We start from the raw sequence: 55,602 nt of genomic DNA, 5'->3' as shown, positions 1-55,602 counted from the left end.
CTCCGGGGCCAACGTCAATTTCGACCGCTTGCGTCATATCGCCGAGCGCGCCGAACTGGGTGACGATGCCGAGATGCTGATGGCGGTGACGATCCCCGAGCAGCCGGGCTCGTTCAAGCGGTTTCTGAAGGCGTTGGGTCGGCGCACCATCACCGAATTCAACTACCGCTATGCCTCCGACAGTGCGGCGCATGTGTTCGTCGGCCTCAAGCTCACCGAAGGCGCCGAGCAGCGCGAAGCGGTACTGGCGACATTGCGCGGGGACGGCTACGACGTCGTCGACATGACCAGCAATGAAATGGCCAAGGTCCACGTGCGCTTCATGGTCGGTGGCCGCTGTCCGGGCCTGCAGAACGAGCGCCTGTTCCGCTTCGAGTTTCCTGAACGTCCGGGCGCGGCGCTCGACTTTCTCAGCGCGATCGGCTCGCGCTGGAACATCTCCCTGTTCCACTATCGCAATCATGGCGCCGCTTACGGGCGCGTGCTGTGTGGCTTGCAGGTACCGAAAAAGGAATGGGCTGAATGCCGGCGCTCGCTTGATGCGCTGGGGTACGCTTACGTCGAGGAAAGCGACAATCCGGCCTACACGCAGTTTCTGGGTACCAGCTAGTCGCGGCTCGCTGTTGCGGCTGTCGCAGTGGCGACACAGGAATCAAGGAGTGCAGGCAGATGGCGCAAGATTCGGAGCCGCAGGTCGCAGCCGCGGATGATTCCTGTGTGCAGCGGGTGCGTGACAGTTTCGAGCGTCAGGGGCTGATGCGGCATCTGGGCGCGGAGTTGCTCGAGGTGCGCCGCGGCCGGGTCTGCATCGGCCTGCCGTTCCGTGCCGAGCTGACGCAGCAGCACGGGTACTTCCACGCCGGCGCTACCAGCGCGATCGCGGATTCAGCCGGGGGCTACGCCGGACTCAGCGTGTTTCCCCGCGACAGCTCCGTGCTGACGGTGGAATTCAAGATCAATCTGCTGGCGCCGGCACGAGGCGAACGGCTCGAAGCCGAAGGGCGGGTGTTGCGTGCAGGCCGGACGCTGACGATCTGCCAGCTGGAGGTCTACGGCGTCACGGCCGGGCAGCGCACGCTGGTTGCGGCTGGGCAGCAGACACTGATCTGTCTGCACGATCGCCCGGACGCCTGAGCCGGCTCCGAGTTTCAGTCGCCGGCCAGCTTGAGGATGTAATCCCAGTGCTCGGGCCGCACCGGCGTTACCGACAGGCGCGTGCCCGGCATCAGCAGCGTCAGTCCCTTCAGCTGGGGTTCGTGCTGGCGCAGTGTCGCCAGTGTCACCGGTGATTTCAGCTTGCGCTCAAACTTGACGTCGACCTGCAGCCAGCGCGGTTCTTGCGGTTTGGACTTGGGATCGTAGTGATCCGATGCCGGATCGAACTGGGTCGGATCCGGGTAGGCGTTGGATGCGATCGTCATGATGCCGACGACGCCGGGTTCGGCACAGCTGGAATGGTAGAAGAAGGCCTTGTCGCCCTTCTTCATCGTGTCGCGGAACATGTTGCGCACCTGATAGTTGCGCACGCCGTCCCAGCCTTCGGTTTTCTTCGGACGCGCCGCCAGATCATCGATCGAAAAACAGTCCGGCTCGGACTTCATCAGCCAATAGGCCATCGTCTGACTCCTTGTTCAGTCACTACGCCGTCCATGCGCCGATCCCAGGGGTCGCGCGGTACGGCATCCACTTCCTGTATTGACAGTGCCCAGCCCAGGCACAGCGGCCGGCGCGCGACGCGATGCGCCAGCGTGCGATCGTAAAATCCGCCGCCGGCACCGAGGCGGTAGCCGTGGCGGTCAAAGCCGACCAGCGGCAGCAGCAGCAGATCGACGCGATTGAGCGGCCAGAGCTGCGTATCGACCGGTTCGCCGATGCCATAGCGATTGCGCCGCAGGCGACTGCCGGGTCTGATCTCGACGAAGCGCAGATGTCCGTCATCGGCGATTCGCGGGACCAGGGTGCGCTTGCCTTCGCGCCACGCGCGCTGCAGCAGCGGCACGGTGGGGAGTTCGTTTCCGCTGGCGAGGTAGAGCGCGATGGTTCTTGCGTTGCGCCAGACCGCGCTTCGACTCAGCGTTGCCGTGGCGCGTTGTGCGTGACGCAAGCGCTGACGCGGATCCAGCGCTGCGCGCCGCTGCCGCAGTTCGCGGCGCAGCGCGCGTTTGAATTCAAAGGTGTCTCCCGCCAGTGCCGTCATCGGTCATCGACCTTGAGACAGGGTCTCAAGTGGGTGCTGCGCCATGCCATCGGGCTTCCCACTACGAGGTGGGCCTGCACGCCCGGCACGGTTAGGGCTCCCGGGGGTACAAATTAGGCTCAAGGGGTTCCAGACCAAACATCGAACACCGCAGGAGACACGAGGCAAGCATAGCATCGCGCTGCGGATGAGCGTAGCGCCGTATGACCGGCTGCGCTGCCGCGTTCGTCCTCGGTAATCAATCCAGTGACAGGGTGGAGTCGATGTCCAGCGACATCTGGCGCAGACGCTGAACCGACTCCGGACTCGCGCTGGCGACACCTTCAACACCCTTGTGCTCCAGCAGTTCGCGCGCGATGTTCAATGCGGCCATCACGGCGATTTTCTCGGTGCCCAGCGCTTTGCCGCGCTTGCGGATGCTGGTCATGCGCTCGTTCAAATAATCAGCGGACTTGACCAGTGCCTCATGTTCATCGGGCGGGCACATCACGGAATATTCCTTGCCCATGATGCGCACGGTCACGCTCAGGGGTTCGTCGGCGGGTTTCGAGGTGCTGTTCACGCGTCCTGCTCCGATTCGAGTGAGCGTACCCGTTCCACGATGCCCTCGATACGTCGCCGGAGTTCGGCGTTGAGCGCCAGCAGACGATCACGCTCCTGCAATGCCCGTTTTTGTTCCAGACGCGCCTGACGATAGGACGCAATCAGGCGTTGCATGCGTTCTTCGAGCTGTTCGATTTCGGCGTCGATCATCGGGCAAACAAAAATGGCGGCGGCCCTCAGTATAAGGCCGCCGCCAAAAAGGGGAGAGTGCGGCAGCCGGCCCACAGGTGCCGGCTGCCCGCGTGGGTTATTGCAGCAGCAGGAACAGGCCGGCCTGACCGCGGCGCAAATGCAGCAGCAGCTGACCCTTGCCGCCGGCGAGTTTGCTGAACTCGTCCATGGTTTTGACCGGTTTGCGGTTGACCGAGACGATCACATCGCCAGGGCGCAGGCCAGAGCGTGCGGCCGGCGATCCCTGCTCGACGTTCTGCACCAGGATGCCGGAATCGATTCCGGACTGACGCGAACTGTCATCAACCGGAGCAAACGTTGCACCGGACAGCGACGGATGCAGATTCTCGCCGGTGGTCGCTGCTTCGTCGTCCTTGCCGATCTTGACCTTGAGGGTCTTCGGCTTGCCGTCGCGCAGCACTTTGAGCTCGACACTGTCGCCGACGCGCAGCAGACCGACGATGTTGCGCAGCTCTTCGAAGCTGTGAATGTCCTTGCCGTTGGCCGAGATAATGATGTCTTCGGACGCGACGCCGGCCTTCTCTGCGGGCGAATCGGGGAGCACGCGGGTCACGACGGCGCCGCGGGTTTCCTTCATGCCGAAGGCCTTTGCCAGATCCGGCGTCAGATTCTGGCCGGTGATACCGATGCGGCCACGCTGCACTTCGCCAAACTCGATCAGCTGAGCCATGATCGACTTAGCCATGTTGACCGGAATCGCGAAGCCGATGCCGATATTGCCGCCGGAGCGGGAGAAGATCATGGAGGGTACGCCCACCAGCTCGCCGCGCAGATTGACCAGCGCGCCGCCGGAATTGCCCGGGTTGATCGAGGCGTCGGTCTGAATGAAGTCGCCAAGACCGTCGCTGACTTCGGTGCGGCCAAGTGCGCTGACGATGCCGCTGGTGACGGTCTGACGCAGGTTGAACGGCGAACCGATGGCGACGACGAAATCGCCAACCTCCAGCTTGTCCGAGTCACCGACCGGAACCGCGGTCAGCTTGTCGGCTTCGATCTGCAGGACGGCAAGGTCGGTGTCCGGATCGTGACCGATCAGCTTGGCGTCGAACTCGCGATCATCGCTGAGACGGACCTTGATCTGCTTGGCCTTGTCGATGACATGGTTGTTGGTCAGGACATAACCCTTGGAGGCGTCGACAATGACGCCGGACCCGATTGACTGGAATTCACGTTCCTGCGGCTGATCCGGGACGCCGAAAAAGCGCCGGAAGAACGGGTCATTCATCATCGGGCCGTAGGGGTTTTCAACCTCCATGGCGCCGGTTACCGAGATGTTGACCACCCCAGGCGTGACCTGCTTGAGCATCGGGGCCAGCGAGGGCGTCATCGACGCCATTGCCGGCGCGGTGGCGGTGGCGGTGACGGGAATGTCGGCATGCGCTGCGGGCGGCGCACCGGACATCAGCAGGGCAGCGGCGAGAACCGAGGCCGAAACAGCCACCGGGCCGAATATCTTGACGGCAAATTCTTTGGACATCGGGTTCCTTGTTCATCGGGCTGCCGGCGATGGCAGCGCGGCTAAGACCGCCGATCGGCGGCGGAGTTTCAGGATCTTTCGGTGGAATCGAGTCGACCGGGCTTCAGCGCAGGCGGATGGCCGGGTTGAGGCTGTAGCGTCCGCGCAGGCTCGCACGGGCGAGCACGTGTCCGTCCAGGGCTTGACGCAGGTCGGCCAGAGTGAAGGCTTCGCCGACCGGACAGGCGTCCAGATCGGTTGCCAGAATCTCGAACTGGTAGTGGTGGATGCGTTCGTCGTTCCATGGCGGGCAGGGGCCGTCATAGCCCAGATAGGTGCCACCCATTGCCGCATCGCCGGCAAACCAGCCGGTGTAGTCATTGACGCCCTGACGCGTGCCTTCGGGGCCGGCCGGTGCAGTCTTGCCCTTGGCGGTGACGCCCTCGGAGCAGGCGCCCTCGGCAATTTCAGTGATCTGCGGCGGGATGCCGACCATCAGCCAGTGCACGAACTCTGCGCGTGGCAGTTCGGCCGGGACCGTGCGGCCTTCCTGATTGACGTCGTCCGGCCGGGTCGGTGCGTCGGCGTCGATGCAGGTGAGGACGAAACTGCGGGTGCCAGCCGGCGCGCCGCTCCATTGCAGCTGCGGATTGCGGTTGGCGGCGAGACGGACATGCCCGTGCGGCGCCTGGACGGCAAACGCGCAGCGACCGGGGATGCGTCCATTGGGGCGAAATGTGTTGCTGGTCAGTTGCATCGCAGATCTCCTTCAAAGGTGGGGCTGGCGCCGCGGCTTCAGTTCCAGCGGCGTCCGGCAGTGTCCTGCAGGCCGCGGCGCAGGCCGAGCCCCAGGCGTGCAAAACCACGTGAAAGGCGGTCGGACAGCGACTTGTGCTGATGAAATTCCAGTTTGATCAGGTCGGCCGTTTCGCAATGCTGTAGCAGGTAGTCGTCGCTGGTCTGCAGGGCATCGACCAGTTTGAGTTCCAGCGCCTGTCGCCCGAACCAGTGCTCGCCGGTGGCAACGCGGTCCAGGTCCAGCTGGGGCCGGTGCTCGATGACGAAATCACGGAACAGGGCGTGGGTTTCCTCCAGTTCCTCGCGGAACTTCTGACGCGCGGCTTCGGTGTTTTCGCCGAACAGCGTCAAGGTGCGTTTGAACTGGCCGGCCGTGTGCAGCTCGTAGTCGACGTCGAAGCGTTTGAGCAGGCGACTGAAGTTGGGCAGCTGCCCGACCACACCGATGGACCCGACGATCGCAAACGGCGCCGCAATGATCTTGTTGGCGACGCAGGCCATCATGTAGCCGCCGCTGGCAGCGACCATATCGACGGCGACGGTCAGTGTGATGTCGCGGGCGCGAATGCGGGCCAGCTGCGATGCGGCCAATCCGTAACCATGAACGACACCGCCCTCGCTCTCCAGCCGCAGCAGCACTTCGTCGCCCGGTACGGCGACCTGAAGCACTGCGCTGACCTCCTCTCGCAGATTGTCGACCGCATTCGCGTGCAGATCGCCGTCAAAGTTGATCACATAGATGCGCCGCCGTTCCGCTTCGTCGCTGCGGCCCTTGCGTCGCGCCTTGTCTTCGGCGCGTCGCTGCTTGTGCAGCTTCTTGCGTTCGGCCTGGCTCGAGACCGCGTCGCGGACCGTATCGCCGAGATCGTGAAAGCGGTCGTTGAGGTTGGTGACGTCGAGGCGCTCGTGTCCGCGCAACGCGCCGACCTGCCGCGCTGCATTGACGATAAGCGTCACCAGGGCGCCGATTGCGACGACGACGGTGACTGCCTTGGCCAGGAACAGCAGGTAAGTCTCGATAAACCCGTCCGGCATTTTCGGATGTTCATTACTTTTGGGCCCGTATAATAGCGGCGCATCGTTTCGCAGGTTCCGCCGGCCTTCTTCGGGCTGCTGTATCGGGGGGGGCTATTGCGAATCAGAACAAGGGGAAATATTCGATGAAGCTCCGGTCACTGCTGGCTACCGCGCTGCTATTGGGCGTCGCGACCGGCGTGCATGCGCAGGACGCCGAGGGGTCTTACCTGCCGCTGACGATCGCTGCGGGCCCGGCTTACGTCGTCTCCGACAGTGCCCGCGACAGTCGCAACGGGGTGGGCTATTTCGCGTCGGTGGGGGTTCCTCTGAACCGGTTCTGGTCCATCGAGGCAGCAGTCCAACGGCAGCACTTTGACGCGGATGCTCCGAGCGATCCGAACCAGTGGACCGAGACTGCGTATCAGCTGGATACGCAGTTCTATTACTCGCGCGCGGCCGCATTATCCCGCTACGTCGGCATCGGCCTCGGTTATGCAAACGACAGGCTGGACCATGCAGGCATCGATCGCGAGGGGCCGTTCCTGGCGTTCGGGGTCGGCCTGCAGTCATTCCCCGCGGCGTTCGGGCGCCGCGTCGGTTTCGGCGTCGACGCGCGCTATCGGTGGCTTGACGCTGAAATCGATGGGGACGGCATTATTGGCGAGGTGTTGATGCGCGCCAGCATCATTGTGGCCCTGGGGCGTTCCGGTTCGGTCACGGACGGCGCCGACTGAAGCGCAGTTCCACGTCGCTGCGTCAGGCGTATAGCACCGGGACCGCGGCTGCGGCCTGGGCGTCGCGAAATCCGACGTCTGTTGCAGAGGCTGCATCTCCGGACCAGCCCTGCAGGTGTTGTTGAATCAGGCCCAACAGCGCATCGACATGCGCGGGCTGATCGTTCAGTGCCGGGATGTAGCGCAGCTGCTGACCGCCAGCCTGCTGGAAATCCTGGGCATAGCGCAGTGCAATTTCCTCCAGCGTTTCAAGGCAATCTGCGGCGAAGCCGGGACAGATCACGTCCAGCTTGCGCACGCCGTCGTGGGCGAGTTCGACCACGGTCTTGTCGGTATACGGCTGCAGCCACTTGGCGCGACCCACGCGTGACTGGAAGCTGACCCGGTACTGTTCGGGTTCAAGCGACAGGGCTTCTGCCAGCAGCCGCGCGGTCTTACGGCAGTGGCAGTAGTACGGGTCGCCGAGTTCCAGACAACGCAGTGGGATCGAGTGAAACGACATCATCAGCAGATCGCCGCGACCGTGAGTGTCCCAGTGCTGGCGTACCGAGGCGGCCAGTGCCTCGATGTAGTCCGGACGGTCGTGATAGCTGTTGATCGTGCGCAATTCCGGAGGCCAGCGTTGTTCACGCAGATTGTCGTACACGGCATCGAACACGGATGCCGTGGTGGTCGCCGAATACTGAGGATAGAGCGGCAACACCAGCAGTTTGTCGGCGCCACGTTCGCGCAAGGCGGCGATGCCGGTGTCGATCCCGGGTGAGCCGTAGCGCATCGCGAGTTCGACCGCCGCAGACTCGCCAAGACGTTGCTGCAGCGCATGCTGCAGCGCATGCTGCAGTTGCCGGCCGATGGACAGCAGCGGTGAACCCTGTGCGGTCCAGATCGACGCGTAGCTGTGGACCAGCTTGCGCGGTCGCAGCGGCAGAATGACCAGATTCAGGATCAGCCACCAGATCGGGCGTGGGATCTCGACCACGCGTGGATCCCACAGGAAGCTGCGCAGATAGCGCCGGATTGCGCCTGCCTGCGGTGCGTCCGGCGTGCCGAGGTTGACCAGCAGAACGCCGATGCGATCAGCCGAGCGATGTTGAGGGATTGGGGGTTGCATGCGGCGTCAGTCTACCGGGTGAAGTCGACGCATACGACACAGTCACCCTGTTCGGATTCAGTCCGGTGCATCGGCGGGAGAATGCGGATGCCGCGACGAGCCCAGTGTGCCGGCGTCCAGGCGCTGAAAATAGCTCCGGTATGCGTGCATCGCCTTGTAGCCGAGCAGCAGCATTGTTGGCAGGTTGATCGCGAGCATGAAGCCCAGCGCCACCGTCGACACGGTGTCGAGTTCGACGTCCGTGCGGATGAAGCCCAGGCAGGTCACGAAGATCAGCACGCACCAGACCAGGCGATAGGGTTTGACCCAGCGCTCACCGGCCAGATACACGATCCCCTGTTCGCCGTAATAGCTCCAGGTGATCATCGTCGAGATCGCGAACAGCCACACCGCCAGCGTCACCATCCATTGCCCCAGGCCCGGATGCACGCTGTCGAAAGCCTTGGCGGTCAGCGTCGAGCCCGGATAGTCGGCAAAGATGCCGGATTCGATCACCTGGGCGGGTGATTCGAGTCCGCGCCACGCAATGCTTCGCTGGGTCGGTTCGCCGGACACCGTACCGAACAGCTTGGCGCGTGCGCCGCTGTCGTCTTCGACCACCAGAAACACCTGATCGCCGTCGCTCAGCGAAGTGGCCGAGGGTGCGGGCAGGGTCAATCCCTCCGGCAGCCACTGACCCTCGGTCGACTGCACCAGCGCCGGTGGGCTGTCCCAGGTCACGACCGGGCCGCGATTCCATACCCCGGTGATCAGGATCACCAGTGCGGTCATGGTGCAGACGACGATGGTGTCGATGAAGGGTTCAAGGCCGGCAACCACGCCTTCAGTGACCGGCTCAGGTGTTCTGACGGCCGAGTGCGCGATTGGCGCCGAGCCCAGGCCGGCTTCCGACGAGAACAGCGCGCGCTTCATTCCAAAGATGAAGGCGGTTCCGACGCCGGCGCCAACAAAGGCGCCGCCGGCCTCGGACGGCGTGAACGCGCAGCGGAAGATCAACGCGAAAATGCCCGGGATCTCGGACAGGTTGCTTGCTAGCACGTACAGCGACGCGACGACGTAGATGCCGCACATCAGCGGGACCAGCACGCCGGCGAAGTGGCCGATGCGCTTGATGCCGCCGAGGATCACCGCGCCAACAATCACCGCCATGACGAGGCCCGAAATCCACGTCGGCACGCTGAAGTAGGCGCGTGCGATTTCCGCGGCATTCCAGGCCTGGAACATGTTGCCGCCGGTAATGCCGAACAGGATCAGCGGAATTGTGAACGCCGCTCCGGCCAATGCGCCGACCGTTGCGAGCTTCGGCGAAATCTCGGCGAAGCCCTTCTTGGCAACCCACATCGTGCCGCCGTGAGGGTTTTCGACGTCGTGGGTGTTGCGAAACAGCATGGCCAGGGTCACTTCGGTGGTTTTCAGCGCCATGCCGACAATGCCGACCACCCACATCCAGAACACCGCGCCGGGGCCGCCGATCGATACCGCGATCGCCACCCCGCCGATGTTGCCGAGCCCAACGGTCGCTGACAGCGCAGCAGACAGCGCCTGGAAGTGCGTCAATGCGCCTTTGCCGTGGCCGGAAACACCCGGCACCTTGCCGCGCACCAGTTGCACGCCATGGGTCAGCGAGCGCCACTGACCGAATCGGGTCCACACAGTGAAAATGATGCCGACGGTCAGCAGACCGAGCAGCGTCGGCACGCCCAGCATCACGGCATTGATGGCGTCGAGTGCGGCGAAGAATCGTTCCATGGCGTCAGCAGTTCCGTTCGGTGAGGGGACGTCGCGAGGTCAGCCGAACAACGCCGACAGCATGATCCAGAGAATGCCCAGGGGTGCCAGGAAACGCAGTACCAGCAACCACAGTGGTGCCCACCTGAGACTCAGAGCGCCTTGATTGCGCAGTTCCTTGACGGCGTCCTTCCAGACCCAGCCGACGAAGATCGCGGTCAGCAATCCCCCCAGCGGCAGCATGATGTTGTTGGCCAGGAAGTCCATCAGGTCGAACCAGTTCTTGCCGGCGATGGTGAAGCCGGCGGTGAGTCCGAACGACAGCGACGCGGGAATGCCGAGGGCGAAACACACCAGGCTGGCGATGATCACGGTCTTGTGACGGCTCGCGGCATGCTCGTCGACGAAGTAGGACACCATGGGTTCCAGGATCGAGATCGCCGAAGTCAGCGCGGCGATCGCCAGCAGCGAGAAGAACAGCACGCCGAACAGGTCGCCGCCGGGCATCGACGCGAATACCGCCGGCAGTGTCACGAAGGTCAGGCCCGGTCCGGCGCTGGGATTGAATCCGAACGCAAACACCGCGGGCATGATCATCAATCCGGCCAGTACCGCAACGCCGGTATCAATCATCGCGACCGTCAGTGCCGCCTTCGGCAGGTGTTCGTTCTTGGACAGATACGAGCCGTAGGTCAGCAAGGTGCCCATGCCGATCGACAGGGAAAAGAACACTTGCGCGATCGCGTCGTAGAAAGTGTGTGCGGTGACTTTGCTGAAGTCCGGCTTCAGGTAGAACTCGACGCCGGCCATGCCGCCCGGCAGTGTCAACGAGCGTGCGACCAGCACCAGCAAGATGATGAACAGCGAGGGCATCAGCACCTTGTTCCAGCGCTCGATGCCGTGAGCGATACCGCCGGCGACAATCCATGCGGTCAGACCCATGAACAGCGCAGAATAGGCGATGGGGCGGACGGGATCGGCGACGAAGCTGCCGAAAACCTGGTTCAGCTGTTCCGGATCGGTGGTATGCAATTGACCGCTGGCCATCAGCCAGATGTAGGCCAGAGTCCAGCCGGCAACGATGATGTAGAACGACAGGATCACGAAGCCCGTCAGTGCGCCGGCATAGCCGACCAGGGGCCAGCCCTTGCCGCCGAGGATGCGAAAGGCGCCGACCGGATTGCGCTGGGCACTGCGGCCGACCAGCATTTCGGCAGTTGCCAGCGCGATGCCGAAGCCCAGCACCATGGCCAGATAGATCAGCAGGAAGGCGCCGCCACCGTTATTTCCGGTGGTGTAAGGAAAGCGCCAGATATTGCCGATGCCGACCGCTGATCCGGCCGCGGCCATGATGAAGCCGAAACGGCTGCCCCAATGCTCCCGCGCTGCGCTCATCCAGTCCCCCGTTGGCGTTGAGTCGGCCCGATTATGCCCAATTGGTACTCGTGGCTACTGCGGGAAGTTCCTCAGCTGCAAACGAAAAACCCGGCCAGAAGCCGGGTTTTCGTTGATGCGGTGCGGTTCGTCGCGCTGACGATCAGGCCCCTTCGACGATCGCAACCACGCCCTGGCCGCCGGCCGCGCAGATCGAGATCAGTCCGCGGCCGCCGCCGTTGGCCTGGATGATCTTGGCCAGCGAGGCAATGATGCGGCCGCCGGTGGCGGCGAACGGGTGACCTGAAGCCAGGCTGCCGCCCTTGACGTTCATCTTGCTGCGATCGATCGAGCCCAGCGGCGCGTCGAGGCCGAGGCGTTCCTTGCAGAACACCGGGTCTTCCCAGGCCTTCAGGGTGCACAGCACCTGTGCGGCGAAAGCCTCGTGGATTTCATAGAAGTCGAAATCCTGCAGGCTGATGCCGGCGCGCGCGAGCATGCGCGGCACTGCGTAGGCCGGCGCCATCAGCAGGCCTTCCTTCTTCGGGCCGGCGAAGTCGATCGCGGCGGTTTCGACGTGGGTCAGATACGCCATCGGCTTGAAGCCGTGCGCCTTGGCCCAGTCGTCGGATGCAAGCAACACGGCCGAGGCGCCGTCGGTCAGCGGCGTCGAGTTGGCGGCGGTCATCGTGCCGTTGCCGGACTTGCGATCGAACACCGGCGACAGCGAGGCCAGCTTTTCCAGCGAGATATCGGCGCGCAGGTTGTTGTCGCGCTCCAAGCCGCCGAAGGGAATGATCAGGTCGTTGAAGAAGCCCTCTTCATAGGCTTTGGCGGCCTTCTGGTGCGATTCGTAGGCGAGCAGATCCTGGTCTTCGCGGCGGATTTTCCACTCCTTGGCCATGACTTCGCAGTGCTGGCCCATGCTCATGCGCGTGCGCGGCTCGCCATTGGTCGGAATGGCCGGAGACAGCATGGCCGGACGGAATTTCGCAAGCGCCTTCAGGCGCTGGCCGCCCGTCTTGGCGCGGTTCACCTCGAGCAGGATCTTGCGCAGCTTGTCGTTGACCGCGATCGGTGCGTCGGAGGTGGTATCAACGCCGCCAGCGATGCCCGAGTCGATCTGGCCCAGCGCAATCTTGTTGGCGATGCCAATGGCGGCCTGCAGGCCGGTGCCGCAGGCCATCTGGATGTCGCAGGCGGCGGTTTCAGCGGCCAGGCCGCTGGACAGCACCGACTCGCGGCACAGGTTGAAGTCGCGCGAATGTTTCAGCACCGCGCCGGCCTGGACTTCGCCCAGGCGTTCGCCGTGCAGCTGGAACTTGTCGACCACGCCCTTGAATGCCGTGGTCAGCATTTCCTGGTTGGACTTGGTCGAATACGCCGTGTTGGAGCGCGCGAACGGAATGCGCGAACCACCGAGGATTGCGACTTTGCGGCCGATGGGTTTCATGTGTAGCACTCCTGAAAAGAGTTCATTAGAAAGGTCAATTCCGGCGATTATCCGGCGCCGGCGCGGTGCTGGCTATTGCCGCTGCGCCAGATGTTGCAGTGCGGCGGGCGAACCGGCGGGGACGACCTGTTCGGTTCAGGTCGGCGTGGGCGGCTCGGCGTACTCGCGGATCAGGGCCGTGAAGACGTCGCCATATTCGGCCAGTTTGCGGTCGCCGACGCCAGGAATCTGGGCGAATTGTTCCGGCGTGCGTGGCTGCGATTGCACCATGGCTCGCAGACTGGCGTCGGAAAACACGACATACGGCGGAACGTTGCGCTCGACAGCCAGCTGCTTGCGCAGGCTGCGCAACTCTTCGAACAGGGCATCGTTGGCAGGGGAGTCGCCGGACTCCACGGTCTTGCCGCGGCGCCGCTGACCACGTGCCGGGCGTGGTGCCAGTGCCAGCTGCAGCTGGCGTTCACCGCGCAACACGCTGCGGCTGTCGGCATTGAGCTGCAGCACCGGGAAGCCATCATGGGATTCCGTCAGCAGACCTTGATGCAGCAAGGCTCGCAGCACGATGCGCCAGTCGTCCTGCGAGCGGCTGGCGCCGATCCCGTAGGTTGACAGGTCGGTGTGCCCGTTGCGCCGAATCTTGTCGGTGTCGGCGCCGCGCAACAGATCGATGATGTAACTGCCGCCGAAACGTTGCCCGCGCTGTGCCAGGCGGGCGACGCACGACAGCAGCTGCTGTGCTTCCAGCGTGCGGTCTTCGACGGTGCGAGGTTCGCAGCAGTTGTCGCAGGCACCGCAGGGTGGCTGAAAGGTCTCGCCGAAGTAGCGCAGCTGGATGCTGCGGCGGCATTCGGTCGCTTCGGCATAGTCGAGCACCTGCCGCAGCTGCTGGCGTGCGATGCGCTGTTCGGCTTCCAGCGCCTCGCCGGTTTCCGGGTCGCGCTTCTGTGCGATCAGGAATTCAGCGGTGTGGATGTCGCCGGCGCCGAAATACAAGGTGCAGCGGCTGGGCAGATTGTCGCGCCCGGCGCGCCCGGCTTCCTGGTAATAGCCCTCGATCGTGCGCGGCAGGTCGAAATGGGTGACCCAGCGGACGTCCGGCTTGTTGATGCCCATGCCGAAGGCAATCGTCGCCACCATGACCTGGACATCGTCGCGGATGTAGCGATCCTGGTGAATGCGCCGGGTCTCGCCGTCGAGACCGGCGTGATACGGCAAAGCATCGATGCCGTCGGCCTGCAGACGGCCTGCAAGTTCTTCAACGCGCTTGCGCGAAAGGCAGTAGATGATGCCGGAGCCGCCGCTGCGCGCCTGCTGCAGCAGCTCGGGGTAGCTGTGTTTGTCCTTGAACTTGACCGCGTAATACAGGTTGGGGCGGTCGAAGCTGGCGACATGCACTGCAGCGTCGCGCAGTCCGAGTTGCGCCACGATGTCGCCGCGCACACGCTCGGTGGCGGTTGCCGTGAATGCCCAGCACGGCATTTCGGGCAGGTATTCGCGGATGCGCCGGATCTGGCGGTACTCAGGGCGAAAATCGTGTCCCCATTCGGACACGCAATGCGCTTCGTCGATGGTCAGCGCAGAGAGGCCGACACTGCCGGCCAGTTCCGTCAGCAGTCCGTTGACGAACTCCGGCATCAACAGGCGCTCCGGCGCCAGATACAGCAGACGGAACTCCCCCGCCAGCAGTGCGCGTTGGCGCCGCGCGTTCTCGGCGCCGTCCAGGCTGGAGTTCAGGAAGGTTGCCGGAATGCCCATGTCGTCCAGCAGGCGGACCTGATCCTGCATCAGCGCAATCAGTGGTGAAACCACCAGCGTCACGCCGGGGCGCAGCAGGGCCGGCAGCTGGAAGCACAGTGATTTGCCGCCGCCGGTCGGCATGATCGCCAGCAGATCGCGGCCCGCCAGGGCGTCGCGCACCACTGCTTCCTGACCCGGACGAAAGGCGTCAAAACCGAAGCGATGCTTCAGCGTCTCGGCAACATGGTCGGCAGTCATGCGCTGGGGCCGCTGCAAAGACGAAGCCCCGGTTGCGACCGGGGCTTCGGGGTCTGCGTCACTCCGGGCACCGGCTATTCGCTTTCCTGCATCCACTGGCCCAGCAGTGTTTCCAGGTAATGGATGTGGTGCAGGCCGTCGCAGTAAACCTCGTCAGCCATGATGCGGCGCTGCAGGGGGATATTGGTGTTGATGCCTTCGATCACCATTTCGGCCAGCGCCTGGCGCATGCGCGCGATCGCCGATGTACGGTTCGGGCCCCAGGTGATCAGCTTGCCGATCATCGAATCGTAGTGCGGCGGCACCCGGTAACAGGCGTAGCAGTGCGAGTCGAGGCGCACGCCCGGTCCACCGGGGGCGTGATATTTCTTGATCTCGCCCGGCGACGGCACGAAGGTGCGCGAGTGCTCGGCGTTGATGCGGCATTCGATCGAGTGGCCGCGGAATTCTATGTCTTCCTGCTTCAGGGAAAGCGGCTTCCCCTCTGCGATCGAAATCATCTCGCGGATGAGGTCGACGCTGGTCACCATCTCGGTGACCGGATGTTCGACCTGGATGCGGGTGTTCATTTCGATGAAAAAGAATTGGCCGTTCTCGTACAGGAACTCGAAGGTGCCGGCGCCGCGGTAGCCGATGCGTTTGCAGGCGTTGACGCACAGCGCACCGATTTCGGCGCGCTGTGCGTCGGTGACTCCGGGCGCCGGGGATTCCTCGACGACTTTCTGATTCCGGCGCTGCATCGAGCAGTCGCGTTCGCCTAGATGAACAGCATTGCCCTGGCCGTCCGACAGCACCTGGAATTCGACGTGGCGTGGCGTCTCCAGGTACTTCTCCATGAACACGCTGCCGTCACGAAACGCCTGCTGTGCCTCGGTGCGGGCCAGCTGGATTTTCTCGAGCAGCTCATCCTCGGTTCGCACTACATGCATGCCACGACCGCCGCCGCCGGCTGCGGCCTTGATCAGCACCGGATAGCCGACCTGACGTGCGGTGTCGATGCAGACCTGCTCGTCTTCCGGCAGCACGCCCTCAGAGCCGGGGACGCAGGGCACGCCGGCCGCGATCATCTCGGCCTTGGCGTTGGTCTTAGAGCCCATCAGACGGATGGTGTCCGAGCGCGGGCCGATGAAAATGAAGCCGGATTTTTCGACCGATTCCGCAAAGTCGGCGTTCTCGGACAGGAAGCCGTATCCGGGGTGGATCGCGTCGGCCTGGGTGACTTCGGCGGCGGAAATGATGGCGGCCATGTTCAGATAGCTGCGGCCGGCCTGAGGCGGACCGATGCACACCGCCTCGTCGGCCAGCGCCACGTGCTTCTGCTCGCGATCGGCGGTCGAGTACACCGCCACGGTGCGGATGCCGAGTTCTCGGCAGCAGCGCAGGATGCGCAAGGCAATTTCGCCGCGGTTGGCGATCAGAATTTTCTTGATGTGGGTCATACCGTCGTCGCTGCGTAGTCGGGGGCGTGCATGCGTGCGGGCGGGCGCCGGCTATTCGATGGCAAACAGCGGTTGGTCGAATTCCACCGGCTTTTCGTTGTCGACCAGAATTTCGACGACGACGCCGGCCTTGTCGGACTCGATCTGGTTGAGCATCTTCATGGCTTCGATGATGCACAGGACCTGACCGGCCTTGACGGTCTGGCCGACTTCGACGAAGGACTTGGCGCCCGGCGAGGGGGAGCGATAGAACGTTCCGACCATGGGAGCGCGGACCAGATGGCGGTTTGTCGCAGGTTCGGCGGCGGCTGCCGGCGCGGCGGGCGCCGACGCGGGTGCGGCAGCGGCGGGAGCGGGTGCGGCCTGGGCTGCAGGCGGAGCGGTGACGTACTGAATCGGCTGCGCCAGCTGCGCCTGCTGACGGCTGATGCGGACGGACTCTTCGCCTTCGCGGACTTCGAGTTCCGAGATGCCTGACTGTTCGACCAGTTCAATCAGGGTCTTGATCTTGCGTAAATCCATGGACGCGATTCCTTACGAGGCTGAGGTATCAGGGCTGTGCCAGGCGTTCGTGGGCAGCGAGCAGTGCCAGGCGATAGCCCAGCGGCCCGCAGCCGGCGATCACGCCGACGGCGACATCTGACAAATAGGAGTGATGACGAAATGTCTCGCGTGCATGCACGTTCGACAGATGGACTTCGATGAACGGGATGGCAACGCCCAGCAGTGCATCACGCAGGGCGATGCTGGTGTGGGTGTAAGCGCCCGGATTGATCAGAATGAATTCGACGCCGTCAGTGCGAGCCTGATGGATACGGTCCACCAGGGCGCCTTCATGATTGCTTTGATGGCAGCTCAGCACATGGCCCAGACTTGCGGCTTCCTGCGTCAGCGCGGCTTCAATGTCCGACAGCGTCTGATGCCCATAGACCCCGGGCTCCCGGGTGCCCAGGAGGTTCAGATTGGGGCCGTTGATCAGCAGCAGCTGGCTCACGCTCGGACTCAGAAACGAAGTGAGCCCGCATTCTGCCGCAGCGCGCCGAAAGAATGCAAGATAAGCGCAGTTAGATACAGATCGCGACACTTTTGTGTCAGATCTGATTGGCGGCAAATTTAATTTCCGATCCGCTCACGCATCAGCGCGTCGAGATCGCCGGGTTTGAGTGCGCCAAGCATCAGGCGGTCGACGCGACCCTGCGGATCGATCAGTACGGAGTAGGGTAATGCAGATTTTTCATTTCCGAAAGCCTGCATTGCCGCATCGGCGCCGGTGAAGTCTGCGGAGACCGGATAGTTGATGCCAAAGCGCGTGACCACCGGCGCGACAGAATCCGCGTCATCCAAGGCCGGACCGAGAATCTGCAGGCCATGCATACCATACCGTTTTTGTGCTTCGACCAATAGCGGCAGTTCGTCCATGCATGGTGCGCACCATGAGGCCCAGAAATTGATCAACACCCACTTGCCGCGCAGCTCGGACAGGCGGTGTGTGGCGCCCTGAAGATCATGTAACTGAAGGTCGTATGCGGTCTTGCCAATCAGCTCCGACGAGGCTGGCGCGATCAGGCGATAGGCACCGAAGCCGCCGATTCCGGCCAAGACCGCCAACAGCAGCAGCAACAGAAAATTTCGCATCAGTGGGGATCGATCGTGTTGTTTGAGTTTTCGTGGAAGGCCGTTGCGCCGGCGGTCAAGGTGGACACTCGGACCTCAGCTGCAGGCGGAGCGTATCCAGTCCAGATACGGCGTGTGTCCCCAGTCCAGGTTGACCGCAACGATTTCCGGAAGTTCGTAGGGATGCTGCTCCAGGACACAATCGCGCAGGGCGGCAAACCCCGCGCTCGGATGTTTGATCAGCAGCAGCGATTCGGAGTCGTCAACAACGCCATCCTGCCAGCGGTAGATCGAGCGTATGGCCGGCACAATATTGACGCAGGCCGCCACACGGCGCTCAATCAGCGCCCGCGCGAGCGCTTCGGCATGCTCCGGCGGGCAGGTCACCAGTGCGATCGCGGTTCCTGTCGTGCTGACTTCGGTGGACTCCATCGCGCTATTGTGCCGGATCGCCGCGATGCCGCTCGGGAGGCCTGCCGGACTGCGGCGAATCCCTCAGGCTGTGCGTCCGGCGCGGACCTAGAATGCGGACCTTCACTCTTCTGCGAGTTCAGTCATGAGCACGCCCGGTTCGACGTCCACACCTGCTGCATCGGATTCGCTCCATTGGCCCTGGGTGCTGGCACAGGCCGAACCTGAGCGCGACCCTTTGCGCGCGGCGATCTGCGAACACTATCTGGCGGATGAGGCACAGCTGCTGTCGCGGCTGCTGCCCATTGCGGAAATGCCAGAGTCGACGCGACAGCAGATTGCCACCCGCGCAGCCGACTGGGTGACGCTGGTCCGTGGTCGCCGCGATGAACAGTCCGCGCTGGACGCCTTCATGCATCAGTACGACCTGTCATCCGACGAGGGCGTGCTGCTGATGTGTCTGGCCGAAGCGTTACTGCGGATTCCGGACGACGAGACGGCAGAAAAGCTGATCGCGGACAAACTGGCGCATGCGGACTGGGAGGCGCATCTGGGCCAGAGCGATTCGCTGTTCGTCAATGCCTCGACCTGGGGGCTGATGCTGACCGGCCGCATCGTCAAGCTGCCCGCCGATACTACGGTCAATTTTCGCAGTGCGCTGAACCGTCTGGTCAATCAGTCGACCGAGCCGGTGATCCGGATGGCCATCCGTCAGGCCATGCGCATGATGGGTTCGCAATTCGTCATGGGACGTACGATCGCCGAGGCACTGAAACGTGCGCGCGGGCGCGACCATCGAGGCGATCTGCATTCGTTCGACATGCTGGGCGAAGCCGCGTTGACTGCCGAGGATGCGCAACGCTATTTCGAGGCCTATCAGCATGCGATCGGTGTGATTGGATCACACGACGCGACGATGCAGGAGACGGCAGTGTTCCAGCGACCGGGAATCTCGGTGAAGCTGTCGGCGCTGCATCCTCGCTATGAGTTTTCCCAGCGCGAGCGGGTATTGGCCGAATTGGTGCCGAAGCTGTTGCGTCTGGTGCAGCTGGCCAAGGCGAACAATGTCGGATTGACCATCGATGCCGAGGAGGCGGATCGACTGGAGTTGATGCTGGACGTGTTCGAGGCCGTGTTCTGTGACCCGGCAGCCGGTTTGTGGGAAGGCTTGGGATTGGCAGTACAGGCGTTCCAGAAGCGTGGTGTATTCGTGATCGAGTGGCTGGAGCAGCTCGCACGTCGCCACCAGCGTCGTATTCCGCTGCGTCTGGTCAAGGGCGCCTACTGGGATACCGAGATCAAGCGCGCCCAGGAGCTGGGGCTGCCGGGCTATCCGGTGTTCACCCGCAAGCTCAACACGGATGTCGCCTACCTGGCCTGTGCACAGCGCCTGCTTGCTGCGCGCGACGCCTTTTATCCGATGCTGGCAACACACAACGCGCAGACCATTGCGGCGGTGGTGGCGATGGCTGGGGACAACCTGGGTGGCTTTGAATTTCAACGCCTGCACGGCATGGGGCAGGCGCTGTACCAGATCGTGCGCGAATCGGTTCCGGTGGCATGTCGGGTCTATGCACCGGTTGGCGCGCACGCCGATCTGCTGCCGTACCTGGTTCGACGGCTGCTCGAAAACGGGGCCAACACCTCATTCGTCAACCGCATCTATGACGAGCAGATCACGCCGGAAGCACTGGTGGCCGATCCGGTTGCCGCGCTGAAGGCGCTGGAAGTTGTGCCGAACCCGACGCTGCCGACACCTGCGGAGCTGTATGGGGTCGAGCGCCGCAATTCAACCGGTTTGAATCTGGCTGATCCCCTGCTGCGTGAAACCCTGCGGCGTAGTGCGCCGCCACTGGTTACAACTGCGACGTCCGCGCTCGCGGGCGGTGTCGAGAGCAGTGGGCCGCACTGGGCAGTCAAAGATCCTGCCGACCCCCGACGCGTACTGGGGATGTGCGAGTCGATTGAGCCGGCCCGCGTCGCCGCTGTCATCGAGTGCTCTGAGGCTGCGCAGGCTCGCTGGAATGCCCAGGGCGTGGAAGCGCGCGCACTGTTGCTTGAGCGTGCGGCCGATCAGCTCGAACAGCAGCGCGAGGCGTTTCTGTTTCTGCTGGTGCGCGAGGCCGGAAAGACCTTGGCGGATGCTGTTGCCGAAGTGCGCGAGGCAGTCGATTTTCTGCGCTACTACGCCAACGCCGCGCGTCGGCTGATGACGCAAGCGCAGCAGCTGCCAGGGCCGACCGGCGAAAGCAACGTTCTTCAGCTGCACGGGCGCGGCGTGTTTGCATGCATCTCGCCGTGGAATTTCCCTTTGGCGATTTTCACCGGGCAGATTGCGGCGGCGCTGGTCACCGGCAACACCGTGGTGGCCAAGCCGGCGGAACAAACCCCCTTGATCGCAAGGCGCATGGTCGACCTGCTTCACGCTGCGGGAATTGCACCCGAAGTGCTGCAGCTGGTGCTGGGGGCTGGCGACGTCGGCGCTGCGCTGGTTGCCGATCCGCGGATTGCCGGAGTGGTTTTCACCGGGTCCAGCGAAGTTGCGCAGCACATCAATCGCAGTCTGGCGGTGCGGCCCGGCCCGATCGCAACCCTGATTGCCGAGACCGGGGGGCAGAACGCGATGATCGTCGATTCGTCGGCGCTGCCCGAGCAGGTGGTTCGGGATGCGCTGGGCTCCGCCTTCTATTCCGCCGGCCAGAGGTGCTCAGCTTTGCGCGTGCTTTATCTTCAGCACGAAATTGCCGGGCGCACACTGAAGATGCTGTACGGCGCGATGGATGAACTGCGGATGGGTGATCCCGGCTTGCTGGCGACCGACGTGGGGCCGGTCATTGATGCAGATGCGCTGACTGCATTGCAGGCGCATATCGACGACTGCGGCGTGCGGGGCTGGCCTGTCCGGCGGGCGCAGCTTCCCCCAGAGTGTGCGCAGGGAACTTATTGTGCGCCGACGGTGATCGAGATTCCGGGAATCGCTGCGTTGAAGCGTGAGGTGTTCGGGCCGATCCTGCATGTGGTGCGCTATGCGGCAGACCAGATTGACGCTGTGGTCGATGCGATCAACGCCACCGGCTATGGTCTGACGCTGGGCGTACATTCGCGAGTCGAGTCGACCTGGAAGCGCATCCAGTCGCGGGCCCGGGTCGGCAACTGCTACGTCAATCGGGGCATGACCGGCGCAGTCGTGGGTACGCAGCCGTTTGGCGGCGAGGGCTTGTCCGGCACGGGCCCCAAGGCCGGTGGCCCGTTCTATCTGCAACGATTCGTGGTAGAGCGGACCTTGACCGTGAATACGGCGGCGGTCGGCGGCAATGCGCGCCTGTTGTCGCAGTCAGGTTAGCCCAGCGCGGAGCTCAGGGATGTGCCTGGGCGGCAGTTGCGCGCTGCAGTGTGCAATCGAGTTTGAATGTGGCGTGGGCGGGGATGTCGCCGAAGCAGGACGAGGCCGCTGTCACGGGCATTTCGGTCGCAAATGCCGCATCCAGTGCGCGCAGGTTCGGCATCCAGATCGATACGGCGCCTCCGAGCACCAGGCCGAGCATGAAAGTGGTCGCGATTTTCCAGCGTTTGACCCGAAGTTGCTGCTGGATCTGATTTTCGGAAAACACCTGCATGAATACTGCTCCACCCTCAAGCGCGTTCTGACCCCCTGACGGATGCGATGCTCGATGCAAACAGTCCGCGTGGGTTCCCCCGGCTGCCGACCCGCCGGACAGGTCGTCGCGACCGCCCCTTTGGCATCGCTGACCTTCAACATCCGGCCGCAGTCAGCGGCGTGACGGTAGTAGAGGCTGATTGCACACGGGCTTGAGGGATTAACGGATAAACGCGTTGATCGCTCCGACGATCGTCAGGTTCTGGTGTCAGTGCATTCCTGGCGCGGCAGCTGCGGCAGGCCCGCTTCCTGTCGGCCGTCGTGTTGTCAGGCACTTTTCCAGCGTTCGAAACGTGGCGGCATCGGAACGCGGCGTCCATAATCCGCCGCCCATAGTTTGCTTGTCGACGGTATCGCGCCGACCGGCGGTCCGATTCTCATGCACACGCTCAACTTTCAACTGCTTCGCCGCGAGGCGCGGGAAAACCTGCGGCTGGCGTTGCCGATCGTGGCGACGCAGGTCAGCTTCATGAGCATGGGGACGGTCGACACGATCATGGCAGGTCGTTTGGGGGCAGATGAGCTGGCAGCGATCGGCATCGGGTCCAATATCTGGTTTCTGTTCTTTGTCATCTTTATCGGCGTGTTCATGGCGTGCTCACCGATCGTGGCCCAGCGCGTCGGCGCGGGCGCGTCGCCGGTCGAGACCGGTGGGTTCGTTCGCAGTGCGGCGATCCTTGCAATGGGCTGTGGCGTGCTGTGGATGCTGGTGGTGCGAGTATTGGCACAACCGATTCTTTCGCTGCTCGATCTGTCGGAACGCGCAAACGTTTTTGCCAGTGACTATCTCGACGCGCTGTCCTGGGGCGCGATTCCGCTGTGCCTGTGCTTCCTCGGGCGCAATGTCGCCGAGGGGCATGCTATTACCCGGGTGGCGCTCGCCGCCGGCGTCGTCGCCTTCGCCATCAATGCGGCGCTCGACTACGGGCTGATGTATGGCGCCTGGGGTCTGCCGGCGCTGGGGCCTGCCGGGTGTGGATGGGCCAGTAGTGCGGCAAGTATCGCGATGCTGCTGATTTATGCACTGGCCTATGCGCGACTGCGTCGCTTGCGCGCTTTGCAGGTGTTTCGTTCTGGCATTCCGGTGCAAGTGAGCCGTGACGTCGGCGAGATCCTGCGTCTCGGACTGCCGATCGCGTTGATCGTGGCCGCAGAGTCCTGGTTGTTCAATCTGGGCGCGCTGATCATTGCGCGCTTCGGTGGCGATGTCGTCGGTGCGCATCAGATCGCCATCAACTTTGCAGCGCTGTCGTTCATGGTCCCGATGAGCATCGGTTTGGCGACGACCGTGCGAGTGGGACATGCCGCGGGGGCGGGACTTCAGCACGAGGTCCGTGCGCGCGGCCTGGCCGGTGTCGCGCTGGGGGTCACCTTCGCCGCGATGTCTGCTTCTGCCATGGCCTTGGCCCCAGGGTTGATCGTGGCGGCATATACCGATACACCGGATGTTGCCGCAATGGCGGTGCGATTCCTCTACTTTGCAGCGATTTTTCAGCTGTTCGATTGCGTTCAGGCCACGGCCAGCGGCGCGTTGCGAGGAATCAAGGAAACCCGGGTGCCGATGTTGATCACCGTCGCTGCCTATTGGGTGGTCGGGTTGCCGCTGGCAGCAGGGCTGGCGTTTCAGACGGCGGCGGGTCCGTTTGGTGTCTGGCTCGGGTTCATTGCTGCCTTGGCGCTGGCGGCGGTCGGGCTGCTGACCCGCTTCGTGCTGCGCACACGCCAGTGGCAGGTCGGCGCGGCGCCAGCCGGCTGAGCTGCGGGCCCGCCGAATGATTGCTCGTCCCTAGCCATAGGTTAGGGGTCGTGCGCGCCACGGCTGGCTAAGATGCGGGGTCCAATACCGGATTAGGGGAGTCGACCATGCGCCTGTTCGCTCTGGCCGCGTTTGCTTTTACGCAGGCGATGCAGCTGTATTTCATCGCCTTCATTCAGAACTGGACCCCGCGTGGTATCGACGGCGGTGCGCCGCAACATTGGCTGCCAGCGCTGGCGATTGATCTGGGCCTGCTGGCCGCGTTTGGCTTTGCTCATAGTCTGATGGCGCGGCCGGCATTCAAGCGCTGGTGGCTGGGGCTCGTGCCCAAGGCTTTGGAGCGCGTGATCTATGGCCTGGTTTCGGCGCTGCTGCTGCTACTGATCTGTCTGTTCTGGTCGCCGTTGCCGCAGACGGTGTGGGTCGTCGACAGCCCCGTGGGCAAGGCGCTGCTCTACGGCGCCTTGGCGATCGGCGGCGGTCTGATTCTCTGGTCGATCTGGTGCGTTGATCTGCTGCATTTCACTGGGCTGCGCCAGGCGTTCGGCCAGCAGGTGGAATCGCCCTTCGCGTTGCGCGGGCCTTATCGCTGGGTACGTCATCCGATCCAGAGCGGCCTGATGCTGGTGCTATGGTCGACGCCGGTCCTCAGCATTGGGCATGCGCTACTGGCAACGGTGCTGACTGCTTATAGCGTGCTGGCAACTTTGTTGCTGGAAGAACGAGATCTCGACCGCGAGCTGGGCGACGCTTATCGACGCTATCGCGCCGATGTGCCGGCGTTTGTGCCTCGGCTGTTCGGAGGCGCGGCACCGGAGCACAGCGAACGCGTGCAATAGCCCTGATTGGGCGGCGTTGCCTGTCAGCAGTACGGTGGCAGCGGCAGGCCGGCGATCGGCGTCCTTGACGTAACGTTTACCTGCGTTTTTCGATACTGACGGATTAGTTATTAATCTGGCGGGTCGAGTGAATCAGGAAATAGCAAATCAGGCCATCAATTGGCGGGTTGGCCGGTATCGCGTGCTGATCATGCTGCTGGCGGTATATCTGGCGATCGGGACCGGCTTGCGTGTGCTGCTATGGGCCCTGTTTGCGACCGGCGAGGTTCCGGTGTCGCGTCTGCTGGAGTCGCTGCCGCTGGGGCTGGTCAACGATCTGCTTGAGGCGGCTTATCTGTTCCTGCCGATGACGATCGCCCTGTGGCTGTTGCCGCAGCGGATATTCGGCGGCGGTCGGCGCAAGCCGCTGCTGATGCTGACCGTCGGCATCGTGGTTTTCTCGATGCTGTACATCGCCGGACTCGAATATTTCTTTTTCGAAGAGTTCAATGCCCGGTTCAACCTGGTGGCGGTGGATTATCTGATCTACCCGACCGAGGTCATCGGCAATATTCGGGAGACTTATCCAGTCGGACTGATCAGTGCGGGGCTGGTCATGGCGTCGGCGGTGCTGGTCGGAGCGTTGTGGCCCCTGTTGCGCGAAACCGCCCACGCTGAGCCGTCGGCACACCCGTTTCAGCACCGCGGTTTGATCGCCTTGATCCATGTTGCGGTGGTCGTGGTGTTGGCGATTGCAATACCGGTCAACGCGTTGATGCCGTTCGACAACCGGGTGGCCAACGAGCTGGCGTCCAATGGCGTGGCCTCGTTTTTTGTCGCCGCAAGAACCAATCAGCTCGACTACGAGACCTACTATCGCACTGGCGACGATGTTGCCCTGTGGCAGCGCTTGCGTCCGGACCTCGAGCGCTCGGGTGAGACGTTCGTGTCGCCGACGCCGCCAAGTCTGGAGCGCCGCTTTCCGGGCAATGCGCAGGGGCTTGGCAAACGCAACGTTGTGGTCATCGCCGAGGAGTCTTTTGGTGCGGAGTTTGTCGGCGTCCTCGGAAACGAGCGCGGACTGACGCCGGAATTCGATGCCTTGTCGAAGCAGGGCTTGTTGTTCACCCATGCCTACGCCACCGGCACGCGCACGGTGCGTGGACTCGAGGCGATCAGTGCGTCGTTCCCGCCGATCCCGAGCGAGAGCATCGTCAAGCGCCCCGGCAATGAGGGCATCGTGACTTGGGGCGAGGTCATGAGTGGCCTCGGCTATCACGCAAGCTTCCTTTACGGCGGCTACGGCACGTTCGACAACATGAACGCCTACTTCGGGGGCAATGGATTCGCGCTGAGCGATCGGCGTGATATCCCGGACCCGAAATTCGCCAATATCTGGGGCGTCAGCGACGAAGATCTGTTTGCGCATGCAATCGATTACTACGACGCGCGTGCCGCCGAAGGCAAGCCGTTCTTCTCGATCGTGATGAGCACGTCGAATCACAAGCCCTACACCTTTCCCGAGGGCATTCCCGGGATCAAATCCAGCGGTGGCGGGCGCGCCGCGGGTGTGAAGTATGCGGATTATGCGATCGGGCAGTTCTTCAAACAGGCCCAACAGCACGAATGGTTCTCCAATACCGTATTCGTGGTGGTCGCCGATCACGGCGCGCGCGTTTACGGAGCGGCCGACATTCCGCTGCACAGCTACGAGATTCCGCTGTTGATCTATGCCCCTGGACTGATTGCGCCGCAGCAGAACGACGGACTGGTCAGTCAGATCGATATCGCGCCCACTGTCATGGGGCTGCTCGGTCTGGAGTACGAGGCGCCGTTCTTCGGTGTCGATGTGCTGCACGAGAACCAGGAGCCGCGCAATCTGCTGTTCAATCACAACCACGATGTTGCCCTGCTGCGCGATGGTCGCATGGCCATACTGGGGCTGAATCAGCGTGCGGAAGTGACGCGCTATGTACGCAACGATGGCCCGCGCAGTGGCCATGGTGGGGAGGTGTTCGAGCCGCAGCCGCCGGATACCGATCTGTTGGACCTTACCACGGCCTACTTCCAGCTGGCGTATGAACTCTTCAAGCAGGCACCCAATTCCTGAGCGCGCTGGTCCCGGCTTCGTTCTGAAGCTGCTACCGGGACTGAGCCTGCTGACCCTGGCGTTGTTCGCCAAGCTGACGGGCCTGGATCTGTGGGTGGCTGACCGATTTGCCGACGGGGTGCACGGTTTCCCGTGGGCCCATCACTGGCTGACGCAGAAGCTGCTGCACGATGGCGGCGCATGGCTGATCCGGATTTTTGCCATCGCTCTGCTGCTGCTGGCGATCGTGCGCAGTGGGGCTGTGCGGCGCGCTGCGGTCTATTTGCTGGCAGCGCTGGCGCTGACCACGGGCTCCGTGGCAGTGATCAAACAGGCCGTCGACAAGGATTGTCCCTGGAGTCTTGACCGCTATGGTGGGCAGCAGCCGACACTGTTGCTGGTCTACGGCACGGTGAGCGGCAAGAAGCCGGGGCACTGTTTTCCTGGAGGGCATTCCTCCGGTGGATTCAGCCTGCTGGCGTTGTATTTCGTTGCGCGTCGCTGGCGTCCGCGCGATGCCGGCAAAGTGCTGGTAGCCGCTGCGGCGGTTGGGTTCGGATTCGCGCTGACGCAATGGGCGCGCGGTGCGCACTTCGTGTCACATGATCTGACGTCGGCCGCGATCGCCTGGGTCTGTGCGGCGTGGTTGGCGCCATTTCTGCACAGGCCAGCCCGAACGCCCCAACCTCAGGTGGGCGCCGACAGGCCGAAAAACGCTCGTGCGGTGGCCGCCGTGGCCAGCGCGACGTCTTCGACCGAACGCTGAGTCGCCGCGGCGATCGCGCGCGCCACCCAGATCAGATTGCCAGGTTCGTTGCGGCGGTGACTGGCCTTGGGGGCGGTGCGCGGCAGCAGATACGGCGCGTCGGTCTCGATCATCAGACGCGATTCCGGAATGATGCCGACGGCATCGATCAGGTGCTGTCCGCGGCGCTCATCGCAGATCCAGCCGGTGATGCCGATGTGGCAGTCCAGAGCCAGGTAGTCCTCGAGCGCTGCCTGGGTGTCGGTGAAACAGTGCACCACGACATGACTCAGCGCACTGCGATGTTCGCGCAGAATGGCGTGGAAGTCCGCGTGGGCATCGCGCTGATGCAGAAATACCGGCTTGCCCGTCGTGATCGCAATCTGCAGCTGCTCGATGAAGGCACGGCGCTGGTCGCCGCGCGGTGACAGATCGCGGAAATAGTCGAGACCGCATTCACCCAGGGACACCAGCTGCGGATCAGCAGCCAGTTCACGCAGCTGGTCGGCGAGTTCGCGGTCCCAGTCGCTGGCGTGATGGGGATGCAGGCCAGCCGTTGCAAACAGTTGCGCCGGATGCTGCCGCGCGAGTGTCAGCACGCGCCGGTTGCTGTCGGCGCAGCTGCCGGTGATGACGATCTGCGCGACGCCGGCTTGTTGCGCGCGCTCCAGTACCGCATCGCGGTCGGCGTCAAAGCTGTCATGCGCAAGGTTGGCGCCGATGTCGACCATGCCGGAGACATCGTCGCGGTGCGGATCAGGGCTCATGCAGTGCCCGGATCCGCGGCGGGATCGCAGCCCTGACGCCACAGGATCTGCTGCTCGATGCGCGAATTCGAATTGGCGGCGGCCGGGTACTGCAGCATGTAGATCATCTTGATCGAAACCAGACGTTGCGCGCGCTGAGTGGAATTGTCGGCGTCGCTGGACGCGCCGCCATTCCAGCGCGCGCACAGATAGCCTGCGTACAAGGCGCGCTGCGTTGCATGGTCCGGATCGCGCAGGCGGTCGTGGTAGGTGCGCCAGCGCAGATCGGGGGCTGCAAGATCGGAAGCCGGGGGTGGCTCAAAGCTCGGTGCCTCACGCTCGGGATGCAATACATCGACCTCGCGACCATCCGCGCGCCGTCCGCTCACGACCAGCCAGCCGCTGACTTCCGGCGGTGACGGGGCAAACAACGTCCATTCCTGCTCCAGGTGCAGCATCGACAGCGCAGGATTCAGGACTGCCGCGATGGCGGATGGCAGCGCGCCGAAGGTGGTCAGAGCCCCGCCCAGCATCAACACACCGGCTGCCAGGGCCAGACGTTGGCGCAGGATGCCATTGTCCCAGCGGATGCTGCGAGGTGGCAGCAAGGGCAAGGACAGCCCCGCGATCCGCGCGCGCTGTCGTACAACAAAGGCGTAGAGACGATCGCCTGGTGCGTCCAGCGCAGACCATTTCGCGAGTGGCCACAGCCAGCCGAGCAAGGGAGAACGTCGCAACAGGATCGTGAACGCGGCCCATTTCAGATAGGCCTGTTCATCGGCATCAATCACGACCCAGGAATTGTTTGCCTCCATCAGCGTGCGTGCCCGCGCGCTGTCCTGCGCCGGGAGAATGTTTGCCTGCGGCAGGATCAAGAACTCACGCATCAGCAGGCACATGGTTTCGCAGAAACGGCAATCCTTGTCGTAGTAGACAGTCAATGGGCCCGGATTTTTCCGCAGGTGGCGCTGTTGCATCGCGTCCCAGATCCAGCCCTCGACGAAGACGGCGAGGGCGAACAATGCCAACCACGGCAGCATGCCCAGCTGCAGGCAGACGATTGCTCCGAATTGCAGCAACGCCAGCGCGAGGATGCCGGCCAGACGCAAGCCGCGATGCAGGCCTGAGAGCAGGATCAGCAGCGGTGCCAGCAATTGCGCGACGCCGATCGCCTGGCTGAGCAGCGAGTTGAACGTATGCCACTGTGACATCCATGCGCCGAGCGCGGTGACCTGATGATCCAGCGATAGCAGTTGGGTCAGTGCCTGATGCGTGCTCCACACCGAGCCGGTCTGCAACAGTGCCGTGCAGAGATAGACGATCAAAACCTGCAGCAACAGCATTGCCGCGGCAGGTGAGCGATGAATCAGCGCCTGCGGCGGGGGCTCCGATGCCAGCGCAGCGTCAATCGACCAGCGTGCGCTCATCGGCAGAAACATTGACCAGAACAGCAGACAGGCCATCAGCAGTTCGCCGGTGCCGTCGAGCATCGGGTTCCGGTTCAACAGCGATACCCATAGCAGGAATGACAATGCACCGGCGGTTCGCGTGTGCGAACCGAGGGTGAACATCAGCGCGAGCAGGAGCTGCACGGTCAGAAGTGCTGCGATGAACCAGGGCTGGCCATTGGCCAGATGCAGTGAAAACCGGAACGGCGTGGGATCGGCTACCAATGCGGCACGTGGCAATACGCCGGCATCGCTCCACCACACGGCAGCATCGCCGAGTGACGAAAGCAGCGAGAACAGCAGGACCGCTCCCAAGGTCGCGCGCAGCAGCGCCAGCGAGCGGAGATCGACATCAAAGGTTTCGGTCAGGCGCGGGAAGCGGGAGCTCAGGTCCATGATCGGTGGCTTGGGTGGGGCCCAGATGAGGCACACACATAATAAGGGGAGCGCATGGCTCCCCTGAAGTGGAATTGTCCGATCATTGCGCGGCGAATGTGGACCGTGCCACGAATGCGCTCTCGGCTACGCGTCGTAGCCGCATCGAATCAGGGATCAGGCGAAACGTCGTTGCTGTCGGAAACTTCGTAGACGATGTAGCCCAGCCCCGCAATGCCGACTGCCAGCAGACCCCAGTCAATCGCGGTCCAGCGGGTTTCCTCGTAGCCGTCGTTCTGCTGCAGGCTGACGCTGCGGGCAAACGGCATGCCGTTGACGCTCGCCATCGAGAAGCCGCGGATTCCAAAATCCAGCTGTGCGATCGCGGGCATTGGCTGGTCCGAGATCCGGGCGTCGTGGTCGACGCGCAAGCCGTAATGCAGTGAATCCAGCGCAGGTGTTTCTCCGCCGAACTGGAACTGCACATAGCTGCGGAATTCAGGCGAACGGTCCAGCGGATCAGCCGCGGTCGCTGGTTTGGTTGCGGCTGCGACAAATACGGCCAAGCCTGCGGCCAGCGCGATTTTTTTCATGGTGTCCCCCGGTCACGATGGTTTGAGTCCCTCGCGCCGGACTATAGGCAGCAGGCAGGCTGCCCGCAAGCACGCCGCCTGCTGTGCGCGCTTGCGGCACAATGGCTGGTCGTGAACGCATTGAGGAGCGAGCGTGAATTCTCTGCCGCTACCGGGGCAGTCCAAAGAGCTGCTGATCCCGGGGCCTGTGGGCCAAATCGAAGCCATCCTGTCGGCGCCGCGCGAACCGCTGGCGCCCGCGGGCTTCGCGCTGATCTGTCATCCGCATCCGTTATTTGGCGGCGCGCTCAGCAACAAGGTGACCTATACCTTGGCGTCCTGTGCGCAGAAGGCGGGGTTGTATGCGTTGCGTTTCAATTTTCGCGGCGTGGGACGCAGCGAGGGGGCTCACGACAATGGTCGCGGCGAGACCGGCGACGTCGAATTTCTCGTGGATTGGATGCGCCAGCAGTTGCCTGGTGCGCGCGTGGTGCTTGCGGGCTTTTCCTTCGGTGCCTGGGTCAGCGTGCGTGCGGCAGCGACGGTGCGGCCGGTGGCGCAGGTCAGTATCGCGCCTCCCTTTGGCAAGTATTTCGACGATGCGCCGCCGCCGCCGCGACCGGAGTGTCCGTGGCTGGTCGTGCACGGCATCGACGATGAGGTGGTCGACTATCGTCAGACTCACGCCATTCTTGACCGCTATGTCCCGCCGCCGGAGTTGGTGACTCTGGACGGTGTAGGGCACTTCTTTCACGGGCGCCTGGCAGACCTGGGTGGGATTGTGCTGGAGTTTCTGCAACGGAATGTCCACGCGTAGCGCGGTATTCGGACTGCTGCTATCGCTCGCAACCGCGGGCGATGCCGGCCGCGTCGATGATTGGGTGCCGCAGTCCTTCGATGGCAAGGCGCCAACCCGCTATGCCGTCGAAGGAGAAGGGGATGCGCTGGTGATTGATGCGCACTGCCAGGCTTCGGCGTCAGGACTGGTGCGGAGGGTCGGCGTGGATCTGCGTGCAACACCCCGGCTGCGTTGGCGCTGGCGTACCGATCGCGTTTATGTCGCGCGCGATGAGCGCAGTCGTGCTGGTGATGATTTTCCGCTGCGAGTCTACGTAATCCGCGACGGTGGCTGGGCCTGGTGGCGCACGCGATCAGTGGTCTACGTCTGGAGCGCTTCTGAGAGGGTGGGTGCACACTGGCCGAATCCATACACAGATCACGCGCATATATTCGTGGCACATAGTGGCAGCGCTGATGTCGGCCGCTGGGTCGAGCAGACCCGTGATGTGCGAGCGGATTTTCGAATCGCGTTCGGTGAAGATCTGGATCATGCGGATGCTCTCGCGGTGATGACGGATTGCGACGATGTTCCGGGCAGTGCCGAAGCTGGATACGCTGCTTTCGCGTGGTTGCCCCATGTGCCGGCGGCGGCATCGTCTCCCTGATCGGAGGGCGAGTGCGTCTGGTATTCTGCGGCGCACACTACAAAATCTGGAGAACCTCATGCGTCGTCTGCCGACTGCCGTCGCGCTGCTTGCTGCCACCACGTTTGCGCCTGCCGCATTCGCCAGCACTGAGTTCAGTGTGGCGCCAGACTGTGGTGTGACCTGTCAGAGCGCGTTTGAAGGGGCGGTGGAGGACATCAGCGCCGCGCTGAACTACAAGGCGCTTGCGCCTGCGGAGTCGACTGGCCTGCTGGGTTTCGGTATCGGCGCCTTCGTCAATTACACGCCGGTTGAAAACAAGAGCGACTGGAAGCAGCTGACCGGAACGAATGTCGATTTCGTGGGCATGGCCGGGGTGGTCGTCAGCAAAGGACTGCCGTTCGGCTTCGATGTCGGTGCGTTCTACACCGCGGTGCCGGACACCAGCGTCTCGGCCTTCGGTGCCGAACTGCGCTACGCGATTCTCGAAGGGGGCGTTGCCGAGCCCGCGCTGGCGGTACGTGGCGCATATACCGCCACCAGTGGCATCGATGACTTCGACTACGAAGCCTACAGCGTCGATATGGCGCTTTCCAAAGGCTTTACTTTCCTGACGCCATACATCGGCGCCGGTTATGTCTGGTCGACCGCGACACCCCAGGGCACGGTGACCGAGGCGCCGTTCAATCTGCGCAAGGTCGATGTCGATCATGAGCGGATCTATGTCGGATTGCGCGTGACGCTGGCGATTTTGGAACTCACTCCCGAGTATGAGCGTCAAGGAGATAACAACGGTTATTCCCTGAGGCTCGGTTTCTCTTTCTGATGCGCTGATGCTGGATAAACTCTCGCGCTGGTTTCGCACCGAAACAGCCGCACCGGACCGGATGCGGCGGCCGTTGGCGATGGCCGTACTGCTCGCAGAGACCGCACGCGCCGACTTCGATACCCAGTGCGTCGAGCGCGATGCCGTCCGGCAGATGCTGGTGTCCCAGCTGGGACTGAATGATGAGGAAAGTCAGGCGCTGGTCGCGCGTGCATTTGCCGAATCCGAGCGTAGCGTTTCGTTGCACGGGTTCCTGCGGACCCTGAATGACGAGCTGCAGCCGGCGGAGCGACGTGAGCTGATTGAGTGGTTGTGGCGTGTCGCCTACGCTGACGGTAAGCTTGATCCGTACGAAGAGGCGCGCGTGCGCCAGCTTGCCGAGCTGCTGTATATCAGCCATGTCGATTTCGTACAGACGCGCCTGGCCGTCGAGCAGGAGCTCGGCATCTCCGGCTAGTGCCCGTCGACGCGATGGACAGTCACGGTGTTGCTGTCGGAAAGATTGCGCCATCGTTCGGACCTCGGTCGCAAGGACTGCCATCGCATTCCGCACCGGATGTCAGCTGCCGTTCAGCCGCGCCGCGCTACACTGCGCCATTGCCGCTTGCGATGCGCTGATCACCACTGGAGTCCGACGATGCTGAGTCGAGTTGCACTGCTTTCCTGCGTACTGCTGAGCGCCTGCGCACAGCAATTTCAGACGACCTCGCCGAGTCCGGATGCCCCGCGCGCAATCCTGGGCTCCGACCGCAGCACAGCGACGGGCACTGCCGCGCCCGAGACCCAGGCAGTGACGCCGTCCGGCGATCAGCAGCAGACCTACAGCCCTGAAGAAATGTCGCGCGTCGCGTCGGAATTTTTCGGCGAAACCAGCGAGTCCCTGGCCAAGGCGATCGAGCGCACGTTCTCCGACTACGGTCGGCCGACTGCCTACATTCTGGGACGTGAGGGTGGCGGTGCCGCCGTGATTGGCGTGCGCTACGGCGAGGGCACGCTGCAGTACAAGGGAGGTGGCAGCATCCCGGTGTATTGGCAGGGGCCCACGGTGGGTTGGGACTTTGGCGGCAGTGCGTCGAAAGTTTTCACGCTGGTTTACAACCTGAATGACACCTACCAGCTGTTTCAGCGCTTTCCTGCAGTCGACGGCAGTCTCTATGTGATTGCCGGCTTCAGCGTCAACTATCAGCGTAGCGGTGACATCGTACTGGCACCGATCCGCACCGGTGTGGGGCTGCGCGCCGGGGCCAGCCTCGGCTATATCCACTACACCCGCGAGCGCTCGTACATTCCGCTGTAGTTCGGAGTCAGCAAAAGCCGGATTGAACGCACAGGCTCAGAGTGCTTCCAGTCGTCGCATCAGTTCGCGCAGGTCACGATAATCGTGATAGATGCCGAGCCCGATGCGCAGACACTGATCACGCACGTCGCAGATGACGTTGGCAGCTTCCAGCTGAGCGCAAAAGGCTGCGGCATCGGGGTGGCGGAAGCTGAGGAAGTTACCCCGGGGCAGGGACAGCGGCGGTTGCAGCGTGGTGCGATTGAGCACCGGGTGGGCCAGCGTGTCGAGCCCGGCAATCAACTCGCGCTGCAAATCCAGTACATGTGCGCGGATCGCCGTCGGCGTGATCTGTTCCCGACGCGCCCAGTCCATCACCGCATTGAAGCGGTACAGGCCGGTGGGGTCGAAGGTTGCGCCCCAGAAGCGGCCTCCTTCAGGAGCATACTGGATCGCGCTGCTGTTGCTGCTGGCCAGAGCGCCGAAACTTGCTAACCAGCCGGTATCGACGGGACATTCGGCATAACCGGGCGGGCAGTGCATGAAGGCGATGCCTTCGCCAGACATTGCATATTTGTAGCCACCGCCGAGATAGAACGCGCGGCCGGCGATGCGTCCGAGATCGACCGGCAACGCCATGAATGCGTGGTAGCCGTCAATGACGACCAGACTCCGGCGACTGGGAACCATCTCGACCAGACGTTCGGGTTGCTCGATCCAGTAGCCCGAGTTGTAAAAGACCTGGCTGAAGAAGATCAGATGGTGTCCGCCGACACGGATGCGCTCTGCAAAGCGCTGGGTGAAGCTGTGGAACGGTTCGACCGCGACCCGCTCGACTTCGCAGTGCCCGGCTTGCTCGAGGCGTTCGATCTGGCGTGAGAAACTGAGAAACTCGCTGTCGGTGGTCAGCACCCGGAATGGTCTCGCTTCGATGGTCGAGATCAGGCGCATCAACAGCTCATGCGTGTTGGTGCCGAATGCCAGCGAGCGTGGGTCCGGCAGATTCAGCAGTCGCGCCAGATGCTGCTGAGCCGATGGGATGTGTTCGCCAAAGACATGCTCCCATTTGTGATCCATTTCGCTGGCAGCATCCAGCCAGGCCTGTTGCTGAGCGCTGTAGCTGACGTCCGGCCAGGGGTGATGGCTGTGCGCAGCCAGATGCAGGCGCTGTGGCTGCGCATCGAGAAAGCGCGAGAAATGAGCCTTAATGCTCATGCGTTCAAAGCAGCGCTTGCTTGAAGTTGAACGAGGTGATCGTCATCCCTTCGCGGAAATAGAAGCGATGGGCGTCGGCGCGCTGAACGCCGGAATCCAGGGCCAGCGTCGTGCAGCCCTGTGCCTGCGCGGTGTTGCGCAGCCACCCCATCAAGGCATGTCCGATGCCGCGTGAGCGAAGCTGCTGATCGGTTACCAGATCATCCACATACAGGTGCCGGCCTAGATGAGTGTTCACATGAATACGGTAGACCGCAACGCCAACGACGCGCTCGCGATCCAGTGCTGCGACCATCCGCCCGCCACTGGCAAAAACCTGCGCCATGAGGGCGGCATAGGCGTCGGGCAGCTGTGGCCGTAGCTGGCGGTGTACCCCCAATGCGGCCTCAAGGTGGTGTGGGGCGATGATCTGACCCTCCTCGTTCGTGATGTGTACGATCTGGAAGTTCACGCCGAAAAGCGCTCCAAGCTCTTGAATTAACTGAATCATACCCCCACTTATTCGAATGCCGCAGGGTTGCGGGCTGATCCCTGGAGCGAACTCTCGCTGCAGACGCCGGTCCAACCCGGCACAATGCGTCTTCATTGATCGTCAAACATCTGGAGTTGTCGATGAGTTTGAATCCGAATCTGCGTCCCGTTCCTGTCCCGACCGATCGGCGGGAGACGCTGTATCGCGCCGCCGGTGTCAGCGACGCATCGCTGCTGTCGACGCATACGGTGCTGCGCAACACCTATCTGCTGCTGTCGATGACCTTGCTGTTCAGCGCCGCGATGGCCGCGCTGTCGATGGCGATCGCTGTGCCGTACGGGCTCAGCCTGGTCTGCTCACTGGTTGCGATGGGATTGCTGTGGTTTGCGGTGCCGCGCACGGCCAATTCAACCAATGGCATCTACGTAGTCTTCGCCATTACCGGGTTGCTCGGCTTCGGCTTGGGCCCGGTGCTGAACATGTACATCAAGGGTTTTTCTAATGGCCCGCAGATTGTCTCGATGGCTCTGGGCCTGACTGGCGCGACCTTTGTCGGCCTCTCTGCCTACGCAATCCGTACGCGCAAGGACTTCAGCTTCATGCGCGGCATGCTGTTCAGCGGCATCATGCTGGCCTTCGTGCTGAGCATCGGCATGCTGGTGGCATCGATGTTCGGCCTCTACCTGCAGCCGCTGGCGCTGGGCATCTCGGCCATGTTCGCGCTGCTGATGTGTGGTCTCATCCTGTATCAGACCAGTGAGATCATTCACGGCGGCGAGACCAACTACATCCTCGCGACCGTGACGCTGTACGTGTCGATCTACAACCTCTTTACCAGCCTGCTGCATCTGCTGGGCTTCGCCGCTGGCGAAGATTGATCCCGGCGGCGTGCGCCGGTTCTCCGGTCAGCACGCAATAGTATTGGTGTCATCGCCCCGCTTCGGCGGGGCGTTTTTGTGGGAGCAAGCAGATGAATTGGTCGGTGCTCGGGCAGACCGCAGGTCTGCTGGTGTTGTCGAACGTGTTCATGACGCTGGCGTGGTATGCCCATCTGCGCGATCTGCGCGACAAGCCCTGGCTGCTGGCGGCCCTGCTCAGCTGGGGCATCGCGCTGTTCGAGTATCTGTTGCAGGTGCCGGCCAACCGCATCGGCTATACCGCACTGAGCCTGCCGCAGCTGAAAATCCTGCAGGAAGTGATCACTCTGCTGGTATTCGTGCCGTTCGTGCTGCTGTTCATGAAGCAACCACTGAAGTGGGACTATCTGTGGGCAGCGCTATGCCTGATCGGCGCGGTCTATTTCGTGTTCCGCTCGTAATCGATAGAGATCCGACGTCTCAGCGGTCATCCACTTTCAACACGAAAATGCCCTGGTCGGTACGGACCAGAGTGCCGGTCACGGTCACTGTTTTTTTGCTCAGGCCCGGTCGGATATCCAGCAGGCGAACATCCTCGGTGCGTCCGCTGACCCACAGGCAGGTCTCATCGCCGGTCAGCATCCAGTCATTGCGCGACAGCGGATGAACCCCGCTGCAGCGGCCTTCGCTCTGGCGCGGAATGCCCGAAACGCTGATGCGCTGATCAATGTGTTCCGCCAGATGCGGTACCGCCTCATCGACGTCGATTGCGGCGTCTTCGCTCAGCTGAACCGGTCCGCTGCTGCCGCAGGCGGTGAGCAGCCCGCAGAGGGAAAGCAGCGCCGTGGCGGCATGCCGCCAGTAGCTCCGGGTGATTGCGGTCGTGAGGCTGGGGCTGAAAATGTCTTGCGGCATGTCGGAAACAGTAGAAAGAACTGGAGTAATGAACGGGTGTCGCACGCACGGAATCAGTGCAGGCTACCATCTGGCTACTCTATGCCGCACGCTCGAAAATGTGGAGCGGATAGCGCCGCCCCGAATGAAGGACAAGCATGATTTCTGTCGACGAGTATCAGCAGTACGACGCCCTTGGTCTGGCCGATCTGGTGCGCCGCGGAGAGGTTTCGGCGCCGGAACTGCTCAGTGCCGCGCTAAAACGGGCTGAAGCGGTGAATCCCACGATCAACGCGATCGTGGTGCCGATGCATGAGCTGGCGCAGGCGCGGGCGCAAGCCCCGTTGCAGGGACCGTTTGCCGGGGTGCCGTTCCTGGTCAAGGACGTGATTCAGGACTACGCCGGCGTGATGACCACATCCGGCAGCGGCGCGATCCATAACTACATTCCGGAATCGCATGCCGAGATCACCGAGCGTTTTCTGCGCAGCGGCGTGGTGATCTTTGGCAAGACCAATTCTCCGGAACTGGCGCTGAAGGGCGTGACCGAACCGCAACGTTGGGGCGCGACGCGCAATCCGTGGAATCTGCAACACACGCCTGGCGGCTCCAGCGGTGGTGCGGCCGCAGCGGTTGCGGCCGGCATCGTGCCGATGGCCGGGGCCAATGATGGTGGCGGTTCGATTCGGATCCCCGCTGCATGTTGCGGCTTGTTCGGATTGCGGCCCTCACGCGGGCGCGTGCCGCTGGGGCCGCGGATCGGCGAAGCCTGGGAAGGCGCGTCGTCCGATCTGGTGGTCTCGCGCAGCGTGCGCGACAGCGCCGCGATGCTAGACGCGATTCAGGGCGCTGATGTGGGCGCGCCGTTCGAGATCCGTCCGCCGGAACGGCCGTATCTGGACGAGGTCCAGCGCGATCCCGGAAAGCTGCGCATCGCGTTCTGCCTGCAATCGCCTATCGGCACGCCGGTGGATCCGCAATGTGCGCAGGCTGTGATGAACACGGCACGGGTGCTGGAAGGTCTGGGGCATCACGTCGAGGAGTCGGCGCCGCGGATCGACGGGCGTGCTTTGGCGCGCGACTACCTGACCATGTACATGGGCCAGGTGGCTGCGGATATCGCGCACTGGTCCGCCGTTGCCGGCGCGCGGGAGGCGGACTTTGAAATCGAGACCCGCATGCTCGGACTGCTTGGACGCAGCCTGCCGGCCGGTGACTACGTGCTGGCCCGGCGTCGCTGGAATGACTACGCGCGTGCGCTTGGGCAGTTCCATCAGCGCTATGACCTGTACATGACGCCGACGCTGGCAGCCCCTCCGGTGCGTATTGGCGAGCTGGATCCTCCCGCCTGGCAGCAGGCGGCGACCAAGCTGCTGCTGGCACTGCGCGCAGGACGGGTGGTTCACGCCAGCGGCATCGTCGAGCAGCTGGCACTGGAAAGCCTGGCCAAGGTGCCATTCACGCAGCTGGCGAATCTGACCGGTACGCCGGCGATGTCGGTGCCGTTGCACTGGACGACCGAGCAGCTGCCGGTCGGGGTGCAGTTCATTGCGCCGTTCGGTGCCGAGGACCGGTTGCTGCGGGTGGCGTCACAACTTGAGCAGGCACAGCCGTGGGCCCAGCGCCGGGCACCGCTGTGAGCGCGCCCGTGCAGATTGCATCGCGTTACTGCGGTCCGCCGCAGTCCGGTAATGGCGGCTACACCTGCGGCTTGCTGGCGGAAGCCAGCGGTGAGCACGGTGCGGTCGAAGTCACCTTGAAGGCACCACCGCCGCTGGATTGCGAGCTGCAGCTGCGCAGTGAGTCGGGTGTGACGAGCCTGTGGGACGGCGAGCAACTGATTGCCGAAGCCCGTGCGGCCACGTTGCCGCCACCTTCCATCGAGGTGCCGAGCCTGTCCGCGGCCCGTGCGGCGGTGTCGCACTATGGTGGTCGCGAGCAGCATCTGTATCCGAGTTGCTTCACCTGTGGGCCACACCGTGCACCCGGTGACGGCCTGTGTCTCTTCACCGGCACCGTTGCAGACGGTGTTGTTGCAGCACCGTGGTGCCCGAGCGCGGAGGATGCGGCGAACCTGCCAGTGCTGTGGGCGGCGATCGACTGTGCAGGTTATTGGGCCTGCGCCGGCGCGACCCAGGAGTCCATGCTGCTGGGACGGATGACGGCCGTATTCGATCGTCGGCCGCAGGCGGGTCAGGCGCTGATTGTTGTCGGTCGGTCGATGGGGCGCGAAGGCCGCAAGGTGTTTGCGCAGACCGCGCTGTTTACCGAGGACGGTCATTGTCTGGGACACAGTCTGCAGACCTGGATCAGCCTGCAGCGATCCAACAGCTGAATGACGAATTGAACATGGACGAGATTCTTGAGCGCGTGAAGCAATGCTGCCCTGAGCTCGCGCAGCCGCTGGAGCGCCCGCTGCGCGCCAGTCGCTTCCTGCGGACGGCACTGGGCGGAATGCTGCAACAGGGCGACGACTGTGCCGATTTTCTGCGTAGCGTCGCTGCCGCCGAGATCGTCCACGCCGTCGATGCCGCGCTGAGTGCTGATGACAGCAACGAGGCGCAGCAGTGTGCGTTGCGCCAGCTGCGTCGCCGCTACATGGCGCGCATCGCGTTCCGGGATATCGCCGGGCTGGCGCCGCTTGACGAGACCCTGGTTGATCTGTCGAACCTGGCTGACGCTTGTGTCGACTCCGCACTGCGTGCCGTTGCGGGACGATTGCAGCAGCGTTACGGCATCCCACGCGATGCCGAAGGCACGGTGGTCACGCCCGTGGTGCTGGGCATGGGCAAACTCGGCGGTCGCGAGCTGAATTTTTCCTCCGACATCGATCTGATTTTCTGTCATACCGACGGTGGCCAGACGGATGGTGAGCGCCCGATCAGTTGTGACGAGTACTTCGCCAAGCTGGCGCAGGAAACCACGCGGTTGCTGGTGGCCCAGACCGTCGACGGTTTCGTGTTCCGGGTGGATACGATGCTGCGGCCGTTCGGTTCGGTTGGTGCCCTGTCGGCGTCATTCCCTGCGCTGGAGGATTACTACCAGGAGCATGGTCGCGAGTGGGAGCGCTACGCCTTGATCAAGGCACGGCCGATCGCTGGCGATCTTGAGGCGGGAGAGCAGCTGCTGAGCCTGTTGCGTCCTTTCGTCTACCGGCGCTATCTGGACTACAACGCGATCAGCAACCTGCGCGACCTGAAGCGCATGATTGAAGACGATGTCCAGCGCAAGGGCCTGCATGACAACGTCAAACTGGGGTCTGGCGGCATTCGCGAAATCGAGTTCATCGTGCAGTCATTCCAGCTGGTGCGTGGCGGTGCGGAAAGCGAACTTCGCGACAATCGACTGCGTCCGACCCTGCGCTATCTGGGGCAGAGCGGACATCTGGCGGCGGAAGTAGCCGAGCGTCTGGATCAGGCCTACGTGTTCCTGCGACGACTGGAGAACGCGATCCAGATGTATGACGATCGCCAGACCCACGCGATCCCCACCGATGCCGACGCGCAGGCAGCCCTGGTTGCGGCGCTGGACCTCCCTGATTGGTCAACGCTGATCCAGCAGTGGAAGGAGACGCAGCAGTTTGTGCGCGAGCAGTTCGATCATGTGTTCGCCGACGCTGCGGCGCAGCCGCCGGACCCGCATCAGGGGCTGATCGATGCGCTGTGGAATCAGGCGCTGCCGGAGCCGCAGGCCGCGGAGATGTTGCGGGCCTCGGGCTTTGTCGCAGATCCGGAGCAGGTTGCGCGGCACATCGAAGCGTTGCGGCACGTGCGGCTGGTCCGCGCCATGCGCGAGGAAGCGGTGGCCAAGCTGCGCACGCTACTGGCTCGCCTGCTCAGCGAGGCGCTGAGCCTGCGCCATCCCGAGCAGGCCCTGGGGCGCGTGCTGCAGGTTGTGGAAGCCGTGGCCGGGCGCTCGACCTATCTGACGCTGCTGCGTGAGAGTTCCGGCGCACGGAAACAGCTGGTCCGGTTGTGTGCGGCGAGTCCGTGGCTCAGCGAGTTCATTGCGCGCTCGCCGATCGTGCTCGACACCTTGCTGGATCCGCGCAGTCTGTACGAACCGCCCGCGCGGGAGGAAATCGTCAGCGATCTGGCGCGCCGTTGCGATGATCTGGATGTTCCGGAAGACACCGAGCGCGCGATGGAGCTGCTGCGGCAATTCCAGAAGGAAATGACCTTGCGCATCGCTGCGGCAGATCTGGTTGAAGCCTTGCCGCTGGTCCAGGTCAGCGATCGCCTGACTTGGCTGGCGGAGGCGATCGTCGAGCGTGCACTGCATTTCGCCTGGGCTGAAATGCGTCAGCAGTACGGCGAGCCGTTGCGCAGCGATGGTACCGTCGCTGGCCTGAGTGTCATCGCGTACGGCAAGTTCGGCGGGATCGAACTGGGCTACGGCTCGGATCTTGATCTGGTGTTCCTGCACGATTGCGACCAGCTCGGCGCAGACAGCGTCGGCGGCGCGCGCAGCATTGACAACGGCACCTACATGACACGGCTGGCGCAGCGCCTGATCAACTGGCTCAGCACGCAGACTCCGGCCGGGCGTGCCTACGAAGTCGATATGGAGCTGCGGCCCAATGGCCGCTCGGGCCTGCTGGTCAGCAGCGAGAGCAGCTTTGCCGACTACCAGCGCAATGAGGCCTGGACCTGGGAGCATCAGGCATTGACCCGGTCCCGTTTCATCTGCGGCAGCAAAACGATCGGCGAGCGCTTCGCGAAGTTGCGCCACGAAGTCATCACACGCGAACGCGATCCGGAAACGCTGCGCCAGCAGATTGTCGACATGCGCGCGAAGATGCGCCTGAATCTGGACAAGACCTCCGCTGAAGGCTGGGACATCAAGCAGGGCGTTGGCGGTCTGATCGATATCGAGTTCATCACCCAGTTTCTGGTGCTGCGCGATGCGCATCGCAGCCCGCAGATCGCGCAGTGGAGCGACAACTGGCGGCAGCTCGATGCGCTGGCAGAGGCTGGCAGTATCGAGCCCGACGACGCCAAGCAATTGATCCACTGCTATCGGCGCTATCGGGTGTGGGCGCATGCGCGTTCGCTGCAGTCGACCTCGGGCCTGACCCCGGTGGATGCGTTTGCCGAAGAGCGCGCAGTGATCGACACGCTGCGCCGCAAGCTGCTGGGCGCCTGAAGCTCAGCTCGACGGCGTGGTGACGCGTGGTGTCGCCGTGTCGCCGTAGACGCCTCGCCAGTGCGTGAAAGAGCGTCCGGTCAGGTGCGCAAGCTGCTCGGTATCGTCGCGGTACATCTCGACGATGTCGGCATGCCGCACCGGATCGAATGTCGGGCGTGGAATGTCGCGGGTGAATGTTTCGCGCAGCCAGGCATTGCGCCGCATCGGTCGGCGTCCCACCAGCTTGCGCACGATGCGGCCTGCAGGTGTTTCCTGGCGCTTGTCGGCACTGTCATTGTGCGTCTGAGTCCATGATGGATCGCTGAAACCGGCATCGACGCAGAGGAAGCGCAGGATTGCTTGCATCGTCTCGACCGGTTGCGCCACCAGATCCTCGAAGCAGGCGACATGGATCGACTCGGGAGCGAAGTAGCGCAGGTAGGCCTGCAGCTGGTAGTGGTAACGCCCGGTATTCAGCACCAGGTCGCGGTCCGGCGCCGTGAGCACGCCCTCGAAACTGCGGAACTCCTGGTTGTCGTCGACTTCATGCACGTATTGCGAAATCAATCGCCGGATCGGATCGCGCACCAGATAGATCAGTCGTGCATCAGGAAGAAGCTGATGGATGCGCCCCGGGACTTCCGGGAACTTGTCGCGCATCGTATAGCGCGTCGAAGACTCGCCGCGCATCGGGGTGTCTCCGCTCCAATGCGCCTGATACCACGCCAGCCCGCGCGACCCGTTAAAGCTGTCGATGAAGAAATTCACTTCCTTGCGTTTCTGTGACATCTTGATCTGCGGATGCCGATGCAGGTAGTTGTGCAGGCTGTAGGTGCCCGCCTTCATGGCGCCGATAACGAGAAAGGTCGGAAGTGCCGACATCAAAAGATCCACAGGTGCTGTTCGACCGGCATGATAGGCATGGCATCGTCATGCGGCAAAAGGATTAAGCCGTCTGCCGTGCGTCGCTGGGGGCGGGTTAGAATGTGCCGCAAGCGCCATCGGCAGTGTCAGCGGCCGGTTTATTGCGATGGCCAGTATCAAGGGAAGGGAGCCGCCCATGAGGGCAGACAGCGCGGGACGGGGGCCTGCGACGACGCGGGTACTGTTCGTGTCGCCGCCGCGTCGTGCGGTGCAGTTCTTTGCCGAAACCGCGCGGCGGTTTCCGGTCGATTGGCATTTCTTTTCGGTCAAGCCTCCGGTGCGCAGCGTGCTGCACCAGCTTGGACTGCGCTGCCTGCCGGGAGACGGCCGCCTGGTTAAGGCGGATCAGGCGGAGGCCACGGTGCATCTGCCCGGCTACAAACGCGGCGAGCAGCTCAGCGGACGCCTGGCCCGGGTGCAGCAGCGCATCGCGGCGACATTGGAGCGGGCGATCGATCAGCAGGGCATCGATGCCCTGCTGGTGTGGAACGGCGCTGGCTTGATCGGCGCCACCGCGGCGCAAATCGCGCGTAGACGTGGGCTGCCGATCCTGTTCGGCGAGAACGGCTATTTCCCGGACACGCTGCAGTTGGACCCGGCCGGCGTGAATCAGGCGTCATCGGCGACCGAATTCGTCCGTGACCGGCGCTATCTTGGCTACGTGCCACCGAAGCATGAAGCCAATGGCGGCGACGACGACATCTGCGTGCGCCCGGTCAAACCGACGGCCTGGAGTCGTCTGGGGCCGGAGCTGCGACGCCTGCTGACGCCGGCCGCCTGGGCCTGGCTGCGGCCGACACCCCATGCGCGCCTGCCCGAGCAACTGCCGCCGGATCTGCCGCCCTATGTGTTCGTGCCGCTGCAGGTCAGCAAGGACACGCAGCTGAAACAGTATTCACCGCTGGTCGGCAACGACTTCGGCCTGCTGCTGGACCACCTGTCGGCCGCGCTGGCGCAGCTGCGGCCGGACTGGCGCATCGTGGTCAAGCCGCATCCGGCCGAGCATCACCATGTGCAGGTGGGCTACCGCGCCTGGCTGCGGCGCTGGCCGAACGTGGTGTTCGCCACCGCGCCGAGTAGCATTGCACTGATCCAGGGCGCGCAGGCGGTGGTGACGGTGAACTCGACCGTGGGTTTCGAGGGCATCGTGCACAACAAGCCGGTGGTGACGCTCGGCGGCAACTTTTATTGCTTCGTGCCGCTGGTCAATCCGGTCGAGAGGCTCGAAGACCTGCCGGCGGTACTGCAGGCGGCGCTGGAGCAACCGCAGGACGTCGCAGCACGCCAGCAGTTTCTCGACTATGTGCGGCATGAATTCCTGATCGATTGCGGCTATCGCCGCATCACGCCGCGGCAAATGGCGCATCTGGTCGCCGCGATCGAGCAGCGTGTGGCGGCGGCGTCCGCAGCGTCGGTGTCGTCTGCGCTGGACGGATAAACGATAATCGGCGGAACGAACCTTTTCGGCGGGGTGCGCGTGCCGTAGACCGCCTGCCTGATCGAGCGTGCTGACATGCTGCTGTCGAACCGTTACAACTTTCTGTACGTGCACATCGCCAAGACCGGCGGCACCAGTGTGCGCGCGGCGCTGAAGTCGCTGCAGTGGAAAGATCCGTACTACGCGGCGCAGTTCATCTGTTCGCGTCTGTCGCACATGACCGGGCACCGCATCGCCGCCAAGCTGCCGCGCCACGCCAAGATCGTCGGCGCGCAGGAGATGTTGCCGAAGGAATTTTTCGATGGCCTGTTCAAGTTCGCCTTCGTGCGCAATCCCTGGGATCTGCAGGTGTCGAGCTATCACCATCTGAAGCGCGAGCGCCCGCATCTGCTTGAAGGCCACGAGAGCTTCGAGGACTTCACGCGCTGGAAGCTCAATCCCGAGCGGCCATACCAGTACCACCTGGATACCGCGATCACGCCGCAGACCGACTATCTGATCGATCTGCACGGCACCGTGCTGACTAACTTCCTCGGCCGTTACGAGCAGCTGCACGACGATTTTGCGCACATCTGCAAGACCATTGGCGTGACGCCACCGGAGCTGCCGCACAAGCGCCAGGCCACCGATCGCAGCAAGGACTACCGGAGCTACTACAGCGATGATCTGGCCGAGCTGGTCGGACGGTACTTCCGGCGCGATGTCGAAGTGCTGAACTACCGCTTCGATCCGGCCTGAGCGCGCCATGTGTGGCATAGCCGGCATGGTGGTGCGCGATCGCGTGGTGGATCCGGCGGATCTGCAGCGCATGAGCGCGCGGCTGACGCACCGCGGCCCCGAAGACAGCGGCATCTACGTCAGCGATCACGTCGGCATCGCGCACACGCGGCTGGCGATCATTGATCTGGCCGGCGGTCATCAGCCGCTGTGCGATGCACAGGGCCGCTATGCCCTGGTCTGCAATGGCGAGATCTACAACTACGTTGAACTGCGTGCCGAACTCGAGGCGCTGGGTGCCGCGCCGCTGACGCACTCGGATTCCGAAGTCGCGCTGCACGGGTTCGCGCAGTGGGGTGTCGCCGGTCTGAAGCGGTTGCACGGCATGTACGCCTTTGCGCTGTACGACCATCAGCAGCGTGACCTGTGGCTGGTGCGCGATCGCCTCGGCATCAAGCCCCTGTATCTGGCGCGGTTGCCGGACCGCATCGTGTTCGCCTCCGAGTTGAAGGCGCTGCTGCCGCTGCTGCCGCAGCGCAAGGTGCAAGCGGGCGCGCTGGCCGAGTTTTTCCAGAACCAGTTTTCGACCGGCGCCGACACCATCATCGAGGGCGTCGAGCGCATCGCGCCGGGGACGGCGCTGCGCATCACGCCGGACCTCAAAATCGAGACCCATCGCTACTGGTCGGCGCGCGACGTTGCCCCGCGCGGCGCGATGAGCCATGCCGACGCGCTGGCCGAATGGGAACCCCTGTTCGATAAGGTCATGCGCGAGCACATGCGCGCGGATGTGCCGTACGGCGTGTTCCTGTCCGGCGGGGTCGATTCCGCGGTGCTGCTGGCGCAGCTCAAGCGTGCGCATGAGCATCCGATCAAAACCTATTCGATTGGCTGGAGCGATGCGCAGATTCGCGACGAGCTGGACGATGCAGAGCGCATGGCCCACCTGTTGGGGTCGGAGCATCGATCGATCCGGCTCGACGCGCAGGCGGTGTTCCAGCGCCTGCCGCGGTCGGTATGGGCGGCGGACGATCTGATGCGCGACTACGCCTGCCTGCCGACCCTGGCGCTGGCCGAGGCGGCGGCGCAGGACCTGAAAGTCGTATTCAGCGGCGAGGGCGGCGACGAAGTCTTTGCCGGTTACGGGCGCTACCGCCCGGATTTCTTCGAGCGCACGTTCAAGGCCTTGCGCCATCCCGGCAGCGGCGGCTTTCGTGTGCGTCCGGAACTGGACCCGGCATGGGTGCGGCGACTGTTCGTGCCGGCGTTGCAGCCGGCGCTGGCGGGGCATCGCGCGCCGGTGGTGCGGGCCTGGGGCGAGACGCCGGCGGCGTGGTCGGATCTGCAGCGGCGCCAGTACGTTGACCTGCAGACCAATCTGCCGGATGACCTGCTGGTCAAGGCCGACCGCATGCTGATGGCGTTCAGTGTCGAAGGGCGGGTGCCGTTCCTGGACCATCGCGTGGTCGAGTTCGGGCTGTCGTTGCCGGATCAGCTCAAGGTCAGTTCCAAGGGCGGCAAAGTGTTCATCAAGCGCTGGGCTGAATCCTTCCTGCCGGCGGATCACCTGTGGCGACGCAAGCGCGGCTTCCACGTGCCGGTCGGCGAATGGCTGCGCGGCGGTTTTCTGCAGGCGCTGCAGCCGCGCCTGCAGCAGTCCGCGGCCATCCGCGAATACTGCGTGCCGGCGCAGGTCGACGCACTGATCGTGCGCCAGTCCGCTCACGGTGATGTCACGCGCGAGGTCTGGAGCCTGATGCAGTTTGCGATCTGGCACCGCCTGTTCATCACGGGGGACGGCGCGGTGCCGGCCGCTGCGGAAGATCCGCTGGAATGGATCTGAGCGCCGGCGGCGGGTGTTGGCACAACTTTGACGTGCAGACAGGTATGTACTGCGCCACTATTTTGAAAACGCAATCCGGCATTCGGGAGATCTGGGGGCAATGAAGCGCGTAGGGGTCGTGATTTCATTTTCCGGCGACGGGGGCGTCGAGCGCATGGTCAGCAATCTGTGCGCTGAGTTCGTCGAGCATGTGCAGGTCGACCTGCTGGCGATCCGCGCCGAAGGCGGTCACGTGGCGCGGCTCTCGACCAAGGTCAATCTGATGCACCTGCGTGCCAAGCATGCCTGGACCGCAGTGCCGGAAATCGCGGCGTACCTGCGTGTGCAGCGCCCGGACGCGCTGCTGGTGGCAAAGGACCGCGCGGGCCGCGCGGCGCTGCGCGCGCAGAAGAAAGCGGGCACGCAGACACCGATCTGGATCCGCCTGGGGACGAATCTGTCCGCTGCGCTGCAGCGCAAGGATGCCTTCAGCCGCTGGTTGCGGGTGGCGCCCATGCGCCGTCTCTATCCGCGCGCGGCCGGCGTGATCGCGGTGTCTGAAGGCGTCAAGGCCGACACGATGGCGGTGACCGGGTTGCCGGCTGCACGCATCGAGGTCATTCGCAATCCGGTGATCACGCCGACGCTCGCGGAGCAGGCGGCCGACCCGGTGCCGCACGCGTGGCTGTCGGACAAGCTGGTGCCGGTGGTGGTCGGCATGGGCCGTCTGACCCGGCAGAAAGACTTTCCGACCCTGATTCGCGCGTTCGCGAAGATCCAGGACCAGCTGCACTCGCGCCTGATCATTCTCGGCGAGGGCAAGGATCGTGAAGCGCTGCAGGCGATGATCGATGAGCTTGGGTTGAGCGATAACGCGCTGCTCGCCGGGTTCCAGTCCAATCCGTATGCCTGGCTCGCGCACGCCGACCTGTTCGTGCTGTCGTCGGCGTGGGAGGGTTCACCCAATGCCTTGACCGAGGCGCTGGCGCTGGGTGTGCCCTGCGTCTCGGCAGACTGCCCGAGCGGCCCGATCGAGATCCTCGACCGCGGCCGCTACGGACCGCTGGTAAAGGTGGGCGATGTCGACGCGATGGCGGCAGCGATGCTGCAGACCCTGCGCGCGCCGTTGCCGCGGCAGACCTTGCGCGACGCCGTGCGGGAATATCACAGCGACATCAGCGCGCGGCGCTATCTGCAAGTTCTCGGCGTTGCCTGACCCCATGCGCAGTCTGCACCTCATCGCAAGTCTGAACATGGGCGGAGCGGAGAACAGCTTCGTGCGTGCGGTTCGCGCTTTGTCCAACGCGGGTCACATCACGGCAGCGGCGGTGCGCCCGTCATCTGCCCTGGTGGCAGCGCTGGGCACACACACGCCACGCTACGACGTATCGCTGCGCAATTACGCCGACCTGAGCTCGGTGCTGCGGATTCGGCGCCTGCTGCGCGACGAGGATTTTCCCGTCGTGCAGACCTGGGCGAGCCGGGCAACCTGGCTCACACACGCGCCGCGCGGTGTCGCTCACGTTGCCCGCTTGGGTGGACGCTACCGGCTGTTCTACTTCCGGCACGCGCACGCCTGGGTGGTCAACACGCGCGGACTGCGTGAGTGGATGATCAGCCGGGGCTTTCCGGCGCACGCGGTGACGCACATCGACAATTTCGTGCCCTCCGATCCGGCGCCGCCGCCGTTTTCCCGTGCCGACCTGGGCATCCCCGACGATGTACTGCTGACAGTTGCGCTTGGGCGCCTGGTCGTCAAGAAGGGATTCCAGGATCTGCTCGAGGCGATGGCCCAGCTGCCCCGAAGCGTCGGTGGCCGTGAGCATCATCTGCTGCTGATGGGCGACGGCGTACTGCGTGAATCGCTGGTCGAACAGATTACCCGCTTGGGACTGGGCGATCGCGTGCACCTCACCGGCTGGGTCGACCGCGCCGCTGCCGCATTGGCGCTGGGCGACGTGATGGTGTGTCCTTCACGGATCGAGCCTCTGGGCAATGTCATTCTTGAAGCCTGGAACAAGGGATTGCCGGTGGTCAGTACCCGCAGCGATGGCGGCAGCGAGCTGATCGATGATCGAGACAACGGGCTGTTATGCGATGTGGCCGACCCGGCGGCGTTGGCGCGTAGCTGGAGCGAAGCCTTGTCGGATCAGACCTTGCGTGAGCACATCGCAGGCCGCGGACTGGAGCGGTTCCGCGCGCGTTTCAGCGAGCGTGCGACCGTGGACGCTTACGTGAATCTGTATCAGCGCCTGGCGCGCGGTCAGGCGCGTGTACCGGAGTCGAGCAGCGCGCGGTAGATCTGCAGATTGCCCTCGACCATCGTCCCGACCGAAAACTCACGCGCGATTAATGCGCGTCCGCCGTCGGACAGACGCCTGCGCAGACCGGTATCGCTGATCAGGGTCCTGATTGCGCGCGCCAGCGCATCGACGTCACCCGGCGGGACCAGCATGCCATTCTCGCCGTCGCGCACCGCTTCCGGCATGCCGCCGGCGCGGCTGGCGATGACCGGGACGCCCGCGCTGGACGCCTGCAGCAGCGAGACGCCGAGGCCTTCCATCAGTGCCGGATGGATCAGGAAGTCCAGATTGCCCATCCAGCGCGGAAGGTCATCGCGGAAACCGACGAAACGCACGCAATCGCTCAGGTGCAGGCTCGCAGCCTGCTGTTCCAGGGCCGCGCGTTCAGGGCCCTGACCGAAACACAGCACCGTCAGTGCGCCGGGCATCAGCTGATGGTGCTCGATCAGCTGGTGCAGCGCCTGCAACAGCAGGTGGTGTCCCTTGCGTTTGATCAGCTGCGCGACGACGCCGGCAACCAGCGAATTGGGCGGCACGCCGAAGCTGCCGAGAAAACTGGCGCGCGGCTGCGGATGGGTCCACGGCGCGGCGTCGACCGCGCTGCGCACGACGGCGATGCGCGCAGCCTCGACGCCCTCGCTGCGCAAGACGTCGGCGATGCCTTCGGAGATGCAGATCACGCGCGCATAGCGGCGGTATTTCCAGCGCGCCCACCACGGCTTCTCGGGGTTGTCGACGCGCCGCGACAGTACCGCCGGGACGCCTGCGCGCTTGGCGGCGATACCGCCCAGCACATCGGCGCCGCGGCGTGAATGCAGATGCACCAGATCCGGCCGGTGGCGTTCGATCGCGCGACGCAGGCGCCCGATGAAGCCCAGATCCAGATCGCCGCTGCAGGGAATTTCCTCGACCTGAACGGCACTGCCGGCGAAATGCCGGCCGATCGCGGCGCCGGGCGGACACACCAGCACGCACTGCACCCGGCGACGGACCAGCCCGTCGAGCAGATAGGCGACCTGCTGCGCGCCGCCGTACAGATGCATGCCGGTCTCGACGTGCAGGATCTTCATGCGACGGCTCCCAGCAGTTCGCGTGCGGCGGCGATGACGCGCGGCGGCGTCAGCTGGCGCATGCAGATGAACGCACCATCACAGGTCGGGCGGCGTTTGCACGGCGCGCAGGGCAGGGCATCGTAGAGCACCCGCAGCGGCGAATCGGCGCCGCCGGTGTAGGGGCAGGTCGAGCCGAACAAGGCCACGGTCGGGCGCTGTACCGCGATGCCGATGTGGGTCAGGCCGGTATCGACGCCGATCACCAGGCCCGCTCTTTCGAGCCAGGCCGGCAGCTCGTGCAGCGCCGTGTCGCCGGCCAGGCTGAGGCTGCCGGCGGGCATCGCCTCGACCAGGGCCTGGGCGTGCGTGCGGTCAGCCGGACCGCCGAACACCACGCAGCGGCCGAGTCCGGCCTCGGCAATCAGTCCGGCCAGCGTCTGCCAGTGATCGTCGAACCAGTGCTTCTGCGGGCGCGTGGTGAACGGACACAGCGCGACGAATCCGGGTTCCAGGCTCAGCCGCTGCATCTGTGTATCGACGCTGTCGCGGCTTCCCGACGTGATCGGCAGGCGCGGCGCCGCTGCGGGCGCGCCGGTGAGTTGCTCCGCCAGATAGCGGTATTCGGACGCAATGTCGCTGGGTTCGCCGCCCTTGTCATAGGTCTGGTGCAGCAGTCCGGCCAGCGGTTCCTTGGAGCGGAAGCCAACCCGGCGTCGCCCGCCGGCCAGCCACGCCAGGATGCGCGACTTGGCGAGTCCCTGGGCGTCGATAACCCAGTCAAAGCGCTGTGCGCGGAGCTTTCTCCGCAGCCGCCACAACGCTGACAGCGACGACAGATCGGACTTTGGCACGCTGATCAGCTGATCGATGCGCGGGTCTTCGCGCAGGATGCCGGCAAAGCCGCTTTGCGCCAGCCAGCTAATCTGCGCGTCCGGGTAGGCGCGGCGCAGGCCGTCGAGCAGGCTGGTACAGAACACCAGATCACCGAGCGCCGACAGGCGGACGATCAGGATGCGCTGGGGCGACGACGACAGGTCGGTGGACGGTGTGGGCACAGGTTCGGATTGGCTTGAGTCGGATTATGATAGCCGCTGCGATTGCCTATAATTTCGGCCTTCGCCTCCTCAACATCCCCCGGAATTGATCTATGACGTCCTTTGCCGACCGTGACGGCTTCATCTGGTACGACGGTGAACTCAAGCCTTGGCGCGAGTGCACGACCCATGTGCTGACTTACACCTTGCACTACGGCGTCGGTTGTTTTGAAGGCGTTCGCGCGTACAAGACGCCCAAGGGTACGGCGATTTTCCGGCTCGAAGACCATACCAAGCGCCTGTTCAACTCGGCCAAGATCATCGGTATGCCGATGCCGTGGAGTGCCGAGGAGCTCAACGAGGCGCAGAAGGAAGTCCTGCGCGTCAACAAGCTCGAAGAGGCCTACCTGCGCCCGATGGTGTTCTACGGTTCCGAGGGCATGGGCCTGCGCGCAACCGGTCTGAAGACCCATGTGATCGTCGCTGCGTGGCCGTGGGGCGCCTATCTGGGCGCCGACAACATGGAGCGCGGCATTCGCGTCAAGACCAGCTCGTTCTCGCGTCATTACGTGAATTCGTCGCTGTGCCGCGCCAAGGCCAACGCCAACTATCTGAATTCGTCGATGGCGCTGATGGAAGTGCTGCGCGATGGCTACGACGAGGCTGTGATGCTCGATCCGGAAGGCTATGTCGCCGAGGGCAGCGCCGAGAATATCTTTGTGGTGACCGACAAGGTCATCAGCACGCCGGACGTGACCTCGGCGCTGGACGGCATCACGCGCCGTTCCGTGATGCAGCTGGCCAAGGACTTCGGCTACGAAGTGCGCGAGCGCCGTATCACGCGTGACGAGCTGTACGTCTGCGACGAAGTGTTCTTCACTGGCACCGCGGCGGAAGTGACTCCGGTGCGCGAGGTCGACAACCGCCCGGTGGGTATCGGCAGCCGTGGCCCGATTACTGCGCAGCTGCAGAAGGCGTATCTGGATCTGGTCAAGGGCAACAACGAACGCTACGCCGACTGGCTCGCACACATCTAAACGGACCGCGATCGGGGAGGCTGCCATGACCGCTGCACTGCCCGAGTTCCGCTCCGCCCGCGTGCTGGTGGTGGGCGACAGCATGCTGGACCGCTACTGGACCGGCCCGACCCAGCGCATCTCGCCGGAAGCGCCGGTGCCGGTGGTACGGATCCGGCGTGACGAGACGCGCCCGGGCGGCGCCGCCAATGTCGCGCTGAATCTGGCCGGGCTCGGCGTGCAGGTCCACCTGATCGGCGTGATCGGCAGCGACGAGGCCGGCGAGCAGCTGGCGCAGGCCGTGTCACAGCGCGGCATCACTGCCGACTGGGTGCGCACCGCTGAACACCCGACCATCACCAAGCTGCGCGTGCTGTCGCGCAATCAGCAGCTGATCCGGCTCGACTTTGAGGAATCCCTGGACGAGCTTGGAGCGTTCGATCGCGTCGCGCTGCAGCAGTGCTATCAGCAGCGTCTGGCGGAGTGCGATCTGGTCGTGCTGTCGGACTATGGCAAGGGCACGTTGGCCGACGCTGCCGGCCTGATCGCGGCGGCGCGCGCCGCCGGCAAGCCGGTGCTGGTCGACCCCAAGGGTCACGACTACGCACGCTACACCGGCGCCACCTTGCTGACGCCCAACGTGCCGGAGCTGGAAGCGGTTTCCGGGCCGTGTACGGATGACACCACTCTAGAGCGCCACGCGCAGTCGCTGTGTTCGACACTGGGACTGGAGGCGGTGCTGGTCACCCGCAGCGAACGCGGCATGAGCCTGTTCCGCAGTGACGACGCACCGCTGCATCTGCCGGCCTTGGCGCGCGAGGTGTTCGATGTCACTGGCGCCGGCGACACCGTGATCGCCACGCTGGCGGCGGCCCTGGCGGCCAACGCGCCGCTGACGGAAGCCTGTCGTCTGGCCAACATCGCCGCCGGCATCGTCGTCGGCAAACTCGGCACAGCGACTGTATCCGTGCTGGAGCTGGAAGCTGCATTGCATGCCGAGCATGGCGACAGCGCGGTGCTGGACGAGCCGGCGCTGCTGCAGCAGATCACCGCAGCGCGCGCGGCCGGTCGCCGTATCGTCATGACCAACGGCTGTTTCGACATCCTGCACGTCGGTCATGTGCGCTATCTGGAAGCGGCGCAGCGCCTTGGCGATCTGCTGATTGTCGCCGTCAACGACGATGCCTCGGTCTCACGCCTGAAAGGGCCGACGCGGCCGCTGAACGCTTGCGAGGATCGCATGCGCGTGCTCGCTGGTCTGCGCAGCGTCGATTACGTCGTGCCGTTCTCCGAAGATACCCCGGCACGTCTGATTGCCGCCGTCCTGCCGGACGTGCTGGTCAAGGGCGGCGACTATCGCCCCGAACAGATTGCCGGGCACGAGGTCGTCACTGCCAACGGCGGGGAAGTCGTCGTGCTGGATTTCCATCAGGGCTATTCGACGACGTCGCTGATCCAGCGCGCCGCCGGACCTGCCGCATAGTGGTTTTCGGGGGCGTAGGGGAGAACTCATGAGCATCACGCCGCTGTACGCCGGCCTGCTGGCGATCCTGTTTCTGGTGTTGAGCATCCGCGTGATCCAGATGCGCACCAACGTCAGTCTCGGCGACGGCGGCGATCCCAATCTGCTGCGGCGCATCCGCGGGCACGCCAACTTCGCCGAATATGTGCCGCTGATCCTGCTGATGATGGCGATGCTCGAATACGGCGGCATGCGCGGCTGGCTGCTGCATGTCATCGGCGCAACCCTGCTGGTAGCGCGCGTGCTGCATGGCATCGCGCTGTCGTTCACCACCAAATGGAAGTTCGGCCGCTTCTACGGCACCTTGCTGACCTTCATCGTGCTGCTGCTCAGCGCACTGCTGTGCATCTGGCAGGGGCTCAAGACGCTGGTCTGAGCCCGGCAGGGCTCAAGATGCGGGCCTGATCCGCGGCAACACGCTGCGGGCGCTGCCGCGGGTCAGCGTGCCGACGACCGCACGCTTGAACGGCGACAGCCGCTCGGCCACGCGCAGCGCGGTATCGCGGGCGAAGCGCGCCGGCAGACGATCGTCGGTGAACAGCTTGGCGATCGCATTGGTGGTCAGGTACAGCGGCAGGGTCGCGCGCCGGTGGCGGGATTGATAACGCGCCAGTCCCTCGGCGTTGCCGATATCCCGTCCTGTTCTGAGCGAATTGCGGATTTCCTCCGCCAGCAAGGCCTGTCCGCTCAAACCGAAGTTGAAGCCATGCGCAGTCACCGGATGCATGCCGACCGCGGCGTCGCCGATGACGGCATAGCGGCGCGCGACAAAGCGGTCGGCATAGACCGCAACCAGCGGATAGGCGTGGCGCGTGCTGCGTAGCTGCATCGTGCCGAGGCGATGGCGCAGCAGATGCTCGATCGTCCGCGCGAATTCGGTCTCGTCCATCGCCATCAGCCGCGAGATGTCTTCGCCGCGTTGCGTGATCACGACGGATGAGCTGTTGCCGTTGCGCGGCAGCAGCGCCGCGGTGTAACCGAACTCGAAGCACTCACGCGCCACATGCGCGTGGGGTTCGGTGTGTTCCATATTGCAGACCAGCATGGTCTTGCCGAAGTCGACCGAGCGCGCGGGAATACCCAGCATGCGTCGGGTTTCGGAAAAGCGGCTGTCCACCGCGACCACCAGTGCCGCGTCCAGCAGGCGGTTGTCGTCCAGGCGCACGCGTGCCCGCGTCTCGCCGCAGTCCACCGCGCTGACCGCAGCGCCAGTGAACCAGGACACGTTGGTCTGCTCGCGCACCGCGCGATAGGCCGCGCGTCGGATCTGATGGTTCGCGACCAGCATGCCGAGTTCATCGTGCGTGCCCATGCGATGGTCGATCTGCAGCAGGCTGCGGCCACGGCCGTTCTC

At 63.9% G+C, this 55,602-nt stretch carries 54 protein-coding genes and 1 other RNA gene (2 of these 55 running past the window's edge); 26 read left to right on the top strand and 29 right to left on the bottom strand.

The annotated features are described in order from the left end of the window. Both ilvA and E4T66_RS13325 read left to right on the top strand, forming a co-directional pair. Positions 1–610, top strand: partial view of a threonine ammonia-lyase, biosynthetic gene (gene ilvA, locus E4T66_RS13330; protein ID WP_136849547.1) — the 3' end only. It extends 992 nt beyond the left edge of the window; only the last 610 of its 1,602 coding nucleotides appear in the window; its start codon lies beyond the left edge, outside the window; it ends in the stop codon at positions 608–610. 59 nt (positions 611–669) lie between these two features. Next, entirely contained in the window at positions 670–1,134 is a 465-nt protein-coding gene (locus E4T66_RS13325; RefSeq protein ID WP_136849546.1) for a PaaI family thioesterase, read from the top strand. Positions 1,135–1,148: 14 nt separating this feature from the next. Here the strand turns inward: E4T66_RS13325 and E4T66_RS13320 are convergent, their stop codons facing one another. From E4T66_RS13320 to sohB, 8 genes are all read right to left on the bottom strand, one after another. Beyond that, positions 1,149–1,616: an EVE domain-containing protein gene (locus E4T66_RS13320; RefSeq protein ID WP_136849545.1), complete on the bottom strand. Its 468-nt coding sequence runs from the start codon at positions 1,614–1,616 to the stop codon at positions 1,149–1,151. After that, a complete protein-coding gene (locus E4T66_RS13315) occupies positions 1,601–2,155 on the bottom strand; it encodes a 5-formyltetrahydrofolate cyclo-ligase (RefSeq protein ID WP_282707007.1) in 555 nt (184 codons plus the stop codon). The genes E4T66_RS13320 and E4T66_RS13315 overlap by 16 nt, the downstream gene beginning before the upstream one ends. Before the next feature lie 19 nt (positions 2,156–2,174). Next, a non-coding RNA gene (gene ssrS / locus E4T66_RS13310) (6S RNA) lies at positions 2,175–2,357 on the bottom strand. Positions 2,358–2,435: 78 nt separating this feature from the next. Beyond that, positions 2,436–2,759 (bottom strand): cell division protein ZapA, encoded by a 324-nt coding sequence (locus E4T66_RS13305; RefSeq protein WP_248679692.1) that lies wholly within the window; start codon positions 2,757–2,759, stop codon positions 2,436–2,438. Further along, positions 2,756–2,950 (bottom strand): hypothetical protein, encoded by a 195-nt coding sequence (locus tag E4T66_RS13300; protein WP_136849543.1) that lies wholly within the window; start codon positions 2,948–2,950, stop codon positions 2,756–2,758. Before E4T66_RS13300 ends, E4T66_RS13305 begins: the two co-directional genes overlap by 4 nt. Positions 2,951–3,047: 97 nt before the next feature. Next, complete coding sequence (locus E4T66_RS13295) at positions 3,048–4,469, bottom strand: DegQ family serine endoprotease (RefSeq protein WP_136849542.1); 1,422 nt, start codon at positions 4,467–4,469, stop codon at positions 3,048–3,050. Between the two features lie 103 nt (positions 4,470–4,572). Continuing rightward, a complete protein-coding gene (locus E4T66_RS13290) occupies positions 4,573–5,205 on the bottom strand; it encodes a YbhB/YbcL family Raf kinase inhibitor-like protein (protein ID WP_136849541.1) in 633 nt (210 codons plus the stop codon). 38 nt (positions 5,206–5,243) lie between these two features. Beyond that, entirely contained in the window at positions 5,244–6,281 is a 1,038-nt protein-coding gene (sohB, locus tag E4T66_RS13285; protein ID WP_136849540.1) for a protease SohB, read from the bottom strand. A gap of 125 nt (positions 6,282–6,406) precedes the next feature. Between sohB and E4T66_RS13280 the strand changes: the two genes are divergently transcribed. Beyond that, positions 6,407–6,997, top strand: coding sequence for an outer membrane beta-barrel protein (locus E4T66_RS13280; RefSeq protein WP_136849539.1), 591 nt, complete (start codon positions 6,407–6,409; stop codon positions 6,995–6,997). Between the two features lie 22 nt (positions 6,998–7,019). Here the strand turns inward: E4T66_RS13280 and hemH are convergent, their stop codons facing one another. From hemH to cutA, 10 genes are all read right to left on the bottom strand, one after another. Next, the gene (gene hemH / locus E4T66_RS13275) at positions 7,020–8,108 is read right to left on the bottom strand and encodes a ferrochelatase (protein WP_136849538.1); all 1,089 of its coding nucleotides are present in this window, start codon (positions 8,106–8,108) and stop codon (positions 7,020–7,022) included. A gap of 57 nt (positions 8,109–8,165) precedes the next feature. Further along, positions 8,166–9,857, bottom strand: a complete 1,692-nt coding sequence (locus E4T66_RS13270; RefSeq protein ID WP_136849537.1) for an alanine/glycine:cation symporter family protein — start codon at positions 9,855–9,857, stop codon at positions 8,166–8,168. 39 nt (positions 9,858–9,896) lie between these two features. Then, entirely contained in the window at positions 9,897–11,231 is a 1,335-nt protein-coding gene (locus tag E4T66_RS13265; protein WP_136849536.1) for a sodium-dependent transporter, read from the bottom strand. A 142-nt stretch (positions 11,232–11,373) separates the two neighbouring features. Further along, the gene (locus E4T66_RS13260) at positions 11,374–12,663 is read right to left on the bottom strand and encodes an acetyl-CoA C-acetyltransferase (RefSeq protein ID WP_136849535.1); all 1,290 of its coding nucleotides are present in this window, start codon (positions 12,661–12,663) and stop codon (positions 11,374–11,376) included. A 135-nt stretch (positions 12,664–12,798) separates the two neighbouring features. Next, positions 12,799–14,658, bottom strand: a complete 1,860-nt coding sequence (gene recQ / locus E4T66_RS13255) for a DNA helicase RecQ (protein ID WP_136849534.1) — start codon at positions 14,656–14,658, stop codon at positions 12,799–12,801. A gap of 74 nt (positions 14,659–14,732) precedes the next feature. Then, entirely contained in the window at positions 14,733–16,097 is a 1,365-nt protein-coding gene (gene accC, locus E4T66_RS13250) for an acetyl-CoA carboxylase biotin carboxylase subunit (RefSeq protein ID WP_136849533.1), read from the bottom strand. 51 nt (positions 16,098–16,148) lie between these two features. Then, positions 16,149–16,619: an acetyl-CoA carboxylase biotin carboxyl carrier protein gene (accB, locus tag E4T66_RS13245; RefSeq protein WP_136849532.1), complete on the bottom strand. Its 471-nt coding sequence runs from the start codon at positions 16,617–16,619 to the stop codon at positions 16,149–16,151. 28 nt (positions 16,620–16,647) lie between these two features. Continuing rightward, positions 16,648–17,091: a type II 3-dehydroquinate dehydratase gene (gene aroQ, locus E4T66_RS13240; RefSeq protein WP_136849531.1), complete on the bottom strand. Its 444-nt coding sequence runs from the start codon at positions 17,089–17,091 to the stop codon at positions 16,648–16,650. 119 nt (positions 17,092–17,210) lie between these two features. After that, complete coding sequence (locus E4T66_RS13235; RefSeq protein ID WP_136849530.1) at positions 17,211–17,732, bottom strand: TlpA family protein disulfide reductase; 522 nt, start codon at positions 17,730–17,732, stop codon at positions 17,211–17,213. 75 nt (positions 17,733–17,807) lie between these two features. Then, on the bottom strand, positions 17,808–18,143 hold the full coding sequence (gene cutA, locus E4T66_RS13230; protein WP_136849529.1) for a divalent-cation tolerance protein CutA: 336 nt from the start codon (positions 18,141–18,143) through the stop codon (positions 17,808–17,810). A 124-nt stretch (positions 18,144–18,267) separates the two neighbouring features. Between cutA and putA the strand changes: the two genes are divergently transcribed. Continuing rightward, the gene (gene putA, locus E4T66_RS13225) at positions 18,268–21,465 is read left to right on the top strand and encodes a bifunctional proline dehydrogenase/L-glutamate gamma-semialdehyde dehydrogenase PutA (protein WP_136849528.1); all 3,198 of its coding nucleotides are present in this window, start codon (positions 18,268–18,270) and stop codon (positions 21,463–21,465) included. 13 nt (positions 21,466–21,478) lie between these two features. Here putA and E4T66_RS13220 read toward each other — a convergent pair whose 3' ends face one another. Next, positions 21,479–21,739 (bottom strand): hypothetical protein, encoded by a 261-nt coding sequence (locus E4T66_RS13220; protein WP_136849527.1) that lies wholly within the window; start codon positions 21,737–21,739, stop codon positions 21,479–21,481. Positions 21,740–22,159: 420 nt separating this feature from the next. Here E4T66_RS13220 and E4T66_RS13215 point away from each other — a divergent pair, with 420 nt between their 5' ends. The 4 genes from E4T66_RS13215 to E4T66_RS13200 all read left to right on the top strand — a co-directional run bounded on the left by E4T66_RS13215 (position 22,160) and on the right by E4T66_RS13200 (position 27,209). Further along, entirely contained in the window at positions 22,160–23,536 is a 1,377-nt protein-coding gene (locus tag E4T66_RS13215) for an MATE family efflux transporter (protein WP_248679689.1), read from the top strand. Positions 23,537–23,643: 107 nt separating this feature from the next. Beyond that, positions 23,644–24,375, top strand: coding sequence for a methyltransferase family protein (locus E4T66_RS13210; RefSeq protein WP_136849526.1), 732 nt, complete (start codon positions 23,644–23,646; stop codon positions 24,373–24,375). 127 nt (positions 24,376–24,502) lie between these two features. Continuing rightward, positions 24,503–26,464: an LTA synthase family protein gene (locus E4T66_RS13205; protein WP_136849525.1), complete on the top strand. Its 1,962-nt coding sequence runs from the start codon at positions 24,503–24,505 to the stop codon at positions 26,462–26,464. Next, positions 26,433–27,209 carry a phosphatase PAP2 family protein gene (locus E4T66_RS13200; RefSeq protein WP_169577616.1) on the top strand — a complete coding sequence of 259 codons (777 nt, stop codon included), beginning with the start codon at positions 26,433–26,435 and terminating at the stop codon, positions 27,207–27,209. Before E4T66_RS13205 ends, E4T66_RS13200 begins: the two co-directional genes overlap by 32 nt. Here the strand turns inward: E4T66_RS13200 and E4T66_RS13195 are convergent. From E4T66_RS13195 to E4T66_RS13185, 3 genes are all read right to left on the bottom strand, one after another. Then, positions 27,131–27,955 carry a TatD family hydrolase gene (locus E4T66_RS13195; protein WP_248679687.1) on the bottom strand — a complete coding sequence of 275 codons (825 nt, stop codon included), beginning with the start codon at positions 27,953–27,955 and terminating at the stop codon, positions 27,131–27,133. The two genes, E4T66_RS13200 and E4T66_RS13195, sit on opposite strands and share 79 nt — an antisense overlap. Next, on the bottom strand, positions 27,952–29,778 hold the full coding sequence (locus tag E4T66_RS13190) for a DCC1-like thiol-disulfide oxidoreductase family protein (RefSeq protein ID WP_136849523.1): 1,827 nt from the start codon (positions 29,776–29,778) through the stop codon (positions 27,952–27,954). Before E4T66_RS13190 ends, E4T66_RS13195 begins: the two co-directional genes overlap by 4 nt. Positions 29,779–29,927: 149 nt before the next feature. Next, positions 29,928–30,350, bottom strand: a complete 423-nt coding sequence (locus E4T66_RS13185) for a hypothetical protein (protein ID WP_136849522.1) — start codon at positions 30,348–30,350, stop codon at positions 29,928–29,930. 133 nt (positions 30,351–30,483) lie between these two features. Between E4T66_RS13185 and E4T66_RS13180 the strand changes: the two genes are divergently transcribed. From E4T66_RS13180 to E4T66_RS13160, 5 genes are all read left to right on the top strand, one after another. Further along, on the top strand, positions 30,484–31,146 hold the full coding sequence (locus E4T66_RS13180) for an alpha/beta hydrolase (RefSeq protein WP_136849521.1): 663 nt from the start codon (positions 30,484–30,486) through the stop codon (positions 31,144–31,146). Next, complete coding sequence (locus E4T66_RS13175; protein ID WP_136849520.1) at positions 31,133–31,774, top strand: DUF3047 domain-containing protein; 642 nt, start codon at positions 31,133–31,135, stop codon at positions 31,772–31,774. Before E4T66_RS13180 ends, E4T66_RS13175 begins: the two co-directional genes overlap by 14 nt. A gap of 58 nt (positions 31,775–31,832) precedes the next feature. Next, on the top strand, positions 31,833–32,579 hold the full coding sequence (locus E4T66_RS13170; RefSeq protein WP_136849519.1) for a DUF6588 family protein: 747 nt from the start codon (positions 31,833–31,835) through the stop codon (positions 32,577–32,579). Positions 32,580–32,586: 7 nt separating this feature from the next. Next, positions 32,587–33,036, top strand: a complete 450-nt coding sequence (locus E4T66_RS13165; protein ID WP_136849518.1) for a tellurite resistance TerB family protein — start codon at positions 32,587–32,589, stop codon at positions 33,034–33,036. A gap of 180 nt (positions 33,037–33,216) precedes the next feature. After that, a complete protein-coding gene (locus E4T66_RS13160; protein ID WP_136849517.1) occupies positions 33,217–33,876 on the top strand; it encodes a DUF1134 domain-containing protein in 660 nt (219 codons plus the stop codon). A gap of 36 nt (positions 33,877–33,912) precedes the next feature. Here the strand turns inward: E4T66_RS13160 and E4T66_RS13155 are convergent, their stop codons facing one another. Next, positions 33,913–35,070, bottom strand: a complete 1,158-nt coding sequence (locus E4T66_RS13155; RefSeq protein WP_136849516.1) for an aminotransferase class V-fold PLP-dependent enzyme — start codon at positions 35,068–35,070, stop codon at positions 33,913–33,915. A 4-nt stretch (positions 35,071–35,074) separates the two neighbouring features. Then, positions 35,075–35,521, bottom strand: a complete 447-nt coding sequence (locus tag E4T66_RS13150) for a GNAT family N-acetyltransferase (protein WP_211242910.1) — start codon at positions 35,519–35,521, stop codon at positions 35,075–35,077. Positions 35,522–35,682: 161 nt separating this feature from the next. Here E4T66_RS13150 and E4T66_RS13145 point away from each other — a divergent pair, with 161 nt between their 5' ends. Both E4T66_RS13145 and E4T66_RS13140 read left to right on the top strand, forming a co-directional pair. Further along, positions 35,683–36,420, top strand: a complete 738-nt coding sequence (locus tag E4T66_RS13145) for a Bax inhibitor-1/YccA family protein (protein ID WP_136849514.1) — start codon at positions 35,683–35,685, stop codon at positions 36,418–36,420. Positions 36,421–36,512: 92 nt separating this feature from the next. Beyond that, a complete protein-coding gene (locus tag E4T66_RS13140; RefSeq protein ID WP_136849513.1) occupies positions 36,513–36,860 on the top strand; it encodes a DMT family protein in 348 nt (115 codons plus the stop codon). A gap of 19 nt (positions 36,861–36,879) precedes the next feature. On the opposite strand, the gene E4T66_RS13135 is transcribed toward E4T66_RS13140, so the two are convergent. After that, positions 36,880–37,314, bottom strand: coding sequence for a hypothetical protein (locus E4T66_RS13135; protein WP_136849512.1), 435 nt, complete (start codon positions 37,312–37,314; stop codon positions 36,880–36,882). A gap of 137 nt (positions 37,315–37,451) precedes the next feature. On the opposite strand from E4T66_RS13135, the gene E4T66_RS13130 reads away from it, so the two are divergent. The 3 genes from E4T66_RS13130 to glnE are packed head-to-tail and all read left to right on the top strand — an operon-like array spanning position 37,452 to position 42,438. Then, positions 37,452–38,933 (top strand): amidase, encoded by a 1,482-nt coding sequence (locus tag E4T66_RS13130; RefSeq protein ID WP_211242909.1) that lies wholly within the window; start codon positions 37,452–37,454, stop codon positions 38,931–38,933. 8 nt (positions 38,934–38,941) lie between these two features. Further along, complete coding sequence (locus E4T66_RS13125) at positions 38,942–39,628, top strand: hypothetical protein (RefSeq protein ID WP_136849511.1); 687 nt, start codon at positions 38,942–38,944, stop codon at positions 39,626–39,628. A 14-nt stretch (positions 39,629–39,642) separates the two neighbouring features. Then, positions 39,643–42,438 carry a bifunctional [glutamate--ammonia ligase]-adenylyl-L-tyrosine phosphorylase/[glutamate--ammonia-ligase] adenylyltransferase gene (gene glnE, locus E4T66_RS13120; protein WP_136849510.1) on the top strand — a complete coding sequence of 932 codons (2,796 nt, stop codon included), beginning with the start codon at positions 39,643–39,645 and terminating at the stop codon, positions 42,436–42,438. Between the two features lie 3 nt (positions 42,439–42,441). On the opposite strand, the gene E4T66_RS13115 is transcribed toward glnE, so the two are convergent. Beyond that, entirely contained in the window at positions 42,442–43,302 is an 861-nt protein-coding gene (locus E4T66_RS13115; RefSeq protein ID WP_136849509.1) for a sulfotransferase family protein, read from the bottom strand. 178 nt (positions 43,303–43,480) lie between these two features. On the opposite strand from E4T66_RS13115, the gene E4T66_RS13110 reads away from it, so the two are divergent. From E4T66_RS13110 to E4T66_RS13090, 5 genes are all read left to right on the top strand, one after another. Beyond that, positions 43,481–44,782, top strand: a complete 1,302-nt coding sequence (locus E4T66_RS13110) for a capsular polysaccharide export protein, LipB/KpsS family (RefSeq protein WP_169577615.1) — start codon at positions 43,481–43,483, stop codon at positions 44,780–44,782. Positions 44,783–44,857: 75 nt separating this feature from the next. Then, on the top strand, positions 44,858–45,520 hold the full coding sequence (locus tag E4T66_RS13105; RefSeq protein ID WP_136849507.1) for a sulfotransferase family 2 domain-containing protein: 663 nt from the start codon (positions 44,858–44,860) through the stop codon (positions 45,518–45,520). Between the two features lie 7 nt (positions 45,521–45,527). Then, positions 45,528–47,342 (top strand): asparagine synthase (glutamine-hydrolyzing), encoded by a 1,815-nt coding sequence (asnB, locus tag E4T66_RS13100; RefSeq protein ID WP_136849506.1) that lies wholly within the window; start codon positions 45,528–45,530, stop codon positions 47,340–47,342. A gap of 100 nt (positions 47,343–47,442) precedes the next feature. Beyond that, a complete protein-coding gene (locus E4T66_RS13095) occupies positions 47,443–48,537 on the top strand; it encodes a glycosyltransferase (protein ID WP_136849505.1) in 1,095 nt (364 codons plus the stop codon). 4 nt (positions 48,538–48,541) lie between these two features. Beyond that, positions 48,542–49,621 carry a glycosyltransferase gene (locus tag E4T66_RS13090; protein ID WP_136849504.1) on the top strand — a complete coding sequence of 360 codons (1,080 nt, stop codon included), beginning with the start codon at positions 48,542–48,544 and terminating at the stop codon, positions 49,619–49,621. On the opposite strand, the gene E4T66_RS13085 is transcribed toward E4T66_RS13090, so the two are convergent. Together E4T66_RS13085 and E4T66_RS13080 are read right to left on the bottom strand one after the other, a co-directional pair. Continuing rightward, the gene (locus E4T66_RS13085; protein ID WP_136849503.1) at positions 49,585–50,694 is read right to left on the bottom strand and encodes a glycosyltransferase; all 1,110 of its coding nucleotides are present in this window, start codon (positions 50,692–50,694) and stop codon (positions 49,585–49,587) included. The two genes, E4T66_RS13090 and E4T66_RS13085, sit on opposite strands and share 37 nt — an antisense overlap. Next, positions 50,691–51,731: a glycosyltransferase family 9 protein gene (locus E4T66_RS13080; RefSeq protein WP_136849502.1), complete on the bottom strand. Its 1,041-nt coding sequence runs from the start codon at positions 51,729–51,731 to the stop codon at positions 50,691–50,693. Before E4T66_RS13080 ends, E4T66_RS13085 begins: the two co-directional genes overlap by 4 nt. A 92-nt stretch (positions 51,732–51,823) precedes the next feature. On the opposite strand from E4T66_RS13080, the gene E4T66_RS13075 reads away from it, so the two are divergent. From E4T66_RS13075 to E4T66_RS13065, 3 genes are read left to right on the top strand one after another with little or no spacing between them, the layout of a single operon-like run. Next, positions 51,824–52,747, top strand: a complete 924-nt coding sequence (locus tag E4T66_RS13075; RefSeq protein WP_136849501.1) for a branched-chain amino acid transaminase — start codon at positions 51,824–51,826, stop codon at positions 52,745–52,747. Between the two features lie 25 nt (positions 52,748–52,772). Further along, the gene (gene hldE / locus E4T66_RS13070; protein ID WP_136849500.1) at positions 52,773–54,209 is read left to right on the top strand and encodes a bifunctional D-glycero-beta-D-manno-heptose-7-phosphate kinase/D-glycero-beta-D-manno-heptose 1-phosphate adenylyltransferase HldE; all 1,437 of its coding nucleotides are present in this window, start codon (positions 52,773–52,775) and stop codon (positions 54,207–54,209) included. Between the two features lie 28 nt (positions 54,210–54,237). After that, entirely contained in the window at positions 54,238–54,624 is a 387-nt protein-coding gene (locus tag E4T66_RS13065; protein WP_136849499.1) for an MAPEG family protein, read from the top strand. Between the two features lie 12 nt (positions 54,625–54,636). Here the strand turns inward: E4T66_RS13065 and ubiM are convergent, their stop codons facing one another. After that, positions 54,637–55,602 carry the 3' portion of a 5-demethoxyubiquinol-8 5-hydroxylase UbiM gene (gene ubiM / locus E4T66_RS13060; protein ID WP_136849498.1) on the bottom strand. Its footprint extends 264 nt past the window's final position, so the window shows 966 of its 1,230 coding nt (coding positions 265–1,230); its start codon lies off the right edge, out of view; its stop codon occupies positions 54,637–54,639.

Origin of the sequence: Sinimarinibacterium arenosum, assembly GCF_005047655.1 — a bacterium.
Lineage (GTDB): Bacteria > Pseudomonadota > Gammaproteobacteria > Nevskiales > Nevskiaceae > Solimonas.
The sequence above is the reverse complement of the archived record's forward strand: the minus strand, read 5'-3'. Positions and strand labels throughout refer to the sequence as shown.

Excerpts from the sequence above, each read along its gene's own strand:
- E4T66_RS13325 (WP_136849546.1), top strand. The coding sequence starts at position 670 with ATGGCGCAAGATTCGGAGCCGCAGGTCGCAGCCGCGGATGATTCCTGT.
- E4T66_RS13320 (WP_136849545.1), bottom strand. The coding sequence starts at position 1,616 with ATGGCCTATTGGCTGATGAAGTCCGAGCCGGACTGTTTTTCGATCGAT.
- E4T66_RS13300 (WP_136849543.1), bottom strand. The coding sequence starts at position 2,950 with ATGATCGACGCCGAAATCGAACAGCTCGAAGAACGCATGCAACGCCTG.
- E4T66_RS13295 (WP_136849542.1), bottom strand. The coding sequence starts at position 4,469 with ATGTCCAAAGAATTTGCCGTCAAGATATTCGGCCCGGTGGCTGTTTCG.
- E4T66_RS13290 (WP_136849541.1), bottom strand. The coding sequence starts at position 5,205 with ATGCAACTGACCAGCAACACATTTCGCCCCAATGGACGCATCCCCGGT.
- sohB (WP_136849540.1), bottom strand. The coding sequence starts at position 6,281 with ATGCCGGACGGGTTTATCGAGACTTACCTGCTGTTCCTGGCCAAGGCA.
- E4T66_RS13280 (WP_136849539.1), top strand. The coding sequence starts at position 6,407 with ATGAAGCTCCGGTCACTGCTGGCTACCGCGCTGCTATTGGGCGTCGCG.
- hemH (WP_136849538.1), bottom strand. The coding sequence starts at position 8,108 with ATGCAACCCCCAATCCCTCAACATCGCTCGGCTGATCGCATCGGCGTT.
- E4T66_RS13270 (WP_136849537.1), bottom strand. The coding sequence starts at position 9,857 with ATGGAACGATTCTTCGCCGCACTCGACGCCATCAATGCCGTGATGCTG.
- E4T66_RS13265 (WP_136849536.1), bottom strand. The coding sequence starts at position 11,231 with ATGAGCGCAGCGCGGGAGCATTGGGGCAGCCGTTTCGGCTTCATCATG.
- E4T66_RS13260 (WP_136849535.1), bottom strand. The coding sequence starts at position 12,663 with ATGAAACCCATCGGCCGCAAAGTCGCAATCCTCGGTGGTTCGCGCATT.
- recQ (WP_136849534.1), bottom strand. The coding sequence starts at position 14,658 with ATGACTGCCGACCATGTTGCCGAGACGCTGAAGCATCGCTTCGGTTTT.
- accC (WP_136849533.1), bottom strand. The coding sequence starts at position 16,097 with ATGACCCACATCAAGAAAATTCTGATCGCCAACCGCGGCGAAATTGCC.
- accB (WP_136849532.1), bottom strand. The coding sequence starts at position 16,619 with ATGGATTTACGCAAGATCAAGACCCTGATTGAACTGGTCGAACAGTCA.
- E4T66_RS13235 (WP_136849530.1), bottom strand. The coding sequence starts at position 17,732 with ATGCGAAATTTTCTGTTGCTGCTGCTGTTGGCGGTCTTGGCCGGAATC.
- cutA (WP_136849529.1), bottom strand. The coding sequence starts at position 18,143 with ATGGAGTCCACCGAAGTCAGCACGACAGGAACCGCGATCGCACTGGTG.
- putA (WP_136849528.1), top strand. The coding sequence starts at position 18,268 with ATGAGCACGCCCGGTTCGACGTCCACACCTGCTGCATCGGATTCGCTC.
- E4T66_RS13220 (WP_136849527.1), bottom strand. The coding sequence starts at position 21,739 with ATGCAGGTGTTTTCCGAAAATCAGATCCAGCAGCAACTTCGGGTCAAA.
- E4T66_RS13215 (WP_248679689.1), top strand. The coding sequence starts at position 22,160 with ATGCACACGCTCAACTTTCAACTGCTTCGCCGCGAGGCGCGGGAAAAC.
- E4T66_RS13210 (WP_136849526.1), top strand. The coding sequence starts at position 23,644 with ATGCGCCTGTTCGCTCTGGCCGCGTTTGCTTTTACGCAGGCGATGCAG.
- E4T66_RS13200 (WP_169577616.1), top strand. The coding sequence starts at position 26,433 with ATGAACTCTTCAAGCAGGCACCCAATTCCTGAGCGCGCTGGTCCCGGC.
- E4T66_RS13195 (WP_248679687.1), bottom strand. The coding sequence starts at position 27,955 with ATGAGCCCTGATCCGCACCGCGACGATGTCTCCGGCATGGTCGACATC.
- E4T66_RS13190 (WP_136849523.1), bottom strand. The coding sequence starts at position 29,778 with ATGGACCTGAGCTCCCGCTTCCCGCGCCTGACCGAAACCTTTGATGTC.
- E4T66_RS13185 (WP_136849522.1), bottom strand. The coding sequence starts at position 30,350 with ATGAAAAAAATCGCGCTGGCCGCAGGCTTGGCCGTATTTGTCGCAGCC.
- E4T66_RS13175 (WP_136849520.1), top strand. The coding sequence starts at position 31,133 with ATGTCCACGCGTAGCGCGGTATTCGGACTGCTGCTATCGCTCGCAACC.
- E4T66_RS13170 (WP_136849519.1), top strand. The coding sequence starts at position 31,833 with ATGCGTCGTCTGCCGACTGCCGTCGCGCTGCTTGCTGCCACCACGTTT.
- E4T66_RS13165 (WP_136849518.1), top strand. The coding sequence starts at position 32,587 with ATGCTGGATAAACTCTCGCGCTGGTTTCGCACCGAAACAGCCGCACCG.
- E4T66_RS13160 (WP_136849517.1), top strand. The coding sequence starts at position 33,217 with ATGCTGAGTCGAGTTGCACTGCTTTCCTGCGTACTGCTGAGCGCCTGC.
- E4T66_RS13155 (WP_136849516.1), bottom strand. The coding sequence starts at position 35,070 with ATGAGCATTAAGGCTCATTTCTCGCGCTTTCTCGATGCGCAGCCACAG.
- E4T66_RS13145 (WP_136849514.1), top strand. The coding sequence starts at position 35,683 with ATGAGTTTGAATCCGAATCTGCGTCCCGTTCCTGTCCCGACCGATCGG.
- E4T66_RS13140 (WP_136849513.1), top strand. The coding sequence starts at position 36,513 with ATGAATTGGTCGGTGCTCGGGCAGACCGCAGGTCTGCTGGTGTTGTCG.
- E4T66_RS13135 (WP_136849512.1), bottom strand. The coding sequence starts at position 37,314 with ATGCCGCAAGACATTTTCAGCCCCAGCCTCACGACCGCAATCACCCGG.
- E4T66_RS13130 (WP_211242909.1), top strand. The coding sequence starts at position 37,452 with ATGATTTCTGTCGACGAGTATCAGCAGTACGACGCCCTTGGTCTGGCC.
- glnE (WP_136849510.1), top strand. The coding sequence starts at position 39,643 with ATGGACGAGATTCTTGAGCGCGTGAAGCAATGCTGCCCTGAGCTCGCG.
- E4T66_RS13115 (WP_136849509.1), bottom strand. The coding sequence starts at position 43,302 with ATGTCGGCACTTCCGACCTTTCTCGTTATCGGCGCCATGAAGGCGGGC.
- E4T66_RS13110 (WP_169577615.1), top strand. The coding sequence starts at position 43,481 with ATGAGGGCAGACAGCGCGGGACGGGGGCCTGCGACGACGCGGGTACTG.
- E4T66_RS13105 (WP_136849507.1), top strand. The coding sequence starts at position 44,858 with ATGCTGCTGTCGAACCGTTACAACTTTCTGTACGTGCACATCGCCAAG.
- asnB (WP_136849506.1), top strand. The coding sequence starts at position 45,528 with ATGTGTGGCATAGCCGGCATGGTGGTGCGCGATCGCGTGGTGGATCCG.
- E4T66_RS13095 (WP_136849505.1), top strand. The coding sequence starts at position 47,443 with ATGAAGCGCGTAGGGGTCGTGATTTCATTTTCCGGCGACGGGGGCGTC.
- E4T66_RS13090 (WP_136849504.1), top strand. The coding sequence starts at position 48,542 with ATGCGCAGTCTGCACCTCATCGCAAGTCTGAACATGGGCGGAGCGGAG.
- E4T66_RS13085 (WP_136849503.1), bottom strand. The coding sequence starts at position 50,694 with ATGAAGATCCTGCACGTCGAGACCGGCATGCATCTGTACGGCGGCGCG.
- E4T66_RS13075 (WP_136849501.1), top strand. The coding sequence starts at position 51,824 with ATGACGTCCTTTGCCGACCGTGACGGCTTCATCTGGTACGACGGTGAA.
- hldE (WP_136849500.1), top strand. The coding sequence starts at position 52,773 with ATGACCGCTGCACTGCCCGAGTTCCGCTCCGCCCGCGTGCTGGTGGTG.
- E4T66_RS13065 (WP_136849499.1), top strand. The coding sequence starts at position 54,238 with ATGAGCATCACGCCGCTGTACGCCGGCCTGCTGGCGATCCTGTTTCTG.